This is a genomic window from Sphingobium sp. FW305-3-2-15-F-TSA7 (assembly GCF_058787155.1).
This window is the reverse complement of record NZ_JBYSZM010000008.1, coordinates 1-57,671: the sequence shown is the minus strand read 5'-3', so window position 1 is coordinate 57,671 and position 57,671 is coordinate 1. Positions and strand designations below refer to the sequence as shown.

General features: G+C 64.5%; 40 protein-coding genes and 1 pseudogene (1 of these 41 running past the window's edge). 19 read left to right on the top strand and 22 right to left on the bottom strand.

Going from position 1 to position 57,671, the window contains the following annotated elements; genetic code table 11:
- The 3 genes from AC3WN8_RS07960 to AC3WN8_RS07950 form a co-directional block, all read left to right on the top strand.
- Window positions 1-115, top strand: partial view of a hypothetical protein gene (locus AC3WN8_RS07960; protein ID WP_492668867.1) — the 3' portion only. The gene continues 503 nt to the left of window position 1, outside the view; only the last 115 of its 618 coding nucleotides appear in the window; the start codon falls outside the window, past its left edge; its stop codon occupies window positions 113-115.
- Window positions 112-732 carry a hypothetical protein gene (locus AC3WN8_RS07955; RefSeq protein ID WP_492668995.1) on the top strand — a complete coding sequence of 207 codons (621 nt, stop codon included), beginning with the start codon at window positions 112-114 and terminating at the stop codon, window positions 730-732. The genes AC3WN8_RS07960 and AC3WN8_RS07955 overlap by 4 nt, the downstream gene beginning before the upstream one ends.
- A gap of 105 nt (window positions 733-837) precedes the next feature.
- Window positions 838-1,647: a universal stress protein gene (locus tag AC3WN8_RS07950; RefSeq protein WP_492668866.1), complete on the top strand. Its 810-nt coding sequence runs from the start codon at window positions 838-840 to the stop codon at window positions 1,645-1,647.
- Between the two features lie 331 nt (window positions 1,648-1,978).
- On the opposite strand, the gene AC3WN8_RS07945 is transcribed toward AC3WN8_RS07950, so the two are convergent.
- From AC3WN8_RS07945 to AC3WN8_RS07935, 3 genes and pseudogenes are all read right to left on the bottom strand, one after another.
- Window positions 1,979-2,563 carry an NAD(P)H-dependent oxidoreductase gene (locus AC3WN8_RS07945; protein ID WP_492668865.1) on the bottom strand — a complete coding sequence of 195 codons (585 nt, stop codon included), beginning with the start codon at window positions 2,561-2,563 and terminating at the stop codon, window positions 1,979-1,981.
- On the bottom strand, window positions 2,560-5,241 hold the full coding sequence (locus AC3WN8_RS07940) for a bifunctional acetate--CoA ligase family protein/GNAT family N-acetyltransferase (protein WP_492668864.1): 2,682 nt from the start codon (window positions 5,239-5,241) through the stop codon (window positions 2,560-2,562). The genes AC3WN8_RS07945 and AC3WN8_RS07940 overlap by 4 nt, the downstream gene beginning before the upstream one ends.
- A gap of 518 nt (window positions 5,242-5,759) precedes the next feature.
- Window positions 5,760-6,410: pseudogene (locus tag AC3WN8_RS07935) on the bottom strand (IS6 family transposase).
- Between the two features lie 96 nt (window positions 6,411-6,506).
- Between AC3WN8_RS07935 and AC3WN8_RS07930 the strand changes: the two are divergent.
- Complete coding sequence (locus AC3WN8_RS07930; protein WP_492668863.1) at window positions 6,507-6,659, top strand: penicillin acylase family protein; 153 nt, start codon at window positions 6,507-6,509, stop codon at window positions 6,657-6,659.
- Here AC3WN8_RS07930 and AC3WN8_RS07925 read toward each other — a convergent pair.
- Entirely contained in the window at window positions 6,649-8,211 is a 1,563-nt protein-coding gene (locus AC3WN8_RS07925; protein ID WP_492668862.1) for an aldehyde dehydrogenase (NADP(+)), read from the bottom strand. The two genes, AC3WN8_RS07930 and AC3WN8_RS07925, sit on opposite strands and share 11 nt — an antisense overlap.
- A gap of 225 nt (window positions 8,212-8,436) precedes the next feature.
- On the opposite strand from AC3WN8_RS07925, the gene AC3WN8_RS07920 reads away from it, so the two are divergent.
- Window positions 8,437-9,570, top strand: a complete 1,134-nt coding sequence (locus AC3WN8_RS07920; RefSeq protein WP_492668861.1) for a dipeptidase — start codon at window positions 8,437-8,439, stop codon at window positions 9,568-9,570.
- Between the two features lie 64 nt (window positions 9,571-9,634).
- On the opposite strand, the gene AC3WN8_RS07915 is transcribed toward AC3WN8_RS07920, so the two are convergent.
- From AC3WN8_RS07915 to AC3WN8_RS07885, 7 genes are all read right to left on the bottom strand, one after another.
- Window positions 9,635-12,028, bottom strand: a complete 2,394-nt coding sequence (locus AC3WN8_RS07915; RefSeq protein ID WP_492668860.1) for a CehA/McbA family metallohydrolase — start codon at window positions 12,026-12,028, stop codon at window positions 9,635-9,637.
- Between the two features lie 35 nt (window positions 12,029-12,063).
- On the bottom strand, window positions 12,064-13,488 hold the full coding sequence (locus AC3WN8_RS07910; protein WP_492668859.1) for an amino acid permease: 1,425 nt from the start codon (window positions 13,486-13,488) through the stop codon (window positions 12,064-12,066).
- Between the two features lie 127 nt (window positions 13,489-13,615).
- Entirely contained in the window at window positions 13,616-14,290 is a 675-nt protein-coding gene (locus AC3WN8_RS07905; RefSeq protein WP_492668858.1) for a GntR family transcriptional regulator, read from the bottom strand.
- Between the two features lie 23 nt (window positions 14,291-14,313).
- Complete coding sequence (locus AC3WN8_RS07900) at window positions 14,314-15,561, bottom strand: NAD(P)/FAD-dependent oxidoreductase (RefSeq protein ID WP_492668857.1); 1,248 nt, start codon at window positions 15,559-15,561, stop codon at window positions 14,314-14,316.
- Window positions 15,558-16,553, bottom strand: a complete 996-nt coding sequence (locus AC3WN8_RS07895) for a 4-hydroxyproline epimerase (RefSeq protein WP_492668856.1) — start codon at window positions 16,551-16,553, stop codon at window positions 15,558-15,560. Before AC3WN8_RS07895 ends, AC3WN8_RS07900 begins: the two co-directional genes overlap by 4 nt.
- On the bottom strand, window positions 16,553-17,476 hold the full coding sequence (locus AC3WN8_RS07890; RefSeq protein ID WP_492668855.1) for a dihydrodipicolinate synthase family protein: 924 nt from the start codon (window positions 17,474-17,476) through the stop codon (window positions 16,553-16,555). The genes AC3WN8_RS07895 and AC3WN8_RS07890 overlap by 1 nt, the downstream gene beginning before the upstream one ends.
- 303 nt (window positions 17,477-17,779) lie before the next feature.
- Window positions 17,780-18,352, bottom strand: coding sequence for a TetR/AcrR family transcriptional regulator (locus tag AC3WN8_RS07885; RefSeq protein WP_492668854.1), 573 nt, complete (start codon window positions 18,350-18,352; stop codon window positions 17,780-17,782).
- A 155-nt stretch (window positions 18,353-18,507) separates the two neighbouring features.
- On the opposite strand from AC3WN8_RS07885, the gene AC3WN8_RS07880 reads away from it, so the two are divergent.
- The 5 genes from AC3WN8_RS07880 to AC3WN8_RS07860 all read left to right on the top strand — a co-directional run bounded on the left by AC3WN8_RS07880 (window position 18,508) and on the right by AC3WN8_RS07860 (window position 27,756).
- Window positions 18,508-19,401 (top strand): ABC transporter ATP-binding protein, encoded by an 894-nt coding sequence (locus tag AC3WN8_RS07880; RefSeq protein WP_492668853.1) that lies wholly within the window; start codon window positions 18,508-18,510, stop codon window positions 19,399-19,401.
- An 11-nt stretch (window positions 19,402-19,412) separates the two neighbouring features.
- Window positions 19,413-23,018, top strand: coding sequence for an ABC transporter permease/M1 family aminopeptidase (locus tag AC3WN8_RS07875; protein ID WP_492668852.1), 3,606 nt, complete (start codon window positions 19,413-19,415; stop codon window positions 23,016-23,018).
- Between the two features lie 78 nt (window positions 23,019-23,096).
- A complete protein-coding gene (locus AC3WN8_RS07870) occupies window positions 23,097-25,142 on the top strand; it encodes a M13 family metallopeptidase (protein WP_492668851.1) in 2,046 nt (681 codons plus the stop codon).
- 8 nt (window positions 25,143-25,150) lie between these two features.
- Window positions 25,151-26,134 (top strand): dipeptidase, encoded by a 984-nt coding sequence (locus AC3WN8_RS07865; RefSeq protein ID WP_492668850.1) that lies wholly within the window; start codon window positions 25,151-25,153, stop codon window positions 26,132-26,134.
- An 89-nt stretch (window positions 26,135-26,223) separates the two neighbouring features.
- Window positions 26,224-27,756 (top strand): M20/M25/M40 family metallo-hydrolase, encoded by a 1,533-nt coding sequence (locus AC3WN8_RS07860; protein WP_492668849.1) that lies wholly within the window; start codon window positions 26,224-26,226, stop codon window positions 27,754-27,756.
- Between the two features lie 35 nt (window positions 27,757-27,791).
- On the opposite strand, the gene AC3WN8_RS07855 is transcribed toward AC3WN8_RS07860, so the two are convergent.
- The 3 genes from AC3WN8_RS07855 to AC3WN8_RS07845 form a co-directional block, all read right to left on the bottom strand.
- Entirely contained in the window at window positions 27,792-28,916 is a 1,125-nt protein-coding gene (locus tag AC3WN8_RS07855; protein WP_492668848.1) for a dipeptidase, read from the bottom strand.
- Between the two features lie 84 nt (window positions 28,917-29,000).
- Window positions 29,001-29,786 carry an SDR family NAD(P)-dependent oxidoreductase gene (locus AC3WN8_RS07850; RefSeq protein WP_492668847.1) on the bottom strand — a complete coding sequence of 262 codons (786 nt, stop codon included), beginning with the start codon at window positions 29,784-29,786 and terminating at the stop codon, window positions 29,001-29,003.
- Window positions 29,783-31,009: a glycine C-acetyltransferase gene (locus AC3WN8_RS07845; protein WP_492668846.1), complete on the bottom strand. Its 1,227-nt coding sequence runs from the start codon at window positions 31,007-31,009 to the stop codon at window positions 29,783-29,785. The genes AC3WN8_RS07850 and AC3WN8_RS07845 overlap by 4 nt, the downstream gene beginning before the upstream one ends.
- 311 nt (window positions 31,010-31,320) lie before the next feature.
- Between AC3WN8_RS07845 and AC3WN8_RS07840 the strand changes: the two genes are divergently transcribed.
- Together AC3WN8_RS07840 and glyA are read left to right on the top strand one after the other, a co-directional pair.
- A complete protein-coding gene (locus AC3WN8_RS07840) occupies window positions 31,321-32,106 on the top strand; it encodes a phytanoyl-CoA dioxygenase family protein (RefSeq protein WP_492668845.1) in 786 nt (261 codons plus the stop codon).
- Between the two features lie 80 nt (window positions 32,107-32,186).
- On the top strand, window positions 32,187-33,509 hold the full coding sequence (glyA, locus tag AC3WN8_RS07835) for a serine hydroxymethyltransferase (RefSeq protein WP_492668844.1): 1,323 nt from the start codon (window positions 32,187-32,189) through the stop codon (window positions 33,507-33,509).
- A 180-nt stretch (window positions 33,510-33,689) separates the two neighbouring features.
- Here glyA and AC3WN8_RS07830 read toward each other — a convergent pair whose 3' ends face one another.
- Window positions 33,690-34,607, bottom strand: coding sequence for a LysR substrate-binding domain-containing protein (locus AC3WN8_RS07830; protein ID WP_492668843.1), 918 nt, complete (start codon window positions 34,605-34,607; stop codon window positions 33,690-33,692).
- A 192-nt stretch (window positions 34,608-34,799) separates the two neighbouring features.
- Here AC3WN8_RS07830 and AC3WN8_RS07825 point away from each other — a divergent pair, with 192 nt between their 5' ends.
- The 5 genes from AC3WN8_RS07825 to AC3WN8_RS07805 all read left to right on the top strand — a co-directional run bounded on the left by AC3WN8_RS07825 (window position 34,800) and on the right by AC3WN8_RS07805 (window position 43,069).
- Entirely contained in the window at window positions 34,800-36,383 is a 1,584-nt protein-coding gene (locus AC3WN8_RS07825; RefSeq protein ID WP_492668842.1) for an amino acid permease, read from the top strand.
- A complete protein-coding gene (gene alr, locus AC3WN8_RS07820; RefSeq protein WP_492668841.1) occupies window positions 36,380-37,474 on the top strand; it encodes an alanine racemase in 1,095 nt (364 codons plus the stop codon). The genes AC3WN8_RS07825 and alr overlap by 4 nt, the downstream gene beginning before the upstream one ends.
- A 178-nt stretch (window positions 37,475-37,652) precedes the next feature.
- Entirely contained in the window at window positions 37,653-39,707 is a 2,055-nt protein-coding gene (locus AC3WN8_RS07815; RefSeq protein ID WP_492668994.1) for a PQQ-dependent dehydrogenase, methanol/ethanol family, read from the top strand.
- Between the two features lie 37 nt (window positions 39,708-39,744).
- Window positions 39,745-41,586 (top strand): DUF885 domain-containing protein, encoded by a 1,842-nt coding sequence (locus AC3WN8_RS07810; protein WP_492668840.1) that lies wholly within the window; start codon window positions 39,745-39,747, stop codon window positions 41,584-41,586.
- Between the two features lie 34 nt (window positions 41,587-41,620).
- Window positions 41,621-43,069 carry an amidohydrolase family protein gene (locus AC3WN8_RS07805; RefSeq protein WP_492668839.1) on the top strand — a complete coding sequence of 483 codons (1,449 nt, stop codon included), beginning with the start codon at window positions 41,621-41,623 and terminating at the stop codon, window positions 43,067-43,069.
- Between the two features lie 134 nt (window positions 43,070-43,203).
- Here AC3WN8_RS07805 and pip read toward each other — a convergent pair whose 3' ends face one another.
- From pip to AC3WN8_RS07790, 3 genes are read right to left on the bottom strand one after another with little or no spacing between them, the layout of a single operon-like run.
- Window positions 43,204-44,145 carry a prolyl aminopeptidase gene (gene pip / locus AC3WN8_RS07800; RefSeq protein ID WP_492668838.1) on the bottom strand — a complete coding sequence of 314 codons (942 nt, stop codon included), beginning with the start codon at window positions 44,143-44,145 and terminating at the stop codon, window positions 43,204-43,206.
- A gap of 12 nt (window positions 44,146-44,157) precedes the next feature.
- Window positions 44,158-45,375: a DmpA family aminopeptidase gene (locus AC3WN8_RS07795; protein ID WP_492668837.1), complete on the bottom strand. Its 1,218-nt coding sequence runs from the start codon at window positions 45,373-45,375 to the stop codon at window positions 44,158-44,160.
- Window positions 45,372-46,262, bottom strand: a complete 891-nt coding sequence (locus tag AC3WN8_RS07790) for a CPBP family intramembrane glutamic endopeptidase (RefSeq protein ID WP_492668836.1) — start codon at window positions 46,260-46,262, stop codon at window positions 45,372-45,374. Before AC3WN8_RS07790 ends, AC3WN8_RS07795 begins: the two co-directional genes overlap by 4 nt.
- A gap of 180 nt (window positions 46,263-46,442) precedes the next feature.
- Here AC3WN8_RS07790 and AC3WN8_RS07785 point away from each other — a divergent pair, with 180 nt between their 5' ends.
- Entirely contained in the window at window positions 46,443-48,398 is a 1,956-nt protein-coding gene (locus AC3WN8_RS07785; protein ID WP_492668835.1) for a CocE/NonD family hydrolase, read from the top strand.
- A 424-nt stretch (window positions 48,399-48,822) separates the two neighbouring features.
- Here the strand turns inward: AC3WN8_RS07785 and AC3WN8_RS07780 are convergent, their stop codons facing one another.
- The 4 genes from AC3WN8_RS07780 to AC3WN8_RS07765 all read right to left on the bottom strand — a co-directional run bounded on the left by AC3WN8_RS07780 (window position 48,823) and on the right by AC3WN8_RS07765 (window position 56,739).
- Complete coding sequence (locus tag AC3WN8_RS07780; protein WP_492668834.1) at window positions 48,823-51,333, bottom strand: TonB-dependent receptor; 2,511 nt, start codon at window positions 51,331-51,333, stop codon at window positions 48,823-48,825.
- Between the two features lie 49 nt (window positions 51,334-51,382).
- Window positions 51,383-55,012, bottom strand: coding sequence for an ABC transporter permease/M1 family aminopeptidase (locus AC3WN8_RS07775; RefSeq protein WP_492668833.1), 3,630 nt, complete (start codon window positions 55,010-55,012; stop codon window positions 51,383-51,385).
- 10 nt (window positions 55,013-55,022) lie between these two features.
- Window positions 55,023-55,901, bottom strand: a complete 879-nt coding sequence (locus AC3WN8_RS07770) for an ABC transporter ATP-binding protein (protein ID WP_492668832.1) — start codon at window positions 55,899-55,901, stop codon at window positions 55,023-55,025.
- A gap of 367 nt (window positions 55,902-56,268) precedes the next feature.
- Window positions 56,269-56,739, bottom strand: coding sequence for an MFS transporter (locus tag AC3WN8_RS07765; RefSeq protein ID WP_492668831.1), 471 nt, complete (start codon window positions 56,737-56,739; stop codon window positions 56,269-56,271).
- A 95-nt stretch (window positions 56,740-56,834) separates the two neighbouring features.
- On the opposite strand from AC3WN8_RS07765, the gene AC3WN8_RS07760 reads away from it, so the two are divergent.
- Window positions 56,835-57,557 carry an IS6 family transposase gene (locus tag AC3WN8_RS07760; protein WP_492668830.1) on the top strand — a complete coding sequence of 241 codons (723 nt, stop codon included), beginning with the start codon at window positions 56,835-56,837 and terminating at the stop codon, window positions 57,555-57,557.
- Window positions 57,558-57,671: the final 114 nt, after the last annotated feature.

The following is a 57,671-nucleotide window of genomic DNA, read 5'->3' as shown; positions in this document are numbered from 1 at the left end:
TTCCCTCATCTTCTGGGCATCGCCCTGGCTGATCCTCTTTCCTCTTGCCATGGCAGCGCTGGCCCGCGAGTTCGCGCAACCCTGGGTCGACATATTGGAGATTCCCGAACCATGACCCACAGGATGGAGGCAATCGCGAAAGAGATTGTCCGGCTGCAGGCCGAGCTTGATCGTGAAATCGAAAACCGTCGCAGATCTTTCGGCCTCGTGCTGAAGGGACGCTTCGCCGAATTTGAGCACGGGCTGGTCGCCGAACATCGCAAGCTGAGAACCGGCGTGGCCCGGTTTATCCGGCGTTCCTCGCTTGGCGCTATTCTGACCGCGCCTGTCATCTATTCGATGATCATTCCGCTCGTGCTGATGGATCTGTGGACGAGTCTCTACCAGGCGATCTGCTTCCGGGCCTATGCCATACCGCGCGTGCGGCGTTCCGACTTCATCGCGCTGGATCGTGGCCGGCTCGCATATCTCAACTGGATCGAGGCGCTGAACTGCCTCTATTGCGGTTATGGCAATGGCGTGATCGCCTATGCGCGCGAGGTCGCAAGCCGTACCGAGCAATATTGGTGTCCCATCAAGCACGCGATCCGGATTTCCACGCCGCACGAACGCTATCTGTCCTTCCTCGAATATGGCGATGCCGAAGGGTATCGCGCGCGCCTTGCCTCGTTCCGCGCGGCGCTGCGCCAACCCGCCGACACGGAGCCCGGACCGATCCGGGACATTGCGTAAGGACCACGCCGCTCAATGCGCGAAGCCCCCCCGCGACAATGCCTGGCATCCGTATCATCCCGCATATCGCGCAATCCACGCCGTCAATAGCGTCACCCCGCAACCATGGAGGTGAGAATGAAGAACATCCTATTGCTTGTGCATGACGATGAAGGCCAGGAAGCACGCCTTCAGGCGGCTCTCGATCTTACCCGTGCGCTAGACGGGCATCTCACCTGTATCGATGTCGCGGCCATGCCCATGATCGTGGGGGACTATTACGGCGGCGCTGGAGAAGCGATGCTGATGGCCGAAGAACGCGAGCGCGAGGGCCGCAACAAGGCGACCCTCGAGGCGCGCCTCGCCCGCGAAGATGTCGCATGGAACTGGATCGACGCAACGGGCGTCATCGCTGACACGGTTCTGGAGGCAGCAACGCTCGCAGATCTCATCGTTCTCAATCGCAAGCTCGATGGATTCCCGCTGCCGGACATGCACAACATCGCAAGTCGCGTGCTGATGCAAGCACACAAACCAATCGTCGCCGTTCCGGACACGCTGCGACGCTTCGATTTACGGCGCGCGTTGGTCGCCTGGGACGGGAGCAAATCGGCCGCCGCGGCGATGCGCGCGTCGGTGCCGCTTCTGGCATTGGCCAATGAGGTCGAGATCTTCATGGTCCGCGATGGCGCCGAACAGGTCGAGCCCAATGAAGCAGCCGAATATCTCTCGCGGCACAACATCCATGCGAGCGTGCGGATCGTCGAAGACGGCCTCCACCCCGCGGACCGGCTGATCGCGGAAGAATGCATGCGCTGGCATGCCGACTTCTTGGTGATGGGTGCTTATGGCCATGGCCGGCTGATGGAGGCTTTCGGCGGCGTCACGAAACGGATGCTGAGCAAGAGCAAGCTGCCACTCGTCCTTGCACATTGAACGCGAGCCTGTTGAATGCGGCTGAATGGCGAATAGAAAGGGCGGCAGGCCAATGATAGCCATGCCGCCCTTTTCTGTACCTGAAGAAGCCGACAAACAGTTTTGACGGACTCTCATCCCTATTTGGCGATCACCATGCGCTTACGCACGCCAGATTGATGACGATGATGAGCGCGAGCGCCCCCGATCACTCAACAGTTGAGACCGTGAAGCCGAAAGGCAGCTCTCCACCCCGGGAGTCCCCTCAAATGACGACCAGCCTATCGCCCGACAGCCGCGCTTACCCGGCCGCGCCCTTCGATGTTTTGGACCAAATCCGTCGTGCGCACGTTCAGTTTCCCGTCGCTCCGAGTTCGAACAGGCTTTTCAGCCAACGCGCACGATGGTCCGCATCCGCCTCGACATTTCCGATGAACAGATGATCTATGGGGCTGATTCCGACGAACTTGAGAATGTTGCGCTCGAGGCTCTTGACGCTGTGGGCGCCGTAAAATGCGCGGTAGAAGAATGCCGGCATACCCATTGTCACGATGATCCGCGCCGAGCGCCCTTTGAGCAGCTTGTCCGGCAGCCTGCCCTTGCCCGGTGCGAACGCGAAGCCGGGTCGCATGACCTGCTCGAGAAAAGCCTTGAGCAGTGCGGGAACATCGCCGAGCCAGAGTGGATAGAGGATAACTATATGCTCGGCCCAGCGAAACGCCTCCTGTGCGTTGCGGATATCGTCCGGAACGACACTCGCTTCCCAGTCGGAACGTGTGCGGATCACCGGGAATTCGAGTTCGGCGAGTTTCAGATGGCGCAATTCATGACCGGCCGATGCCGCGCCATCGGCGTAACGCTCGGCGAGTGCGTGGACGAAGCGGCCCTTGTCTGAATCAGGATGACCGTCAACGATCAATATGCGCCTGCCGCTCATGACACGGTCTCGGGGGTCAGGGTACGGCGAACGACCCGCGTCGATGCATCGCGGGGGTCGGCGATGGAGACAAAGCCCATCTCGCGTTCCATCCGGAGCGCGGCGTCATGGTCGGCGCATTCGATTGCTTCGACCGCGCCAATGCCTTCCGCCTTCGCATAGCGAAGGACATGTTCGAACAGGGTCCAGCTTATGCCCATGCCCTTCATGTCCTCGCGGGTGGTGAGCGCGACCTCCGCGCTTGTCCGATCGGGGTCGGCGGCGAGCATGGCGGTGGCGAGAAGTGTCCGGCGTTCCGCGTCGAAGGCCAGGAAACTGATCGTCCGGCGATAATCTACCCGGGTCATCATCGCGAGCCGATCATGGCTGACTGTCCGGACGGCGCTCAGGAAGCGAAAGCGCAGATCGTCAGGCGAGACATGCCGGAAGAAATCCGCCAGCAATGGTTCGTCGTCGGGTCGGACGGGACGCACAAAGATCGACGTGCCCGATTGGGTGGCCAGTTCCGACGTCCATTGCATGGGCGCCGGTCGGATCGAAAGCTGTGAGCCGGTCACCGGCTCAGCCGTGATCCGCACGCGTGCATCGAGCGCGATCACGCCTTGCGCGTCGACGAGCAGGGGGTTGATATCGAGCTCGACGATATCCGGCAGCGCGACGCACATCGCCGACAGCGCGTCGAGCACAGCCGCGACCGCGTCGACATTGGCGGGTGGCTCGTTCCTGTAGCCGGCGAGCAGCTTTCCGATGCGTGTGCGCGCGATGAGCGAATGCGCCCGCGCATCATCGATCGGCGCCAGATCCAGGGCCTTGTCGGCGATAATCTCGACCGCGGTTCCACCAGCGCCGACCATGAGCAACGGACCGAAGGTTGCATCGGTCGCGATTCCGGCGATCAACTCGCGGGCATGCGGCCGAACCACCATTTCCTCGACCGCATAGCCGGCGATATGTGCATCGGGACGCTCGCGCACGATCCGCGCGGCCATCGCGCAGGCCGCCGCGACCGCCGCTTTTCGATCATGCAGGTCCAGCGCAACACCGCCGACATCCGATTTATGGGTGATGTCCGGCGAAACGATCTTCAAGGCATAGGGCGGCGTCAACCATCCGCAGCTCTCCTCGATCTGTTCGACCGTCGCGGCAAATCGGGTCGACACCGTGGGAATATTGAAAGACCGCAGCAGCGCTTTCGCCTCGATTTCCGACATGAATGTACGCTTCTCGGCGCGAAGCCGAGCGATAAGCCCCCTCGCAGCTACGATATCCGCCTCAGGCTCACGGGTCGCGACCGGTTCATCAGTCAGCGACAGCCTGGCCCGGCGTGCCGCGAGCAGATAGCCAAAGGCGCGCACGGCATCATCGGGCGTGGTATAAACCGGGATTGACGCGTCAGCCATCATCTGACGCACCGCCTCGGCATTGGCATCGCCAAGCCAGCAGGCGAGCACGGGTTTACCAATATTGTCGGCGCGCGCCGCACGAACTTCGTCGGTAACGGCCGACGCGATATCCAGGGTCTCGGCCGTGCCGGTCGGGCAGTTCATGATCAGGACCCCGTCATTACCCCCGTCGCGCAGCACGGCATGAACCGCATCACGATACCGTTGCGGCCCGGCATCTCCGATCAAATCGACGGGATTTCCGTGCGACCAGCCTGCGGGCAACGTGGCCTCGAGTGTCGCCAGCGTCGCGGGGGCCAGCGGTGCGAGCGCCGCGCCCGCCGATGCAAGCGCATCAACGGCAAGAATGCCGGCGCCGCCACCATTGGTGACAATGGCCAGCCGGTCGCCCTTGATCGCACGCCGGGCACAGAGAATTTCTGCCGCGTCGAACAATTCCGTCAGCGTATCGACCGAGACGATCCCGACACGATCGAAGGCCGCCAGATAAACGTCATGGGATCCGGCAAGCGCGCCCGTGTGCGACATCGCCGCCCTGGCCGCTGCCGGCGATCGCCCTGCCTTGATCGCAATGACCGGTTTGTCATGCGCCGCGGCGCGTGCCGCCGAGAGGAACTTGGCCGCGTCGGTAACGCCTTCGATATAAAGCAGGATCGCATCAGTCGCCGGATCGGTCGCAAACAGGTCGATCAGGTCGCCGACATCGACATCGGCCATGTCACCGGCCGAAACGATCCCCGAAAAGCCGATGTCGCGCATACTCGCCCAGTCCAATATGGCGGTCACCAGCGCGCCGCTTTGGGAGATGAGCGCAAGCCGTCCCGCTTTCGCCGGAGTCCGGGCGAATGTCGCGTCAAGCTTCGCATGCGGCGCCATCACCCCCAGGCAATTGGGGCCCACGATACGCAACCCATATGGCCGGGCGGCATCGAGCATCGCTTGGCGCAGCCCGTTCGCCTCGGTGATGCCCGCCGAGATCACGACCACGCAGCGCGTACCGATGGCACCGAGATCGGCAATGATGCCTGGTACGCTTGCCGCCGGCGTCATGACGATCGCAAGGTCGGGCGGCGCTGGAAGGCCGCTGACCGAGGGAGACCAGTCAATGCCCGCGCGCTCGACGCGATGCGGATTGACGACATGGATCGGCCCGTCGAATCCGGCGGCCAGGACATTGTCCAGCACGATCGCCCCCAGCGATCCGGAGCGGGCCGATGCGCCAATCAATGCAAGGCTGACGGGATGAACCAGCGCCGACAGGTTACGGATGGTCATGATGGGTCTCGCATTTGAGCGGCCGTGGTGCCGCCCGAACGACGATGCCCGAACGGGGCAGCAACAGACATCCGTAGATTCCCGGCCTCACCCCAATGAGTGCCGTCACGCCACGCACGATGGGCGCAACAGACGCTGTCAGACCAATAAGGCAAACTGCTAGCAGACGGGAATGGCTATCCAGGACAGAGCCACCCAGTCCGTCCATTGCGTCCTAGGCTGCCAGCTTCAAAGACCGAAGACCGCGAATTGGAGAGCGGTTCGCGTTAGGCTGGCAGCACCGCCAGCCAGTCATGCCCATTTTCGAAATCGCCCTCGAATGGGCGGAGAATGGCGCAGTTCCGCGCGATTGCGCGCCCGAATCCGTAGCGCGGAGAGGCCGGAAGCGGCCCAAATCAGGCTCCTCCCGGCGGTTTTCTCCGCAGGCTCACTGGCCGCTACGGAATCGCCTCCGAAGGCGTGAGCCGGCATTGTCACGTTAATTGGCGAGGGCCGAGTTCGACCGGTGAACCGACAATTCATGCAATAGCAGTCGACGCGGCGAGCCATTCCGCCATGGCGGCTGATCGAAAATCGTGCATGGTCGAGCGGGATGTCAGATGGCGCTGGATGGCGAAGGTGTTGTAGATCGCGGAGTGGGTTGAGGTGAAACGCTGAGCTTGGCCCTGCGATTTGAATCTCTGCATTTTTCGCTCTCGTCTCCGGACTGGCAGGCTTGAATTCTCAGCGCGATTGTTTTCCCGCAGTCGACCCGGCCGGTGCCGGCGCTTCGTCGCCCCATACCAGGCCAGCCCATCGGTCACGATCTCGTCCGGCGCCTGGCCCTGGCGCTTCAGCAGTTTTCTCACAAATTTCAACGCAGTGACCTCGTTGCGCCGCCGCTGGACCAGAACGTCGAGCACCTCTGCTTCCTTGTCGACCGCTCCCCACATGAACATGCGCTCACCCTTGATCCGCGCCACCACCTCATCGAGATGCCACACATTGTCCGTCCGTTCACGAGTAAGGCGAATATTGGCGACAATCGCCGGACCAAACTTGCTGGCCTAGCAGCGAACGGTCACGTAGCTGACGTCGATGCCGCGCTCGGCAAGGAGATCCTCGACGCCGCGCAAGCTTGTGGTGAACCGGGTCGTCCCCGCCGAAAAGCGGTGCCGCTTATACGATATAGGTCACATCGGCTGTCTCATGGTGGAGACTGGTTAGCATTAGACTGGCAGCACCCCCGATTTTCGTGCAGTTCCGCGGGTATTTCATTTGGTTCAGTGCTCACCTATTCGCAATCGGCCGATCCGGCATCGCCGTACTCCGCGGATCAGACCCGCGCCTTCTCCCGCAAGGAACTGCGCCGCTATCTCTTCTCCAACGCCGAGATCGCGACCAATGCGATCGGAAAGCCGCTGGTGATCAGCGAGTGAGTTCGCCGTCCACCAGTCGCGGTAGCCCGAGCGGATTGCCGTCGCGGATCGCCTCCGGGAGCAGCGCGTCGGGTAGATCCTGGTAGCAGACGGGGCGCAGGAAGCGCTCGATCGCGGCGCTTCCGACCGAGGTGCTTCGCGGATCGGAGGCGGCGGGGAAAGGGCCGCCATGGACCATGGCGTGCGCCACCTCCACCCCGGTCGGCCAGCCATTGGCGAGGATCCGGCCGGCCTTGCGCTCCAGGATCGGGAGCAAGGGGCGCGCCAGTTCGGCGTCGCCCTCGCCCAGATGGAGCGTCGCGGTCAGTTGTCCCTCCAGCGCGCGCAGCACCCGCGCGATCTGGTCGAGGTCGCGCGCGCGGACCACGAGCGAGGCCGCGCCGAACACTTCATGGACCAGTTCCGGATTGGCGATGACCGCATCGGCGTCGGCGGTGAACAAAGCGGCCTGGCCACGATTGCAGCCGTCCGCAGCGAGGCCGCGTGCCGCCAGCGCCGCGCCGGCGCTCAGCGTCTCGACGCCTTTCTCGAAAGCGACATGGATCGCCCGGGTGAGCATCACCTGCGGCCGAGCCTCGGCGAGCGTCGCCGATGCCGCCGCGACGAAGCGGTCGAGGTCCGCACCTTCCACCCCGAACACCAGCCCGGGATTGGTGCAGAACTGCCCCGAGCCCATGGTCAGCGATCCGACGAACGCCGTGCCCAGCGCCTCCGCCCGCTCGGCCAGCGCGCCGGGCATCAGGAGCACGGGATTGACGCTGGACATCTCGGCATAGACCGGAATCGGCTCGGGCCGCGCCCGTGCGATGGCGATCAGCGCGAGACCGCCGACGCGCGATCCGGTGAAGCCCACCGCCTTGATCGCCGGATGCCGCACCAGCGCCGCGCCGAGATCATTGTCCGGCCCCTGCACGATAGAGAAGACCCCGCGCGGCAAGCCGCATGCGGCCACCGCCGCATCGATCGCCCCGGCCACCAGCAGCGACGCGCCCGGATGCGCGGGATGCGCCTTGACCACCACGGGGCAGCCCGCCGCCAGCGCCGCCGTGGTGTCGCCGCCTGCCACAGAGAAGGCGAGCGGAAAGTTGGACGCGCCGAACACCGCCACCGGGCCCACCGCAATGCGGCGCTGCCGCAGGTCGCTGCGCGGTAGTGGTTGGCGCGCGGGCTGTGGGCTGTCGATCACCACGCCCGCCCAGCGCCCGGCGCGCAGCACCTGCGCGAACAGGCGAAGTTGCCCGGCGGTGCGGCCGCGCTCACCCTCCAACCGCGCACGGGGCAGACCGGTTTCCTGCATGGCCCGCTCGATCAGCGGTTCACCGGTCGCCTCGATGTGCGAGGCGATGGCTTCGAGGAAATCGGCGCGCGCTTGGGGGGTGGTTTCGCGGAACGCGTCGAATGCGGCATCCGCGGCGGCGCAGGCGCGATCTACGTCGCCGGGGCCGCTGATGTGAAAGTCACCGTCGATCGCCACACCCATCGCGGGGTCTTGCCCCTGAAATGTCCGGTCCGTGTCGATCCGCTCGCCCGCGATCAGAAAGCGTCCGTCCATCTCGTTCTCCAGCCTTGCTTGCCAGCGCCCTGACAAATCCGGCTGGTCAAAGCCAGCCCAGTAATATTGGTGCGATGAATGAGATGACCTATCTCTTTCAGTCCCTGCTTCATCGACCAAGCACCAGAAGGGCTGATGCTTGGCCCCAGCTTTACTGCGTTGCCTCATGCGCGCGCCGTCACTCATTAAATGGGAAAGGGAAAATCCTGGACAGGGAGACACATCATGACGGTGAACAGGCGCGAACTCATGCAGGCGGGCGGAGCGATGGCGGCGCTCGCATGGGCGGCTCCGGCGCTGGGCAAGCTCTCCGACATCGAGCCGCTGCTGAAGGACGCCGAGGCTCTCTATCGGGAATCGATGATCATCGACATGTTGTGCGACGAGAGTCGCGACGCCGAAGGCCTCGCGCAGATCAAGCAGAGCGGCCTGACCACGATGAGCACCACGCTCGGCGTGCGCCGTCCGGAAAACCCGCGCGGGAGCTATATGATGAACGGCTTCACGCTGGATAACGGCGTGTCCGACTGCGTCGCGTGGGACAAGTTCATCAGGGAGAACAGCGCGTTCCTTGCCCCGGCGCGCTCGGCCGCCGACATCCGCCGCGCCAAGGCGGAGGGCAAGACCTCGGTCATGTTCAATTTCCAGAACGCGCCGATCGATGGCGAGCTGGATAACATCAACATGTTCCATGGCCTCGGCATCCGCGCGATGCAGGTCACCTATAACGAGCGCAACCTGCTCGGCGACGGATCGACCGAGCGCACCAACGCGGGCCTCAGCGATTTCGGCATCGCCGCGGTGCATCGGATGAACGAGGTCGGCATCCTGGTCGATTCCTCGCATTCGGGGCCGCAGACCACGATGGACGCCATCACCTTTTCGAAGCGCCCGCCGATCATCTCGCACTCCAACGCCGGCGCACTCAACGAGCATCCGCGGACCAAGTCCGACGAGATCATCCGCGCGCTCGCCAAGAAGGGGGGCGTGATGGGGCTGACTACGGTGAACACCATGGTGAAGCGTGAATTCCCGGTGACCGCCGAGCACTGGCTCGACCATGTCGATCATCTGGTGAAGCTCGTCGGCATCGATCATGTCGGCTTCGGCACGGACACGCTGATCCGCGGCTGGTCGACCGATCCCAAGCTGAAGGACGAATTCCTCAAGGCCTATGGCGAGCCGCACTTCAAATCGAGCTACCGCTTCCGCTATCCGTTCGGCACCGAAGGCATGAACGACGCGAAGAAGTGGCACTTCGCCACCGCCGGTCTGATGAAGCGCGGTTACAAGACCGCCGATATCCAGAAGGTATTGGGCGGCAACTGGCTGCGCATCATTTCCGACGTCGTCGGCTAAGGGCGTGAACTGCCGGGAACTGGTGTCCGCCGCGTCGGCCGTCTCGCTGGGCCGGCGGCCGTCATCATCGGGCCAACTCCATCAGCCGCGCCCGTCCTTCCGCGAACCGCGCGCGCAATCTGGCGGTCGGTTCGCCGTCATAGCCCTGCTTCAACCGGGCGTCCGCGACGTCCATCCAGCGCAGCAGATCGTTCGCTGCCGCCCTTGAGGCCGCGGGATCGCGGCTGCCGCGTTCGCCCAACCAGATCGGGGCGCTGTGCGCGAACTGATAACTGTCCTGCGCGGGCCAAGCGGGTGCACCGCCGCGGATGCGCGCAGCGATCCAGCCGCCTGCGGGGACGTCGATCTCGCCCGCATAGCGCCCGATACCCTCCAGCGCGCCATAGCTTTTGACGATGCGGCCATTGACCAGCACTTCGACATGATCGGCGGGCGACGCGGTGAAGGCGTCGATCGTGAAGGGGATGCGCCGGCCGCCCGGAATCGCCGCGCCCGGCCCGGCATCGCCCGCGATGAAGTCGATCATCGGCCCGTTGGTCACGAAGCTTCTGCCCGCGCACACCGCGTCGAGGAAACTCGCCATACCCAGCGGTCCCTTGGGCTTCGCATAGACTCGCGTCGAGCCCACCGCCATGGTGCGGTGGAGATTGTGCATGGTGTCGCTGCCGCCGGCCGGCGCGATGGTCAGGCCGAGATTGAGCAGCCTGTACCAGAGTTCGGAAGTGCCCAGCTCGTCGGTCCAGAGGCAAGCCAGTTCGATCGCATCGACCTCGCCCGCCAGCGCATCGGGCACCAGTTCGAGAGGGATGCCCGTCGGCAGGCCGCCCTGGGGGAAGGGGTCGCGCACGATCACCGGATGGACATAGATGTTCATGCCGCCATGCGCCCTTGCGAAGCGCAGTGGCGAGCTGTTGGCTAGGTCCAGCCGATCATAGGCGGCGGGATAGCCCGGCCCGAAGAAGAACGGCGTATGCGGCGCATCGGTGCCGATCACGCCGATATGTCCCAGAAAATGCGAGCGCACCTCTTGCGAGAATTTCACCAACGGCCGCTCGGTCCGCTGCCAGCCCCAGAAGCGGACATCGGTGAGCGCGGTCTGGAGATTGGCGAGCATGGGCGTCGATACGTCCAGCGCTTCGGCGCGCATCGCCGAGACGAGATCGTCCGGTTCGAGCTGGAACGGCCCGCCATAGTTCAGATGACTATGGAGATCGCCGCTGAACCAGCCGCGCGCCGTCGCGTCGAAGGCGGGCTTCGGCAGGTCGATGTCGATCACCGCAGTTTCGCCCGCGCGAAGCTTGCGGCGCGTGACGACCGGAACGTCCAGCCCGTGGCTCGCGGTGATCGCGATCTCGCCCGCGGGCAGCTCGACCGTGGTAGCGCCCGGCGAATAGAAGAAGATACGGCCATGCTGGCCGTCGAATGTCGTATTGCCGGTATCGGGCGCGGCAGGATGGCCCGCGCCGTCAACCACCGCGAGACGGGCGGGCAAGGCGGAGCCGTCGCGACGGGTGCGGATCGTGACCCGCGCGGTCGGTGCGCCCATGGTCCAGTAAAGCGGCGTCACCTCTTCCGCCGGACCGCCGGTGACCGCCACGCGATACAGCCTGAAACGTTCCTCGCGATCGGGCTGGACATACCAGATGCCGTCGCGGCCCCAGGCGGGTGTGACAGGATAGGTGGCATCGATCGCCAGTCGCAGCGTCTCGCCGCCGCTCGCGTTGGAGACGAGCAGCTGGGTGCGGTCGTCGCCCGCCAGCGGCGTCAGCGCGAAGCTGCGGCCATCGGGGCTGGCCGAGATGCGCAGCTGCGGCGACAGCCCCTCGCGACGCAGGACTTTTGTGCTGCCGTCCGCAAAGGACAGCATCTCCACCGTATCGGACAGCAAAGTCGGTTCGGAGACATAGACGAGCCCGCCGGTGACCGGCTGAGAATTGATCTCCTGCCCCTTGGCGGTGGTCAGCCGTGTCTTCGCGCCAGAGGCGAGATCGATCCGCCAGATGTCGAGATCGCCAGCCTCGGCCGAACTATAATAGACGCTCTTGCCGTCGAGAGAGAAGACCGGGTCCAGCTCGATCGTTGACGTATCGACGAGGACGCGCTCGCGCCCGTTCGCCACGTCGAGCAGCCACAGGCCGGTGTCGCGGCCGCTGTCACGCATGAACGCGATGGTCTGGCCGTCGGGCGACCATGTGGGCCGTGCGTCGATGGACGCGCCGCGGGTGACTCTGCGCGCCTCGCGCGTGGCGATGTCCATGATCCACAGCCAGCCGCGCGCTGCGAACGCCACACTCTTGCCGTCGGGCGAGGGCGCGGGATCGGTCGGCGAGATGGCGAAGGTCGGAAGATTATAGCCTTCGAGATAGACCTGTACCGGCAGGGTCGGGACCCTGGGGTAGCGGTTGATCCATTCGGCCGACGCCGATTGCGATACCGCCAGCGCGCAAACGGACATCATGATCGAACGACGCGTATTCCACTCCCGCGACCGCATTACGCCGGACGATCATTATTCGCGCTGAGCGCGCTGCGCGTGCGGCTATAGAGCACATAGAAAGCGATGCCCGCCACATTCCAGATCGCGAAGCGCGTCAGCGTGTGGGTGGGCAGGCTGATCAGCAGATAGATACAGCCGAGCGTCGCCAGCGTGCCGATCAGATAGGGCTGCGGGCAGCGGAACACGCGCGGCAGATCCGGCGCGCGACGGCGGAGTACCATCATGCACACCGCCACGGCGATGAACGCCACCAGCGTGCCGGCATTGGCGAGTTCGGCGATCTCGTCCAACCGGAAGAAGCCCGCCACCACTGCCACGAACACGCCGGTCACCGCGGTGATCGTGGTCGGCGCGCCCGAGCGCGGCGACACGCGGCTGAGGAAGCGTGGCAGCAGCCCGTCGCGCGCCATCACGAAGAAGATGCGGCTCTGGCCATACATCATGACGAGGATCACCGAGGGCAGCGCGATCAGCGCCGCCAGCCCAATCGCCCAGGCGGCGAAGGGATGCTCCAGCGAACGCAGCACGAACGCCAGCGGCTCTGCCGACGCGCCCAGCTCGAGATAGTTCACCGCGCCGATCGCGCTGACCGCAACAAACATGTAGATCAGCGTGCAGACCGCCATCGATCCGAGGATTCCGATGGTCAGATCGCGCCCCGGATTGCGCGTTTCCTCGGCAGAGGTCGCCACCGCGTCGAACCCGTAAAAGGCGAAAAACACGATCGCTGCAGCCGCCATCACGCCGCGCGTCTTGCCATCGATTACTTCGCTTCCGAAGCCATAGGGCATGAAGGGGGTGAATTTGTCCGCATCGAACGCGGGCATGGCCAGGACGACGAACGCTGTCAGCGCGGTGAGCTTGATCCCCACCAGAATGATATTGAACGTCGCGCTCTCGCGCGTGCCGGCGATCAGCATGCCAGCGATCGCCAGCGCCACCAGCACCGCGGGCAGATTGACGATGCCCCCGGCATGCGGCCCCGCCAGGATTTCGGGCGGGAGGTGCATCCCCAGCGACTGCATCCAGCCGACAAGATAGCCCGACCAGCCGACCGCGACGGTCGAGCAGGCGAGCGAATATTCGAGGATCAGGCTCCAGCCCACGATCCAGGCCAGCGTCTCGCCGAGCACGGAATAGGTATAGGTGTAAGCGCCGCCCGATGTCGGCATCAGCGTCGCCATCTCGGCATAGGCGAGCGCGGCGCAGGCGCACACGATGCCCGCCACAGCGAAGGCCAGGATGACCGCCGGTCCCGCGCGCTCCGCGCCGACGCCGGTGAGCGTATAGATGCCGGTGCCCACGATCGCACCGACGCCGAGGCCGACCAGATGCGGCCAGCTCAGCGTCTTGCGCAGTCCGTTCGCGCCGCCGCCAGCGGTCTCGATCGGCTTGCGCGGCCCCAGCCAATGTCCTGCCACGCGACGCTCCCCTTGTCCGATAGACCATGGCGCTCGGGCGCCACGACTCCGTCGAACCGTATACGAAATACGAAATACGACAAGTCGAAATTACCGGCATCTGAAATTGTCGGCTGTGCTCGGCGAATCAGCCCTTGCCGCCCTGGGAAAGCTGTCCGCGCAGATCGACGATCGTCTTCTTGATGTGTGCGTGCATCAGCTTCGCGACCGCCTTGTCACCGGCCAGCCACAGTTTCAGGATCTCGTCATGCTCGCTGTTGGCGCGCTCATCGCGGCCCAACGGTTCGAGATGCTTGCGCACATAGCGCTCGCTCAGCACATGCAGCCGCTCGAGCAGGATCGTGGTGATCGCTTGGCCCGAGGGGCGGATCAGCGCGAGGTGGAACGCCCGGTTGAACGCCCCGACGCCGTCGCCATGCGCGTTGGTCACGTGATCGAGCGCGGCATGCGTCGCGATCGCATGCTGCCGGTCTTCGTCGGTCGCGCGCTTGGCCGCCAGCGCGACCGTGTCCGGTTCCAGCTTCAGGCGGAGCGCATAGACCTCCTCGGCTTCGCTCGCGTCGAGCGAGCGGACGAAATAGCCCCGGTTGATCTGGTTGCGGACCAGCCCTTCCTGTTCGAGCCGGGTCAGCGCCTCACGCAGCGGGATCTTGCTGACACCGAGTTCGGCGGCGAGCGCGTCCTGCCGGATCGGCTGTTCGGGCGGAACCGAGCCGTTCAATATCCGGTCGCGGACGAGATCGACGAGCTGGTCGGAGAGATTGCGAATGATGAGGCCGTTCATATTTGAACCGTATACCATATATTTGCTCCTTGCGAGCGCGCTCACCCGAAGCGGGTCACGTCAAAGGGCGACAGATCGAACGGGGCGGATTCGTTGCCAATCATCGCGCCCACCGCCTCGCCGGTGACCGCCGCCAGGGTCAGGCCCAGATGCTGATGGCCGAACGCATAGGCGATCGCGGGCCGGCCGCGGAGGCGGCCGATCGCCGGAAGATAATCGGGCAAAGTGGGGCGCGCGCCCATCCATTCGCGCGCAGCATTGCCCAGGCCGAGTCCCAGCGCCCCCGCATGCGTGCGCAGCCGCGACCATTTGCGGCGGTCGGGCGGATCATCGCCGCGCGCGAACTCGACGAAGCTTGCGGCGCGCAAGCCATGCGCGAAGCGGGTGACGATCATCGAGCGGTCCTCGAACACGACCGGTGGCATGCCGGTCGGCCATTCGGTCGCGGCGCTCTCGATATGATAACCGCGCTCGGAGATCAGCGGGGCGGAAACGCCCAGCGGCGTCAGCAGCGCGGCAGAGGCCGCACCCGCGGCGACCAGCGCCAGGTCCGCGATCAGTTCGCCGCCATCGTCGAGCGTGACCTTTGCGTCCATATGCCCCGACACCCGCACGGCGCGGCCCATGCGCCGCTCGCCGCCCAGGGCACGGAAGCAGGCCTGGAGCGCCTCGCCCAGCGCCGCCGGATCGGTGATCTGGCCGGTGTCGCGAAAGCGCAGCGCCCCCATGATCCGGGGGCGGATCAGACGCTGTAATTCGGCGAGTTCGTCCGCCGGCACGTCTTCGAGCCGCGCGGTGCCGATATCCGTCGATCGCCAATGCGCTCGCCCCGCTTCCGCGCTGGCGGCGCTTTCCCACAGCACCAGATGCCCGTCGGTGCGCAACAGGCCGGGATGGCCCGCATCCGCAACCAGTCGCTCCCAGGCGGGCAGGGCGTGGGCGAGCGCCGCGCCGAGCGCCTTTTTCCCGTGCGCGAACCGCATCGGCGTGCTCGCGCGGAGCAGCTTCAGCGCGAAGGGCAGCCATGTCGCCACGGCGCCGGGCGGCAGCGAAAGCGCACCGCCCCGGATGAACAGGCGCTTGTGAAAGTTACGGACTGCGGCGGGCGAGGCGAGCGGCTCGACCTGCTCGGTCGCGATATGCCCGGCATTGCCCCAGGATGCGCTGCGCCACGGTTCGTCGGGTGCGACGATCCTCGTCCGGATGCCGCGCCGCTGCAATGCGATTGCACAGGCGAGCCCGACGACGCCGTTGCCGATCACGATCGCCGTGGCGGGCGCTCCGCTCAAACGACCGTGAATCCGGCCCAGAAAGGATCTTCGCGGTCGATCCATATCGTGTTGAAGCCGGTGGCGATCGCCGATCCCTCGATCGATGGGATGATTCCGTCCACATCGCCCACCTTCGCTGCCGCCTCGACCCGGCCGATGAAGCGGCTGCCGATATAGCTTTCGTGGACGAAGCGATCGCCCACGGCCAGCCTGCCGGTCGCGGCGAGATGCGCCAGCCGCGCCGAGGTGCCGGTGCCGCAGGGGCTCCGGTCGATCGCGCGCTCGCCGTAGAATACCGCGTTGCGCCCGTCCGCCCCCTCGCCTTTCGGCTTGTCCGCCCACAGCACATGGCTGACGCCGCGGATGCTCGAGTCCCCCGGGTGCACCGGTTCATAGATCTCGCGCACCATCGCGCGGATGACGCGGCTCAATTCGATGATCCGCGCCGCGCCGAGATCGTCCAGCCCGGTATAACTGCCCTGCGGCTCGATGATCGCGTAGAAATTGCCGCCATAGGAGACGTCGATGGCCAGCGGCCCGAAGCCCGGCACGTCGATTTCGATGCCGCGCTGCGCGACATAGGCGGGCACGTTGCGGATTTTCACCGAACGCACCCGGTCGCCCTCTTGCTCGTAGACGATCTCGATCGTCCCGGCGGGCACCTCCACCGTCAGCCGCCCCGGTTCACGCGGCTGGATCAGGCCGTTTTCCAGCCCGAACGTAATCATGCCGATCGTGCCATGGCCGCACATCGGCAGGCAGCCGCTCGTCTCGATGAACAGGATCGCCGCATCCGCATCGCCGCAGGGCGGATAGAGAAAGCCGCCCGACATCATGTCGTGCCCGCGCGGCTCGAAGCACAGGCCGGTGCGGATCCAGTCGAAGCGGGCGAGGAAATCCTGCCGCCGCTCTGCCATGGAGGAACCGCGCAGCAGCGGTGCCCCGCCCGCCACCAGGCGGACGGGGTTTCCGGCGGTATGCCCATCGATGCAGAAGAAGCTGTGTCGCATCAGGCGGCAACGGCCTCCCGGAGCATGGGCCGGGTGCGCGCGGCTTCCTCGACCATCGCGATCACCTCGGCGCGGCGCTCGCCCGCCAGCGGCAGGCGGGGCAGGCGCACCCGCTCCGATCCGCGTCCCATGATCTCCTCGGCGAGCTTGATCGACTGGACCAGGTCATGCTCGGCGTCGAGGTGCAGCAGCGGCATGAACCAGCGGTAGATCTTGCGCGCTTCCTCGATATCGCCGCGATAGAAGGCGGCGACCAGCGCAACCGATTCCTGCGGGAAGGCGCTGGTGAGGCCGGAGACCCAGCCCGATGCGCCGAGCATCAGCCCCTCCAGCGCGACATCGTCGAGACCGGCCATCACCGAATAGCGGTCACCATAACGGTTGAGCAGATCGGTGAAGCGGCGCGTATCCGGCGCGCTTTCCTTGACCGCCACGATATTCTGTACCGATTCGAGCGCGTCGAGCGTCGCAATGTCGACGCTCACACGATAGGCTGGCGGATTGTTGTAGAGCATGATCGGCAATGCCGTGGCCTCCGCAACGGTGCGGAAGTGCATGACCAGCTCGGCACCGGTCGGCACATAGACCATCGCCGGCAGCACCATCAGCGCATCGAGACCGATCGCCTCGGCTTCCTTCGCATAGGCGGCGGCGCGGCGGGTGGTGAACTCCGAGACGCCCGCGACCAGCGGCACCCGGCCGCCGACCGCCTCGACGCCGGCGCGCAGCACGGCGCGCTTCTCGTCGGAGTCGAGCGAGTTGTTCTCGCCGCAGGTACCGAGCAGGATCAATCCGTCGACTCCGTCATCGACCAGCGCGGTCAACACGCGCTGGGTCGCATCGAGATCGATCGACCCGTCCTCGGAAAACTGGGTCGTCGCGGCAGGATAAACGCCCGTCCACAATGCATTTTGAGCCGCCACTGAAAATCTCCTTCGAACCAGATCCTATGGAATATTCGTCCGAGTGCGAGCGGGAGTTTCTCTCCGGCTGCGATCTTGACTCCGTCCTTCAACGCAGTATCGTGTTTAGTATACGATATAAGAATGATCAATCCCGTTCACGCCGAGTTGATGCAGTCCGTTTCGCATCAGGGTTCGCGGGAAAGGGAAACGGCGGAAATGTCCGCCGCATCCGGAATTGGAGAATGGATGACCAGAGACCGTCTTGCACGATCGGAATCCGCAGCCGCATGGTGGGCTGCGGATTCGCGTGCGCGGGGATCGTCAATTCTTCGCGGGCGTGTCCATATGGTGGCCCAGCGTGTCCATCGCCGCGGCGATGATCAGGTCGCGCCATTCTTTCTGGAGGCCCATCGCCCCCGCAAGACGGGCACTGAAGTTCGCACCAGACAGCCCCGTGAACGCGCGCGTCATTCGCCCCATGTCCGGATCGGTCAGGTCGATTCCCAGCACCACCAGAAGATCGAGTCCCAGCTTTGTCAGGCGCGGGTTTTCGCCGAGGCGTTCGCGCGACAGATAATGGCCGAACTCGGCCATGCCCGGCCATTGATAGGCGAAGTCGACTGCGCCTTCGATGAGTTCGCGGTCTCTGGCGATGCCCGGCGCGAACGTCCGGGCATGGTCGAGCCGGTCGCTGGTCTGCATCTCGTGCTTCGCCATCACCGCGTCGAAGAGCGCCTGCTTGCTGGGATAGTGATGAAGCAGCCCGGCCTTCGAATATTTCAGCGCGTCAGCGATCTGCTGGATCGATGTGCGCGCGAAGCCGTGCCGGGCGAACAGTCCCGCCGCGCAATCGATGATCTCGTCGTCAATCTCGGATTTGGTCTGTCTCGGCATCGCCGTCCGCCTTGCCATCGAACGGACCAGCGGCAGACAAATTTCTTGCACCAGTCCATATTGGTCGGTAACTGACCACATTGGTCGGTAATTCGATTGGCGCATCGGTGCGCCCCGGTCAACCCGCCAGAACGGTTTTTTTGAGGAGATGAGCCTTGTTGCAGCTTAATGGTGTCGAGCACGTCTACCCCAATGGGACGCGCGCGCTCGACGGCGTCACGATTTCGATCGGAAAGGGCATGTTCGGGCTGCTGGGGCCGAACGGCGCCGGCAAGTCGTCGCTGATGCGTACGATCGCCACGCTGCAGACGCCGACCGCGGGCTCGATTCGATTCGGCGACATCGATGTGCTGGCGGAGCCGACCCGGTTGCGCTCGACGCTCGGCTATCTGCCGCAGGACTTTGGCGTCTATCCGCGCGTATCGGCCTATGACCTGCTCGATCACATGGTGTCGCTGAAGGGCATCACCTCCAAGGCCGACCGCAAGGCGACCGTCGAAACGCTGCTCAACCAGACCAATCTCTGGAGCCACCGCAACAAGGCAGTCGCAGGCTATTCGGGCGGCATGCGCCAGCGCTTCGGCATTGCCCAGGCCCTGATCGGCAACCCCGAACTGATCATCGTGGACGAGCCCACCGCGGGCCTCGACCCCGAGGAGCGCAACCGCTTCTACAATCTGCTCGTCGAGATCGGCGAGAGTGTCGTCGTCATCCTCTCGACCCATATCGTCGAGGACGTCGCCGATCTCTGCCCCAGCATGGCCGTGCTCGCCGCCGGCCGCATCCAGCTTCAGGGTGCGCCGGCCGACCTGATCCAGCGCAGCCGCGGCACCGTGTGGGCCAAGACGATCGCGCGCGATCAGCTCGACGAAGTAAAGGGCAAATATGAGGTGATCTCCACCCGGCTGCTTTCCGGCAGTACGATCGTCCATATTCTGTCTGACCAGGATCCCGGCAACGGCTTCACCCAGGCCGAGGGCGGTCTCGAGGACGTCTATCTCTCGACGCTGGTCCGATCGCGCCGCGCCGCCGCGCAACCCGCCGCATAAAGGAACGCCCGATGTTCTCGACGATCGCGCGCTTCGAGGCGCGTTACCAGTTGCGCAACCCGGTCTTCTGGGCTGCCACAATCCTCTTTTTCCTGCTGACCTTCGGGTGGACGACCGTCGAGTCGATCCGCCCGGTCAGCGGCAACACCTTCACCAACTCGCCCGTGGGCATTGCGCAGGTCACCCTGACCATGTCGATGTTCTTCATGTTCGTGACGACCGCGTTCGTCGGCAACGTAGTGGTGCGCGACGACGAGACCGGCTTCGGCCAGATCATCCGATCGACCAAAGTGGGTAAGCTGCCCTATCTGTTCGGCCGTTTCACCGGCGCCTTTTTCGGCGCCGCGGTCGCGTTTCTGGCGGTGCCGTTCGCGATCTGGCTCGGCACTTTCATGCCATGGGTCAATTCCGAGCTGATCGGGCCGAACCGGCTGGGCGACTATGCCTTCACCTATTTCGTCATAGCGCTGCCCAACCTGCTGATCACCTCCGCGATCTTTTTCGCCGTGGCCTGCTGGACGCGATCGGTCACCTATAGCTACCTGACCGTCATCGTCTTTATGTTCGCGTATTTCACGCTGACGGCGATGCTGCGCAAATTGCCAGACCTGTCGTTCGCATCCTATTTCGAGCCGTTCGGTTCGGTCGCCTATAGTCTTGGCGTCCGTTATCTGACACCGATCCAGCAGAACACGCAGTCGCTGGAACTGACCGGAATATTGCTCAGCCACCGGCTGGTGTGGATCGCGATCTCCATCGCCATCGTCGCCTTTGCGGTCGTCCGCTTCCGCTTCGCTGACCGGGGCATTTCGAAGGGCAAATACAAGCGCCAGGCGGCCAAGGCGAAGAAGCTCGCTGCGGTCCAGCCGATGCTGGTCGATCGCCTGCCCGATACGAAGCCGGAAGGTGCTGCCTGGCATCAGCTCATCACGCGCACGCTGCTCGAGATGAAGCTCGTGTTCAAGAGCCCGGCCTTCTGGGTGCTGGCGCTGGTCGGCTCGATCAACCTGTTCCTGACGCTCAGCCTCGCCGGCCGCATGTACGACGTGCCGATCTGGCCGCGCACCTATGCGATCATCGACACCGTGCGCGGCGCGTCGCTTCTGATCACGCTGCTGATGGCAATCTATTTCTCCGGCGAGGTGGTGTGGCGCGAGCGTGAGAAGCGCTTCGGTGACATCATCGATTCGACGCCGATTCCCAACTGGATCTTCCTCGTTTCCAAGCTGGCCGGCGTGGTCGGCGTGCTGGTCGCGCTCAGCGTCATCGTCGTGACGATCCAGGCGGTGGGTTATCAGCTTGCACGCGGCGTTCTCGATGTCGAGCCCGGCCAGTGGCTGAGTTGGTTCGTCATTCCCAGCACGCTTTACGTCATCCATCTCTCGGTGCTGGCGATCGTGCTTCAGGCGATCAGCCCCAACAAGTTCGTCGGCTGGGGGCTGATGCTGATCTATCTGGTGTCGACCACGGTTTTCGCCGGCCTCGGCCTCGATCATCCGCTGATCAACTATGCCGAAGCGCCGATGGCGCTGTCGGAGATGAATGGCGACGACTATATGGCTGCCAGTGCCTGGTGGCTGCGCGGCTACTGGACCGCGTTCGCGCTGATCCTGGTGGTTATCGGCCATCTGATGTGGCGCCGTGGCGGTACCACTACGCTAGGCGCACAGTGGCGCACGCTGCCGCTGCGCCTGCGCGGCGTGCCGCTGGCGCTACTGTTGGTCGCGGTGCTGACCACCGCCGGCATCGGCGGGTTCCTCTTCTACAATATGAACGTGCTCAACACGCGTCCCGACAAGGACAAGATGGAGGCGCACAACGCGCAATATGAAAAGGACTACGCCAAATATCTCGACCAGCCCGAACCGACGCTGAAGGACATCAAGCTCAACGTCGATCTGCGTCCGTCCCGGCGCTGGGTGCAGTTCGACGGCGAATATCGCTTCGTCAACGAGACGGATAAGCCGATCGAGCTGCTGCACGTCCGCATGAACGTGCCCGACTGGATGACGAAGGTGAGGTCGATGACCGTTCCCGGCGCGAAGTTGCAGACGGACGATGTCGACAATCTTCACAAGATCTATCGGTTCGAACGGCCGCTGCAGCCGGGCGCGAGCGGCACGCTGACCTTCCGCACCGTGATGGAACAACGCGGAATCAAGTCGCTGCCTACCAACAAGCAATATTGGGAGATCGACGTCCAGCCCGCGAGGAACGGCGCCTATCTCACCAATCTCGGCTTCGCACCGGCGCTGGGGATGAGCCGCGCCAATTTCCTGCAAGGCGCCACGCTGCGCAAGAAATACGGCCTTCCGCCAGAGACGCCGACGCCGTCGCTCGACGACAAGGCGGCGGTCATGCGCAGCTATGCCGGCGTCGATCGGGTCAATACCGATGTGACGGTATCGACCGACGCCGATCAGACGCTGGTCGCGACCGGTCAGGAAGTGTCGAACAAGGTGGTGGGCAACCGCCGCATCGCACGGTTCGTGTCGCCGATCCCGACGCTGAACTTCATCACGATCCAGTCGGGCCGTTATGCGGTCAAGTCGATCGACGTCGATGGCGTGAAGCTGAGCGTCTACTACCACCCCAAGCACCCGATGAACGTCGACCGCATGCTCGGCGTGGTGAAGGACTCGCTCCAATATTATCAGAAGAACTGGGGGCCCTATCAGTATAAATATTTCCGCGTGATCGAGCGCCCGGACTATGCGGGCACCGCGAACTCGGCGCCGGGCACGGTGGGCTATTCGGAACGGTTCGGCTTCACCGGCGACTTCCGCAACCCGAAGAATGTCGACTATCTCGCTTTCGTCACCGCGCATGAATATGGCCATCAATACTGGTTCCACCAGGTGATGCCGGGCGATGTCGAGGGCGCGGAGGTGCTCACCGAGACGCCGTCGCAATTTGGCGGGATCATGGTGATGAAGAAGCGCTACGGCCATGACGGGATGCGTCGCTTCCTGCAATATGAGCAGAGCGACTATCTGTCGGGCCGCCGTGCCGAAAAGGCGGAGGAACGCCCGCTCGCGCTGGTCAAGAAGCAGGGTTACATCCACTATTACAAGGGTTCGGTGGTGATGTATCTGCTCCAGGATCGCCTGGGCGAGGACCGCGTGAACGGCGTGCTGCGCAGCATCATCGAAAAATACCGCTTCCAGCCGCCGCCGTTCGCGCGCTCGGTGGATATGGTGAACGGCCTGCTCGGCATCGCCCGCAACGATCAGGAGCGGGAGCTGATCAAGGATCTGTTCTACCGCATCACGCTCTATGATCTGCGCGTGAAGACGGCGACGGTCCGCCAGCTCGCCAACGGCCAGTATGAAACGACGGTCACCGTGCATGGCGGCAAGGCCTATGCCGACGGCAAGGGCAACGAGAAGACCGCGCCGCTCGACGAACCGATCGATGTGGGCGTGTTCAGCCTGGATCCGTCGAACCTCGCCTTCGGCCGGCAGAATGTGCTCTCGATGAAGCGAGTTCCGATCCGCTCCGGCGAGCAGCAGGTGAAGATCGTGACGAAGGGCAAGCCGCTCTACGCCGGGGTCGATCCGTACCTCACCTATATCGACCGCAACCATAACGACAATGTGGTCTCCGTAACCCAGTGACCCGTTGGGCGGCCGGGTCCGGTTTCATCCGGGCCCGGCCAAATGCCGGCCCTGGTCCGTTCAGTCCGAGAGGTTTTCATGCGCCGCTTCTTCACCTCCGCCCTTCTCATCGGCACCGCGATGGCGGGCCTCGCGCCGCTCGGCGCGCAGGATGCGCAGCACCCCGCGGCGGCCGCCAAGTCCACGCCCGAAATCGGCGCCTTCGGCTTTGACGAGAGCGGCATGGACAGGTCGGTGAAGCCCGGCGACGATTTCTACGCTTATGCGGGTGGCGGCTGGGTGAAGAACACGCCGATGCCGGCCGACAAGGCAATGTACGGATCGTATCTTGTCATGCGCGACCTCACGAGCGAGCGGTTGCGCGGCATCATCCAGGGTACGCAGAACGATCCGTCGAGCAAGCTCGGCCGCGCCTATGCCGCCTATATGGACACCGCGAAGATCGAGGCGCTGGGCATGAAACCGGTTCAGCCCTGGCTCGCCCGGATCAAGGGTCTGAAAGACCGCAAGGGCTATTCGGCGCTGCTCGCGGAATCGATGCGGATGGGCATCAGCGGCCCTTATTTCCCGTGGGTATGGCCCGATGACCGGCAGCCCAAGCGCATGATCCTGAGCATCTGGCAGGATGGCACGGGCATGCCCGATCGCGACATGTATCTCTCGGACAAGCCGGCGTTCGCCAAGATGCGAGAGGCTTATGTCGCGCATCTCGGGCGCGTGCTGACGCTTGCCGGCGAGAGCGATGTCGAAGCCCGCGCCAAGGCGGTGATGGAGATGGAGACCGAGATCGCCAAGGTTCAGTGGACGCGCGTCGAAGCGAACGACGTCACGAAGACCTACAACAAGTTCACGCTTGCCCAGACCGCGCAATTCTCCACGCCGACGCTCGATATGCCGACAGTGATCAAGGCGGCGGTTCCCAATGTCAGCGAACTGATCGTCAGCCATCCGAGCGCAATGATCGGCATCGCCCGGATCATGGACAAGGCACCGGTCGAGGTGTTGCGCGATCAGATGACGGTGCGCAGCCTGATGGCTCTCGCGCCGGCCTTGCCGGACGCGGTCGAGGCCGAGCGCTTCGCCTTTTACGACAAGGTTATCAACGGCACGCCGGAGCGCGAGCCGCGCTGGCGGAAGGGCACGGCGCTGGTCAACGGCATGCTGCGCGACGAGGTCGCCCAGCTTTATGTGCAGCATTACTTCCCGCCCGAATACAAGGCGTCGATGACCGGTCTCGCCAACAATCTGCTGGCGGTCATGGGCGATCGCATCGGCCGGCTCGACTGGATGCAGCCGGTCACCAAGGCCAAGGCGCAGCAGAAGCTGAAAGGCTTCGTGGTCAGGGTCGGCTATCCCGACGCATTTCGCGACTATGCCGGGCTGGACGTGAAGGACGGCGATCTTTTCGGCAATGTCGTCCGGTCGAACCGTTTCGAATTCCTCTGGTCGATCGGCCGCCTCGACAAGCCGACGCAGCGATCCGACTGGTATTATTCTCCGCAGACGGTCAACGCCAATGCGAGCTGGAACCGGCTCGAAATAACATTCCCGGCCGCGTTCCTGCAGGCGCCGTCCTTCGATCCCAAGGCCGATCCGGCCGTGAACTACGGCGCGATCGGCGCGATCGCCGGGCACGAGATCAGTCATCATTTCGACGACAACGGCTCCAAGTTCAATGAAAAGGGGCTGCTTGAGAGCTGGTGGACGCCGGAGGATCTCAGAGCGTTCGAGAAGGCGAGCAAGGCGCTGATCGCGCAGTACGACGCCTATGAGCCGTTGCCGGGCGAACATATGAGCGGCCGGCTGACCCTTGGAGAGAATATCGGCGATCTCGCCGGCCTCACCATCGCTTACGACGCCTATCAGCGTTCGCTTGGCGGCAAGCCGGCGCCGGTGATCAACGGCTATACCGGCGATCAGCGCTTCTTCCTTGGCTGGGCGCAATTCTGGCGGGTGAAGCAGCGCGAGGGGCACCTCCGCCAGCAGCTGCTGACCGACACCCATTCGCCCGCGACGCAGCGCGCCTGGGTCGTCCGCAATCTCGACGCCTGGTATAAGGCGTTCGATGTCAAACCCGGCGACAAGCTGTATCTCGAGCCGTCCAAGCGCGTCAAAATCTGGTAGCGCAAATGATGCGGACACCGCTCTCGAAGATCCTGCCGGGCAGCCTCGTCTGGGACAATCACGCCTGCCTGCCGCTGCGGCCGGAAGACAGGCGCTTCCTGCCGCAACTCGAGCGGATGCGTGCGACCGGCGTGACCGTCGTCACCATCAATGCGGCGTTCGGCACGTTCGGCGGGGACCTTGCCGACGCCATGCTGGACAGCGTTCAGAACTGGGTGGCGGAACACCCCGATACGCTGATGCTGGTGAAGACGGCCGCCGATCTCGATGCTGCTCAGGCGAGCGGCAGGCTCGGCATCTGCTTCGATCTCGAAAGCATGACCGCGCTGGACGGCGATATCGGCAGGGTCGAGCATTTCTACGCGCGCGGCGTCCGCTGGATGCTGGGGACCTACAACACCGCCAATGCCGCCGGCGGCGGCTGCATGGAGGCGGATGAAGGGCTGACCGATTTCGGACGCAGCGTGATCGCGGAGATGAACCGGGTCGGCATGGTCGTGTGCGGCAGCCATTGCGGCTGTCGCACCGCGCGCGAGATGATCGACGCCTCGGCGTTGCCCATGATCTTCTCGCATTCGAACGCGCGCGTGGTGCACGATCATCCGCGCAACATCCCCGACGACCTGATCCGCGCCTGCGCCGAGCGGGGCGGAGTGATCGGCATCAACGGCTTCGGTCCGTTTCTCGGCGACAACGACGCCACCACCGCAGCCTATGCCGCGCATGTCGAGCATATGCTCGATCTGGTGGGCGACGATCATGTCGGCATCGCGCTGGACTATGTCTTCGATATGGACGAGCTGAACCACTATATCTCCGCCGATCCAGTGACCTTTCCGCCGGACATTTTTCCGCTCGGCGCGGAGATGGTCGAGCCCGAACGGCTGCCTGACATCGCACGGTTCATGCTCGATCGCGGATATAGCCGGGAGACGCTGGGCAAGCTCTTCGGCGGCAATCACCGGCGCATCGCCGAGACCGTCTGGAAATAGAAGAGCTAAGCCTAAGCCTTAGGCTTTACGCGTTGCGCTCGCCCCCAGTGGCGAGACAAAAGACGATAATCTTTACGGGGACGAGCAGCATGACATTCAGCACGATGGATCAGTTCAACCGCCGCGACCTCATCCGCGGCGCGGCCATGCTGGGGGCGGGAACCGCTCTGATGAGCCCGTTCGGCGCGCTTGCGCAGAAGAGCGGCTTTGCCGATGTGCGCAAGGCGGCGGAGGCCGGCAAGGAAGCGTCGGTCAAGCGCATCCGCGACTGGGTGGCACTGGATTCGATCGCCGCCGAGAACAAGAACATGCCCGAGGGCGCGGCCTATATGGCCGAGCTGATCAAACAGGCCGGTTTCCAGACCGCGGAAGTCGTGCCCACCAAGGGCCATCCCGGCGTGCTCGGCACACTCGATGCCGGCGCAAAGCGCACGCTGGGCCTCTACTTCATGTACGACGTGAAACAATATGACGCCGCCGAATGGACCTCGCCGCCGCTCGAGAGCCGGCTGGTGGAGCGCAAGGGGCTTGGCTCGGTGCTGATCGGGCGCGGCACCGCCAACCACAAGGGGCCGGAAGCGACTTTCCTCGCCGCACTCCATGCGATCCGCGCGGCGGGCCGCAAGCTGCCCGTCAACCTCGTATTGCTTTGCGAAGGCGAGGAAGAGATCGGCTCGCCGAACTTCCGCGAACTCGCGACCACGCCGAAGGTGCTTTCCGCGCTCAAGCGGTGCGAAGGGATCATGATGCCCACAGCCATGGCGGATCTGGAGGGCAATGCCGTGATCGAGCTGGGCGCCAAGGGCATCATCGAGCTGGAACTCGTCGCCAGCGGCGAGAAATGGGGCCGCGGTCCGCGCAAGGACGTGCATTCCAGCCTGAAAGCCGCGCTCGACTCCCCCGCTTGGCGGCTCGTCCAGGCGCTCCAGACCTTGGTCACGCCGGACGGCAACACGCCCGCGATCGACGGGTGGTTCGAGAATGTCCGCCCGCTGACCGACCGCGAGAAGTCGCTGATCCGCGAGGCCACCAAATATTCGAGCGAGGCGCAGATCAAGGAGGCGATGAGCTTCACCCACTGGATCGACAACCTGTCCTACGAAGACGCGATGATCCGCCTGATGCAGGAGCCCACGGTCAATATCGAGGGCCTGGTCGCGGGCTATACCGGGCCGGGCGGCAAGACCGTCCTGCCGGGCCGTGCGGTCGCGAAGCTCGATCTGCGGCTCGTGCCGAACCAGACGCGCACCGAGGCCATCGGCAAGCTGCGCGCGCATCTCGACAAGCGCGGCTTCAAGGATATCGAAATGAACGTCAGCGGCGGTTACGACCCGACCGAGACCAGCGAGACCAGTTCGCTCACCCGCGCCGAAGTGGCGACCTACCGCAAGCTGGGCGTGCGCCCCAGTCTCAGCCCGCGCCTGGCGGGAAGCTGGCCGGGCGGCACCTTCACCCAGCCGCCGGTCTCGGTGCCGGTCGGCCGCTTCGGCCTGGGCTATGGCGGCGCGGCGCACGCGCCCGACGAATTCTATCTGATCGACTCGGTCAATCCCAAGGCAGCGGGCCTGGTCGATGCCACGATGGGGCATGTGGAATTCCTCCACATGCTCGCATCGATCTGAGGGATCTGCGATGACTGAGGGGCTAAAGCCGCCCCTCAGCCGCCCCAGGTCGCGGTCAGCAGCCGTGCGAAATTGCCACCGAGGATCGCCTTGATATTGTCCTTGGAATAGCGGCGGCGCATCAGTTCCTCGGTCAGGTCGTAGACCCGGCGCGGATGGTCGAACCCATCGGTGTCGATCTTGTCGCGCCACAGATATTTGGGGCCGGTGATCTCCTTCATCGCCTTGCGCAGCTCGGCGGGCATGTCGTCATAGCCGTGCATGTCGAGGTCGCTGCCCAGCCCGACATGGTCCATGCCGATCAGTTTCACCGCATAGTCGAAATGGTCGACCAGCTGCTTGATCGTCGTCGGCTCCGTGCTGCTCACGAAGTTGCGGACGCCCGCAATGCCCATCACGCCGCCCTTGGCCGCACAGGCCTTGATCGCCTCGTCGGTTTTGAGCCGGGGATGGTTGGTGAGCGAACGGCAATTGCTGTGGGTGATCGCGATCGGCTTGCTGGAGGCGGCGATCGCGTCGAGCGTGGTGCGGTCGCCGCAATGCGACACGTCCACCAGCATGCCCACCTTGTGCATCTCCTCGATGATCACCGCACCATAGTCGGTCAGGCCGCCATCGGCCCGCTCGGTCGATCCCGAACCGAGGCGGTTCTGGCTGTTGTAGGTGAGCTGGGAGACCCGCTGGCCGACATCATAGAAGGTCTGCACATCCTCCTTCTTCCGGAAATGGTCGGCATTCTGCACGCCGATGATCACCGCCACCTTGCCATCGCGCTTGGCGCGCAGAATGTCGGCCATCTTGCTCACACCGGTCAGCACATGGCTGTTCACCGCGATATAATGGGTCCACATCATGTAGAAGGTCAGCACCATGTCGCGCGCGTCGGGACCACCGATGCCATTCGCGTGGTGTATCGCGGTGATGCCGCTGGAGCGGAATTCCGCCGCCAGCTTCTCGGTCATCGGTTCCGGCTTCTCGGCGATCTTGATCGGATGGAGCATGTCGATCACGAGTGACTGGTTGACCAGATCGACCACCTGCTTGGGATAGGCGCGCGGCGGATAGGCCGACGTCTGGGCCTGCACCGGCCGGCTGATATAAGGCGCGGCCGCCGCCGCCAGCGTGGCGCCCACCATTTGCCTGCGTGAGAAATCGGTCATCATGCGTCTCCCTTGTCGCGCCGTAATGGGTGACCATGCCGGCGCGAGACAACGCAATAAAGCTGGGGTCGAGCGCCAGATGTCCTAAGTGTCGTTCGGCTTGTTGAGCAGGCCCGCAGCCAGAAATCCGCCATCCACCGCCAGGATATGCCCCGTCACATAGCTGGCCCCCGGGCTTGCCAGATAGAGCGCGGCGTGCGCCACCTCTTCGGGCGTGCCGTAGCGGTCCATCGGGACCGCGCGGCGATAATTCTTGCGCGTCTCAGGCGAGTGCATCCGCTGGACCAGTTCGGTCTCGATCGCCCCGGGGGCGAGCGCGTTCACCGTCACGCTCTGCTCGGCCAACTCCACCGCGAGCACCTGTGTCAGGTTGATCACGCCACTCTTCGCCGCGCCATAGGCCGCGCGCGCGGTCCCGCCGCGCATCCCCGCGGTGGAGGAGAGCAGGACGATCCTGCCATAGCCCTTCGCGGCCATCACCCGCCCCGCGGCGCGCATGCAATAGAAGCTGCCGCTCAGATCGATGTCGATGATCCGCCGCCATTCCTCGTCGGTGGTGTCGAGGAAGCGCCGCTCCACGCCGACTCCCGCGCTGTGGACGAGCACGTCCAGCCCGCCGAACGTCTCGACGGTCCGGTCGATCATGGCCTGCACCTGTGCGGAATCCGTCACGTCCACGTCGATCGCAAGGGCCTCGCAGCCCATCGTGCGGAGATGCTCCACCTCGTGCGCAGCGGCCTCGCTGTTGCGGTCGGCCACCGCGACCTTCGCGCCCGCCTCGGCAAAGGCGCGCGCGATCGCGCGCCCGAGCCCGCTCGCGCCGCCGGTCACCAGCACCGCCTGCCCCGTGAAATCGTCCGCCATCGTCATCGGCTCCCCTCGGCGGCCATGGCGTCGCGCACGCGCACGAACGTCCCGATGGCCTGTGTGATCTGCTCCGGGCTGTGCTTCGCGCAGAGCTGGACGCGGATGCGCGCCTTGCCCTTGGGCACCACCGGATAGGAAAAGCCAGTGACGTAGATGCCCGCCTCCAGCAGCCGTGCCGCCATCTCCTGCGCCATGCGGTCGTCACCCAGCAGCACGGGGATGATGGGCGTCTCGCCCGGCGCGAGGTTGAAGCCCGCAGCCGTCATGCCTTCGCGGAACTGCTTGCGGTTTGCGGCGAGTTGCCGGCGCAGCGCCTCGCCCTCCGCCGAGCGCGCGATGCGGATCGCCTCCAGCGCAGCGCCGCACGTGGCGGGCGAAAGGCTGTTGGAAAACAGATAGGGCCGCGCGCGCTGGCGCAGCAAAGCGACGACCTCGCGCGCCGCGCAGATGAAACCACCCAGGCCGCCGCCCAGCGTCTTGCCGAAGGTGCCCGTCAATATGTCGATCCGGCCGTCCACTCCAAGCAGCGCGGGCGTCCCGCGCCCCTCCGGCCCCAGATGTCCGGTCGCGTGGCAGTCATCGACCATCACCAGCGCGCCATAGCGGTCGGCGAGCGCGGTGATCGCGGGCAGATCGGCGATGTGGCCGTCCATCGAGAACACGCCGTCGGTGGCAATCACGATGGTGCGCGCGCCCTCCGCCCGGGCGGCCTCGAGCTGCCGCTCCAGATCGGCCGTGTCGCCGGGCGCGAAGCGGTAGCGCTTGGCCTTGCTCAGCCGGATGCCGTCAATGATCGAGGCATGGTTGAGCGCGTCGGACACGATCGCGTCCTGCTCCTCGAACAGCGGTTCGAACACCGCGCCGTTCGCGTCGAAGCACGCGGCGAACAGGATCGCGTCCCCGAAGCCAAGGTAGCCGGCGAGCGCGGCTTCCAGCTCCTTGTGGATGCCCTGCGTTCCGCAGATGAACCGCGCCGCCGCCGCGCCCGAGCCCCAGCTTTGCATCGCCGCTGCCGCCGCGGCGACGATCCGCGGATCGGAGGCGAGCCCGAGATAGTTGTTGGCGCAGAAATTGATCGCGTCCGCGGTGCCGCCATCGGTGCGCGCGACGGTGATCTCCGGGCCCTGCGCGGAGAGCAGCACCCGCTCCGGCTTGGTCAGCCCAGCCGCTTCGATACCGGCCAAGGTCTCGCGCACACGATCAATAAACTGGGTCTCGCCGGTCATTCGCGTCACTCGTCATAAAAGAGAAAAACTGCGGCTGAGGCATAGAATCCCATGCCGCTCGCCTGGAATGGTGGGGGCTACATCAACTCTGGTGATAGAGTGGCTATAGTCTGAGCTATGTCAAATCAAGGTCGTTCCGCAAATATCGCAGCCCAAGAAGAGATAGAAATTCTGATTTATAACCCCAACATTTCTGGTTTGATGCGGATAGCGGATTTTAGGAAAGGAAGCGGGTGATTGCAGCCGGTGCCGCGAATTCGCGGATCGGCATTGACGAGAAGACGGTCGCGGATGACCGACAGGAGCAGAGCATGAAACTTTCACAGGAACGCATCGAGGAATTCCAGCAGAACGGATTTCTCATTCTTCCCGAGCTGTTCTCGGCCGAGGAGGTTGCGGAGATCCGCGCCGCGGCGGACCGCGTGTTCGCGCAGGACGTTCCCACCAACATCCGCGAGAAGAAGAGCAACGTCGTCCGCATGGCGACCGGCCTTCATCTGCGTGACGAGACCTTCGCGAAGGTCGTGCGTCACCCGCGCCTGATCGAGCCCGCGCAGCAGCTGCGCGGTGACGACCTCTACGTCCAGCAGGCCAAGATCAATGTGAAGGCCGCGTTCAACGGCGAGCAGTGGCAGTGGCACCAGGATTTCTCGACGCACCATCACGAGGATGGCGTGCCCGAGCCGCTGGCGCTCAACCTCCACATCTTCCTCGACGATGTGAACGAGTTCAACGGCCCGCTCCATTTCTTCAAGGGCTCGCAGAAGTTCGGCCATCTCGGCACGTGGCACGATACCGTGTCCACCAGCTGGCCGCTCTGGGTGATCGAGGAGAAGGATGTCCGCCGGGTTTCCGAAACCTGCGATCTCCAGTCGATCACCGGCAAGGCCGGCACTGCGCTTATCTTCGGTGACTGCATGCTGCACGGTTCGCCGCCCAACATGTCGCCCTGGAACCGCAGCATCTTCTCGATGATCGCGAACCCGGTCGCCAACGCGCTGACCAAGACCGACCGTGCCGATCACCAGCATCACCGCGACCTGACGCCGATCCGCCCGCTCGCCGACAATTGCCTGCTGGAGCAGATCGCCGCCTGATTTCGGCGGGTTTCGCAAAACGACTTGACGGGTGCGGCCCTTGGCGGCGCCGCATCCGCGCCCTCATTGAAGGATAGATAATGACGATGCTGGCACGGCGCCCCTGGGTTGGCGAGGGTAGTGAAAATCTCGTTCAGTCGGTCGCAGCGTCGATCGCGGGCAGCAGCGTCGATCAAGTCGATGCGCGCCTTGCCGAACTGATCGAGGAGAACCGCCAGATCCACGATGTCGGCTGCATCAATCTCAATCCCGCGACCAATACGATGAATCCGCGCGCCGAGGCGCTGCTCGCCAGCGGCATCGGCACGCGCCCGTCGCTCGGTTATCCCGGCGACAAATACGAGATGGGGCTGGAGGCGATCGAGCAGATCGAGATCCTCGCCGCCGAAGTGACCGCCGAAATGTTCGGCGCGCGCTATGCGGAAATCCGCGTCAATTCGGGTGCAATGGCCAATCTCTATGCCTTCATGGCCACTTGCAAACCCGGCGATTCCATCATCGCGCCGCCTGGCTCGATCGGCGGCCACGTCACCCATCATATGCCGGGCGCGGCCGGCCTCTACGGCCTGAACGTCCACAGCGCGCCCATCGATGCCGACAATTACACCGTCGACGTCGCCGCGCTGGCGGACCTCGCGCGTCACGTGAAGCCCAAGCTCATCACCATCGGCGGCAGCGTCAATCTGTGGCGGCACCCGATCAAGGAAATCCGCGCCATCGCGGACGAGGTCGGCGCCTATGTGCTGTTCGACGCCGCGCATATCTGCGGCATGATCGTCGGCCATGAGTGGCAGCAGCCGCTCGAGGAAGGCGCGCATCTGCTCGGCTGCAGCGCCTATAAGAGCCTCGGCGGACCGCCCTCCGGCCTGCTGGTGACCAACGACGCCGCGCTGGCCGAGCGGATCGAGGCGATCGCCTACCCGGGACTTACCGCGAACTTCGATGCCGCCAAAACCGCGTCGCTCGCGCTCGCGCTGCTCGACTGGAAGGCTTACGGGCCCGCCTATGCCAAGGAAATGCGCGAGAGCGCCCAGGCGCTGGCGCGCAGTCTGGACGAGCGCGGCATTCCCGTGTTCGGCAAGGCGCGCGGCTTCACGGAGTCGCAGCAGCTCGTTGTCGAGGCCGCCTCCTTCGGCGGCGGCCACACCGCGGCCAAGAAGCTGCGCGAGGCCAATATCCTCACCTCGGGCATCGGCCTGCCGATCGATCCGGTCGAGGGCGATTTCAACGGCCTCCGCCTCGGTACGCCCGAGATCGTCCGCTGGGGCATGACCGCGACCGACATGCCCGAACTCGCCGACCTGATCGTGGCGGGCCTGACCGGCAACGACGCAGCCGCGACCGCCGTACGCGCCACCGCGTTCCGCAAGCGCTTCGACACGCTGCACTTCATTCGCGATTGAGTCTCCCAAAGCCGTGAACCCGAACACGGGCACGGCATCGGGTAAGGCTGTCGCCCAACAGAGCGGATCCGGTTCAGTCCGAACCGGATCCGCTCTGAATTTTCCTCTGTTTTCTGTGATTTAGCTTTGCGGGCCTGCGGCTCCCAGCCGGCAGATGATTCCATCTGCCTCGAAATCGCTCTAGCCGTCCAATTCCGCCTGTGCTTGCGCCTGACTGGGCTGGGCCTGTTCGACCAGCCAGTTGACGAAGTTCTGCGCCGCGTCCGACAGCGGCGTGGCAGACTTGGTCAGCAGGTAGAATTGGTTGCTTGAGGGCACACGGCGTTCGGAGAGCGCGACCAGCCGTCCATCCGCGATCAGGTCGCCCACCAGCGACGTATGCCCCATCATGAAGCCGCGCCCCTGCAGCGTGGCCTCCACCGTCATCGAATAAAGCGAGAAGGTCTGCGTGTTGAGCGTGGGCGGTTCGGTCTGGCCGGTGCGACCGAGCCAGTCGGTGAAATCATGCTGCCAGTAGAGATCAACCATCAGCGGTGCGCCCACCGGCAGGCCGCGTTCGTCCACCTCGGCGGTTTCCATAAGCTTGGGGCTGGCCACCGGCACGATCTCGTCGAAGAACAATTCGGTCTGGTCGAGGCCGGGGAAAGGCGGGCGGCCCCAGCGGATCGCGATGTCGAAATTCGAGGTGCGCAGGTCGATGATCGCGGGATCGGCCCAGATCTCGACATTCGCGCCGGTGTCCAGCGTGTGGAAATGCTCCATCTTCGGGCCGAGCCAGAGCTGCGCGAGCGCGGGCAGGATCGTGATGCGCACGGTCTTGTTGCTGCCGCTGGAGGTCACCTCGCGCGTGGCCGCGATGATCTGCTCCAACGCGGGCGTCAGACGCTGGGCATAGCGTTTGCCCGCCTCGGTCAGCTTCACGCCGCGGGGATAACGCTCGAACAGGTTGATCTGAAGGAAGGATTCCAGCGCCTTGATCCGCTGGCTCACCGCGCCGGGCGTCACGCCCAGCCGCAGGGCCGCCAGTGCGAAGCTTTCGGTCGCGGCGGTTTCGGTGAACACGCGCAGCCAGTCGAGATTGGGCGTCTCTCGCAACATTAGGACATCTGTTCCTCAGGCCTAAGAATAGTGGTTTGCGGAACCCCCGAAAATTCTGGAGGAACTGGCGGGACAAGAGCGACTATAAATTGATGTGACACCGGGGCAAGCCGGGATCGCGCTTCCGCGAAGGGATGTCGCGCTCTGCCGTCCGCGTGCGTCCGCCAAGCCGTATCAGAGGGGGACGCCAGCATGATTTTCGGGCGCATCAAGCCGGTCGATGCGATCATCCGCACCGCCGAGAAAAGGGCGCTGATCCGCAGCCTCGGCCTGGGCCAGCTCATCCTGCTCGGCGTTGGCGCCACCATCGGCACCGGCATCTTCGTGCTCACCGCCGCCGCCTCGCAAAAGGCGGGGCCGGGCATGCTGGTCAGCTTCGTCATCGCGGGCGTCATTTGCGCGCTCGCCGCGCTCTGCTATTCGGAACTTGCGGCGATGGTCCCGGTTTCGGGCTCGGCCTATACCTATAGCTATGCGGTGATCGGCGAACTGCTCGCCTGGATGGTGGGCTGGGCGCTGGTGCTCGAATATGCGGTATCGGCCAGCGCGGTCTCGGTCGGCTGGTCCGGCTATTTCATGGGGCTGGTGGAAAGCGTCACCGGCATTTCCCTGCCCCAGGCGCTGTCGCGCGGGCCGGTCTGGTCGATGAACGGCATGCTGCCCAGCCCGGACCTCACCCATGGCGTGATCAATCTGCCCGCCTTCCTGATCGCGCTGGCGGTCACCGGGCTGCTGGTGCTCGGCACGCGCGAGAGCGCCCGCTTCAACGCCATCTTCGTCGTGGTGAAGATCGCCGCGCTCACCGCCTTTGTCGCGCTCACCATTCCCGTGCTCGACACCGGCAATTTCTCGCCCTTCGCGCCCAATGGCTGGTTCGGCACGGGGGAGACGCATGGCATCGGCATCGTCGGCGCCGCGGCCTCGATCTTCTTCGCTTATATCGGTTTCGACGCGGTCTCCACTGCTGCGGAGGAAACCAAGAACCCGCAGCGCAACGTGCCGCTGGCGCTCATCGGCAGCCTCGCGATCTGCACGATCTTCTATGTGGCGGTGGCCGTCGGCGCGATCGGCGCGATCGGCGCGCAGCCGGTGTCGGGGCCGGACGGCGCGGCGGTGATGCCGGGCTCGGCCGGCTTCGTCGAGGCCTGCCTGCTCCCCTCCAACCGCGAGGCGCTGGTCTGTTCGAACGAGGCGTTGGCGCATGTGCTGCGCGCGATCAACTGGCCAGTCATGGGCAATGCGATCGGCCTGATCGCCAATCTCGCGCTGCCTTCAGTCGTGCTGATGATGATGTATGGCCAGACACGAATCTTCTTCGTGATGGCGCGGGATGGTCTGCTGCCCGAGAAGCTCGCGCGCATCCATCCGCGCTTCGGCACGCCGCATATCGTGACGATGGTCACCGGCGTGTTCGTGGCGACCGTGGCGGCGGTGCTGCCGATCGGCCAGTTGGCGGACATCTCCAATTCCGGCACGCTGTTCGCCTTTTTCATGGTCGCGATCGCCGTGCTGGTGATGCGAATCCGCGAGCCGAACCGGAAGCGGCCGTTCCGCGCGCCGCTGATCTGGATCGTCGCGCCCGCGGCGATCGGCGGGTGCCTGTTCCTGTTCGCAAACCTGCCCGTCGACGCCCAGCTCGTGCTGCCCATCTGGGGCGGGCTCGGGCTGATCATCTACTTCCTCTACGGCTATCGCCGCAGCCATGTCGGCCGCGGACTGGTCGAGGTCCATGAGCAGGACGCCGACGCGCCTCCGCATCTGAAGGATATCGCATGAGCCAGTCGCTTCGCTCCGCCACGCTCGACATCGACCTGTCGGCGTTGCGCCACAATCTCGATCTGGTCCGCGATCTGGCGGGCGAGCGCGAAATCATCGCGTCGATCAAGGCGAATGCCTATGGCTTCGGCGCGGTGGAGATCAGCGGCGCGCTCGTGGATGCAGGCGTGCGCAAGCTGTGGACCGGCAATTTCGACGAGGCTGTGGAAATTCGCCAGGCGGGGATCGACGCCGAAATCCTGCTGTTCGGCGGCGCGGAGCCGCAGCATATGCCCGCCTTCCTCGCCTACGACCTCCAGCCCACGGTGTTCGAGGAGCGTTCGATCGCCGCGGCGGAGCAGGCGGCCGACGCACTGGGCACGCGCGCGCCGGTCTGGGTGAAGGTCGATTCCGGTCTCGGCCGGCTGGGCGTGCCGGTGGCCGACGCACTCCCCCTCATCCGGCGCATCGCGGACAGCCCCGCGCTCGATCTGCGCGGCGTCTACACGCACCTCCCCTTCGGCACGGCAGACGGCAAGGCCTGGGCCCTGGAACGCTATGCCCGCTTTCAGCAGCTCCTCGCCGATCTGGCCGAGACAAGGATCGAGGTGCCCGTCACCCAGGTCTGGGGCTCCTCGGGCGTGCTCGCCGAATTGCCGGACGCCACCAACGCGGTCTGCGTCGGCCATGCACTCTATGGACTGACGCCGCTCGACGCGGGCGTCGGCCCCGCGCGCGATTTTCGCCCGCTGATCCGCTCGCTCTCCGCCGCGGTCGTCCGCGCCCAGGCGGCCGCCTCGTCGGGCGGCTATGCGGGCGGGACGGTGAAGAGCCCGGCCAGCGTCGCCATCGGTCTGGGCGACGGGTTGCGCAAGGCGGTCCCCGGCACGTCGCCCGAAATCATCATGAACGGCGCGCGCGTGCCAGTGACCGCCTTCACGCTGGAGCATCTGATGATCGACGCCGGCGGCGCTGACCCTGCGCTGTTCGATCGCGCGACGATCATCGGACCGGACATCACGCTGGACGACTGGGCGCGCTGGACGGGATCGACCCCGCTGGAATTGATGATGTCGCTCTCGGGCAGGATACCGGCCTTCTACGCGAAATAGATGATCTCACCCGATGCACGGGATGTGCGCGGCTTCCGTGACGGAAAGGATCAGAATTGCTTACTCTGTGCGCCAGCATTTGTTGTTTGCCGAACCCCGCGCGAATGATTTCAGATGCCCGCCAACGAAACAATGGCGCCGGCAAGGCGGCCGACCAGGGGAGCATTTCAGCGTGAGCATGAAAAGATTTGGTATCTGCCCGACTTTGTGTGCGCTGCTGTTGCAGGCGTGCAGCATGGTCCCGGACGGCCCGGCCGCAGTCGATCAGGCGCGGCTGCTCGCCGCCGCCCAGGATCCGGCCAACTGGATGACGCATGGCGGCACCTTCGAGGAACAGCGCTACAGCGCGCTCGACCAGATCAACGCGAGCAATGTCGGCCAGCTCGGCCTCGACTGGTCGTTCGAGTTCGACACCAATCGCGGCCAGGAAGCGACCCCGATCGTCGTCGACGGCGTCCTCTATGTCTCCACCGCCTGGTCCCGCGTCTATGCGATCGACGGACGTACGGGAAAGGAACTGTGGCGCTTCGATCCCGAAGTGCCCGGCGAGGACGCCATCAAATCCTGCTGCGACGTCGTCAACCGCGGCGTCGCAGTGTGGAAGGGCAAGGTCTATGTCGGCACCATCGACGGCCGCCTGATCGCGATCGACGCCAAGACCGGCAAGCAGCTTTGGTCGGTGCTCACCGTCGACAAGTCCAAGCCCTATGTGATCACCGGCGCGCCGCGCATCTTCAAGGACAAGGTGATCATCGGCAATGGCGGCGGCGAACTCGGCGTGCGCGGCTTCGTGACCGCCTACGACACCGAGACGGGCAAACAAGCCTGGCGCTTCTACACCGTGCCCGGCGACCCGTCGAAGGGCGCGGACCGCGCCGCCTCCGACTCCGCCATGACGATGGCCGCAAAAACCTGGTTCGGCCGCTGGTGGGAAATGGGCGGCGGGGGCACCGCCTGGGACTCGCTGGTCTACGACCCCGACTATGATCAGGTGCTGATCGGCGTCGGCAACGGCTCACCCTGGAACCGCAAGGTCCGCTCGGACGGCAAGGGCGACAATCTCTTCCTCTCCTCGATCGTGGCGGTGGATGCCGACACCGGCCGCTACAAATGGCATTATCAGGCGTCGCCCGGCGACAGCTGGGACTATACCAACACCCAGCAGATCATGCTCGCCACGCTCCCGATCGAGGGCAAGGCGCGCAAGGTGTTGATGCAGGCGCCCAAGAACGGCTTCTTCTACGTGCTCGACCGCGAGAACGGAAAGCTCCTGTCCGCCAAGCCCTTCGCGAAGCAGAGCTGGGTGGAGAGCGTCGACATGAAGACCGGCCGGCCAGTGATGAGCGCCAACGCCTATTATGAGGAGGGCGTGAAGATAATCGAGCCCTCCTCGGTCGGCGGGCACAACTGGCAGCCCATGTCCTACAGTCCGCGGACCGGGCTGGTCTATATCCCCACGGTCCAGTGGAGCCTGACCTTCGCGCAGGACAAGGCATTCAAATACAAGCCCGGCCATCTGAACATCGGCGCGCAGATCGGCGGCAATCCCGCCGAGCCGATGGGCACCGGCGCGCTCGTCGCCTGGGATCCGATCCGGCAGCGCGAGGTCTGGCGCGTGCCCCAGCCCGAGATGATCAACGGCGGCACCGTCGCCACCGCAGGCGATCTCGTCTTCACGGGCAACGCGCATGGCGAATTTACCGCCTTCCGCGCGAAGGACGGCGCGAAGCTGTGGACCTTCAAGCAGCCTGCCGGGATCATGGCCGGGCCGGTCAGCTACAGCATAGACGGCGTGCAATATATCGCGGTGGTCGTCGGCAAGGGCGGCGGCGCGATGGGCATTCAGGATGCCAACCGCCCGCGCTTCCGCCAGCCCAACGGACGGCTGTTCGTCTTCAAGCTGGGCGGCAAGGGAGCCATGCCCGAATATGATCTCACGCTGCCGCCCGCCAATCCGCCGGCGCAGCTTTTCCCCGCAGCGATGGTTGCGGCGGGCGGCCTCACCTACGGCGAATATTGCGCGCGCTGCCACGAGGGCGTCGCCGCGCCCGATCTGCGCCGGGCGAACGCACTGGCCGACAGGGACATCTGGAAGAGCGTCGTGATCGACGGCGCGCTGACCGCCAGCGGCATGGTGAGCTTCTCGCGCTGGATCACGCCCGACCAGGCCGAACAGATCCGCGGCTATGTGGCGGAAGAGGCGCGGACGCTGGAGAAGACCGAGAAGAAATGACCCGCGCCCCCGGCGCGAGGCCCAGGGAGACAATGGAATGAAGATGCTTGCTTTGCTCATGGCCGGAACGCTGCTGTCGGCCGCGCCAGCTGCCGTGCTGGCGCAAAGCCCCGCGCCGGCTGCGCCGGCGGCGGTGGACGCCGAGACCGCACGGCTCAATGCGTGGCTCAACACGAAATACGAGGCGCAGCTGGCTGCCAGCCCGATGGCGCGCTCCTATGCCGGCGAGAAGAAGGATTACGACAAGATCGACGACATGTCCGAGGCGGCCGCCGCGCGGCAGCTCGAACGGATGCGGCTTGAGGTCGAGGAGATGAAGGCGACCTTCGACCGCGCGAAACTGCCGCAGGATGCGAAGCTTTCCTATGACCTGTGGATCTATCAGTACGAGGAAGCCGCGGCGCTCGCGAAGTTCAACCGCAACGGTTACGTCTTCCAGCAGATGTACGGTCCGCACACGCGGATGCCGCAATTTCTGATGCAGGTTCATCGTGTCGACGAACCGTCGGACATGGACGCCTATGTCGCGCGGATCGGCGGCATCGCGCGCGCGCTGTCGCAGCAGCTCGAGATCGCGAAGCTCAACGCGGCGGCGGGTTCGCGCGTGCCGCGCTTCTCCTACGAGATGATGATCCCGCAGGCGAAGGCGCTGAACAGCGGAGCGCCCTTCGCCGGCGAGGGCGACAATGCGGTGTGGAAGGACGCCAACGCCAAGATCGACGCACTGGTGAAGGCCGGCAAGATCGACGCCGCCAAGGCCGACGCCTATCGCGCGGCGGCGAAGAAGGCGCTGCTCGAGCAATGGAAGCCGGTCTACGACCAACTGATCGCCTGGTTCGAATCCGAGCTGCCCAGGGCCGATGCGGTCGCCACCGGCGTCGGCAAGAATCCGAACGGCAAACCATTCTACGACATGATGCTGCGCAGTTCGACCACCACCGATCTCACCGCCGAGCAAGTTCACCAGATCGGACTGGACGAGGTCGCGCGGATCAAGGGCGAGATGGAGGCGATCAAGCAGAAGGTCGGCTTCAAGGGCAGCTTGCAGGACTTTTTCAAGTTCGTGCGCGAGGATGCGCAATTTTATTATCCGGATACCGATGCGGGCCGTCAGCAATATCTCGACGACGCCACCCGCTATGTCGCGTTCATGAAGGCGCGGCTGCCCAAATATTTCGGCATCCTGCCCAAGGCGGATGTCGTCGTGAAGCGCGTCGAGCCCTATCGCGAGATCCCCGGCGCGGCGCAGCATTATTATTTCTCCACGCCGGACGGATCCCGGCCAGGCGTGTTCTATTCGCACCTGTCGGACATGCGCGCCGTGCCCAAGCCCCAGCTGGAGGTGATCACCTATCACGAGGCTTTGCCGGGTCATCACATGAACTTCGCGATCTCGCGCGAACTGACCGACATCCCCGAGTTCCGGAAATATCTCTATATCAACGCCTTCCAAGAGGGCTGGGGTCTCTATTCCGAGAAGTTCGCGAAGGAGATCGGAGCGTACAAGGATCCCTATTCGGACTTCGGCCGGCTGACGACCGAGATCTGGCGCGCGATCCGGCTGGTGGTGGATACCGGCCTGCACTCCAAGGGCTGGACCGAGGATCAGGCGGTCAAATATTTCACCGACAATTCGCCCGCCGCGCTCGGCCAGATCCAGTCCGAGGTGAGGCGCTACATCATCATGCCGGGCCAGGCGACGGGCTACAAGATCGGCATGATCCAGATGGAGAAGCTGCGGAAGAAGGCGGAGACGGCGCTCGGCAGCAAGTTCAATATCCGGGGTTACCACGACACCATCATCGGCCGGGCGCAGATGCCGCTCGACGAGCTCGAGCGGCAGCTCGACATCTGGATCGCGAAGCAAAAGGCGCGCTGAGCCGCGCGGCATATTCAAAGAGGGGTTAGTGACGATGAAGAAGACGATTTGCGGATTGCTGCTCGCCAGCGCGCTCACCGCCGCGCCCGCCGTGGCGCAGAACAAGCAGGACAACGGGCCGGAGGCGCGGCCGATCTACGACCGGTCCGCGGTGCTGCCGCCGTCGGTGCCCACCTCGGACGACGTGCTGCGCATCCCCGTGCCCAAGGATTATAACACGCCCAAGGGTTCGTTCGTGCTGGTCGGCGGGCGGCTGTTCGACGGCACGGGCAAGGCGGCCCGGCCGGCGACCATCGTGGTGCTGGGCAAGACGATCACCGCGGTACTCAAGCCCGGCGAGCGGAACTGGCCGGCGGACGCGGTCGTCTATGACGTGACCGGCAAGACCGTGATGCCGGGTCTGATCGACCTGCACGCGCACCTCACCTTCTTTGCGGCGGGCGACGCGGTGAACGTCTACTCCGCAGCGAACTACAGCGGCGCGGAATCGACGATGCGTGGGCTCAAGCGCATGGCGACCTATCTGGAATCGGGCGTCACCACGGTGCGCGACGTCGCCTCGCACGGCGATGTGCCCTTCGTGTTGAAGGCGAAGCAGGCCGCGGGCGAGATCTTCGGCCCCCGCATCTTCGCGGCCGGGCAGCTCATCACCCAGACCGGCGGTCACGCGGCAGTGCACGCCTTTCAGCAGGGCTATCCGGAGATCGCGGACAAGAATCTGAACTCGATGGTCCGTATCGCGTCGGGCCCCGAACAGTGGCGAGAGGCGGTGCGCATGCAGTTCACCAAGGGCGCCGACCTGATCAAGCTGGCCAGCGAATATTCGCAGGACGAGGTCACGGCGGCGGTGGACGAGGCGCACTCGCTGGGGCTGCCGGTGACGGTCGATGCCGAGACGCAATATATCGACATGGCGATCAAGGCCGGGGTGGATTCGATCGAACACCCGCTGCCGCGCAGCGACGCCGCGGTAGCGCTGATGGCCAAGCGCGGTATCGCCTCGGTGCCCACCCTGGTCGCCTATCGCGTCATCATGCGCGGCAGCGGCGGCTATTTCGGCTCCACCTCGCGCCGCTTCCAGCTCGACGAGACGGTCAACGAGAATATGGCCGCCAAGATGCGCCGCGCGGGCGTGAAGATGGGCATCGGTCTGGACGTGGTCGCGCTCGCAGGCACCGATTATCTGCCCGGCTCCTATATCGACGAGCTCGAATCCTTCACCCGCATCGGCTTTACCAAGGTCGAGGCGCTGGTGGCGGCCACCAAGACGGGCGCGGAGATCATCAAGATGGGCGACCGGCTGGGCACGATCGAGCCGGGCAAGCTGGCGGACATCATCGTGGTCGACGGCAATCCCGACGAGGATTTCGCCGCGCTCCGCAAGGTCAGGACCGCCTTCGTCAACGGCCGCCTGATGCTGCAGGACGGCCGCGTCTACCAGCCCGCACACCAGGAAGTGCCCTTCCCCAACCCGCGGAAGTGACGCCGCGAGGCCGCCTCGCCGCTGGAGCCTTATCCGTCAGGGCGGAATCGCCCTGACGGATAAGCAAGGCTTTCAATCAATATCTTGAGCGCTTCCCGGCCGAAAAGCCGGTCCCCACTTTTTCGGGAAGCGCTCTATCCTGTGGCGAAGCGGTCGGTCGCCTCGATCAGCTCGTGCAGGATGCCGGGTTCGTTGAAGACATGGCCTGCGTCGGGCACGATCTTCAGGTCCGATCCGGCCCAGGCCTTGTGCAGATCCCAGGCATGGCGCGCGGGGCAAGGGATGTCGTAGCGGCCATGGACGATCACACCGGGAATGCCGTTCAGCTTTCCGGCGTCGCGGATGAGCTGATCGGGTTCCAGCCAGCAGCCATTCCGGAAATAATGGTTCTCGATGCGCGCGATCGCGATCGCATAATCGTCGCTTCCGAAATGCGCGGCCAGTCCGGGATCGGGCAGCAGCGTGATCGTCTCGCCTTCGAAAATGCTCCAGGCCTTGGCGGCTTCCAGCTGCGTCGCCCGATCGCCCGTCAGGCGGCGGTGATAGGCTGCCACCAGATCGTCATGCTCCGCCTCGGGGATCGGCGCCAGAAACGCGTCCCACTTGTCCGGGAAGATCTCGGACACGCCGAACTTGTAGAACCAGTCCACCGCCGCGCGCGTCGCCGGAAAGATACCGCGCAGGATCAGCGCGCTCACCCGATCGGGATGGGTCTCGGCATAGGCGAGCGACAGCGTCGATCCCCAGCTTCCGCCGAACACCAGCCATGTCTCGACCCCCGCCATCTCGCGCATCCGCTCGATATCGGCGACGAGGTGCCAGGTCGTGTTCGCCTCCAGTGCCGCATAGGGCAGCGATCGCCCGCAGCCCCGCTGGTCGAACAGCAGCACGTCGTATCGTGCAGGATCGAACAGCTGCCGGTGCGCGTCCGAAAAGCCGGCGCCCGGCCCGCCATGCAGGAACACCGCGGGCATCGCGCCGGGCGTGCCCGAGCGTTCGTAATAAAGGCTGTGCCCGTCGCCCACGTCGAGCATGCCGGTCTCATAGGGTTTGATCGGCGGGTAGAATGTACGCATGTGGTTCCTGTACTATTTCTTCGCCGTCCGGCCATATTTGGCCAGGATCGTGCGCAATTCGTCATGGGGCAGCGCGTAAACAGTCACCCCGTCGCGTCCGGTCATCGTCCTGGCGGCGATCATCGAGTTGACGATCGACTCCTCGGTCGCGTCCACCGCCGCCTCGAAGATCTTGGTGATCTCCGAATTGGAGATCGCCGAGATCGCCTGCACGCCGGGCGCGCTTTCGTTCAGCGCCTCGGCGTTGGCGGTGGAGAAGGCGATGAAGATGTCGCCCGAAAGATTGTGGCTGATGTCGCCCATCCGGCCGATCGCCTGGGTCGGCCGCTTGGCCACACGCTTCAGTTGATGCGGCAGCAGCGGCGCGTCGGTCGCGATCACCACTATGATCGAACCTTCGGGCTCATAGGGCTTGCGGCTGATCGGCTCGCACTTGCGCGCCGGCTTGTAAGGCGCGGTGCCCGGCAGGTCGCTGCACGACAGATAGCGTGTCGCCAGATCCTGTCCCACCGGTGCGCCGCCGATGCGCAGCAGCTGCCGCGCGCCATAATTGCACTGGACCAGCGCGCCCACCGTATAGGCCTTGCCTCCGATCTCCACCTTGCGCGACGCGGTGCCGATCCCGCCCTTGAAGCCCGCACACACCATGCCCGTGCCACCGCCGACATTGCCCTCGGTCACCCGGCCACCCTTCGCCGTCGCCAGCGCCTCGGCCGCATGTGAAGGTTTCACATGAAAGCCGTCGACATCATTCAGATAGCCGTCCCATGTCTCGGCGACGACTGGCGTGAAGAACAGGCAGCACGCCTTCTTGTCGACCAGCCACTTCACCGCCGCGTCGCGGACCACGCCCACGCTGTGCGTGTTGGTGATCATCACCGGCCCGTCGAACGAGCCGCGCTCCTCCAGCCAGGTGGTGCCGGTCATTTCGCCCGCGGCATTGGCGGTCGCCCAGCCGCCGAACACGGGGACGGCGGAGTCCTTGCCACGCGGCAGGATCGCGGTGACCCCGGTGCGCACCGGCCCTTCGCCGCGCTTCAGCGCGCCATCGCCCCGGATGATGGTGCTGTGCCCCACCTCCACGCCGGGCACGTCGGTGATCGCGTTGAACGGGCCCGGCTCGCCATGGAAGGGCACACCCAGATCGCGCGCGCGAGGCGCCTGCGCGGTCGCGGCGGATGCCGCAAGCCCGATCGCCAGCGCCGTCGCCAGTCGCAAAACACGCATCATGCCGTCTCCCTGTTCGAGCACCTCGCCGCGTGCGCCGCCACCGCCTCGCGGCGCCTGAACCACAGATAGAGCGCCACCGCGAAGCTCGTGATCGCCAGCATGAATCCGAACTCGTCGATCGCATAGGCGGTGATGTCGCCGGTGGGTTCGGTCAGCGGCGTGAAGATGCGCTGGATGAACAGATTGTGGCTGCCATGCATGATCGCCGCGGGCCAGACGCTGCCCGACTTCAGCCGGAACCACGCCATGATGAAGCTCAGATTCATCACCATCACGAAGAAACAGACCAGCGCGAAGCCGCGCGGGGCGGCGCTGTTGTAATCGGCATAGAGGATCAGCGGCACATGCCAGGTCGCCCAGATCAATCCCGTGATCACCGCCGCGCGGGTAAAGCCGAACCGGTCCTGCAACCGCGGCGCCATGAAGCCCCGCCAGCCAATCTCTTCGCCAAGGCCGCGTGCCGTCCCCACGATGATCCCGGTCACACCGGTGAACACGAAGTACAGCATCGCGAACAGCGTGGGATCCTCGATGGTCCAGCCGATCTGCGCGGCGAGCGGCGCGACGCTCTCGGGCGTCGCGAACCGGCCCATGCCAGTGGTCCACACGATGACATAGGCCAGTCCGGCATAGCCGATCGGCAGCAGATAGCTCGCCCATGACAAGGCCGTGCCGCGCCAAGCGAAGCCCAGCGACGACCAGTCCAGCTTCAGCAGCCACACCGTCAGGATCGCGGCCGCCGCCGGCCCCCACATCAGCGCGGTCACATAGCCGCCCGCGCCGCCGCTCACGCCATAGCGCGCCATCAGCGCATAGGGCGCCGCGCACAACAACATGGTCAGCAGCAGATAGAGTCCCACTCCGGCGCCGCTCCGTTCCCGCTCCATGCCCGTTCCCCCATTGTCGCGTCCATGAATCACGCTGGCACAGGCTTCGCGCCGCCGCCAACCAGTAAAGCTGGGGATGAGGCGCAGTTATTCTGGCGCAGAGACTGAGGAATATGGCGTTGCGGCGCGCCCGCGCGGAGGCAAATCTGCATCCGAAAAATCCATGACGGGGAAGAGCATATGACCATGAAGGTGTCGAAGATTTCGCTGGCCCTCACCCTGGCGCTGTCGCCGCTCGCGTTGCACGCGCAGGGCACGCCGGTCGTCGTCCCCGGCGGCGACATTCCCAAGGCCTACACGCCGACCGCCGCCGAAACCGATTTCGAACGGCGCGAGGTCAAGATCCCGATGCGCGACGGGGTGAAGCTCCATACCATCATCCTGGTGCCCAAGGGTGCGGCCAACGCGCCGATCCTGATGGACCGCACGCCCTATAACGCCACGGCGCGCTCGACGCGGTCGACCAGCGGCAAGATGATCAATGCGCTCCCCTTCGAGAATGAGGAGTTCGTACGCAACGGCTACATCATCGTCTGGCAGGACACGCGCGGCAAGTTCAAGTCCGAAGGCGACTACACGATGATCATGCCAGCGGCGGGGCCGCTCAACCCCACCGGCGTGGACCATTCGACCGACGCCTACGACACCATCGCCTGGCTGGTGAACAAGGCGAACCTGCCCGAGGCCAATGGCCGCGTCGGCATGATCGGCTCGTCCTATGAGGGCTACACCACAGCCTCGGCGCTGCTCCATCCGCACCCGGCGCTGCGCGCCGCCGCGCCCGAAAGCCCGATCATCGACGGCTGGATGGGCGACGACTGGTTCCATCACGGCGCTTTCCGCCAGTTGATGCTGGGCTTCGTGGCGATGCAAAGCGGAGACAAGGCGTTCGCCGCCACCCCGCCGCACGGCAGCGGCGACGATTATCACATCTTCCGCGAAGCCGGCTCCGCGGGAGACTGGGCGCGCGCCCGCGGCTTCGACCAGCTTCCCGCCTGGAAACGGATCGTGGCGAACCCGGAATATAACCAGACCTGGTCGGGCCAGGCGCTGGACAAGCTTCTCGCCGCCAATCCCTCGGACGTGCCCACGCTCTGGGTGCAGCCCTTTTGGGACCAGGAGGATTCCTACGGCGCGATCACCGCGTTCGAGGCGCTACGCAAGGCGGGCAAGACCGGCAACAACCACATCATCCTGGGCCCCTGGTTCCACAGCCAGATCAACCGATCGGCGGGCGGCCGCAGCACCAGCGCGTTCAACTGGAGCAGCGACACCGTTGCCGATTATTGGAAGAAGATGATCCTGCCCTTCTTCAACCAGCATCTGAAGGACGGCCCGCCCGCCAACATGCCCGTCGCCACCGCCTATAATACGGGCGAGGACAAGTGGGAGAAATTGAAGGCCTGGCCGCTTGCCTGCGAAAGCGGCTGCTCCGCGCCGTTGACGCCGATCTATCCCGCGGCCGAGGGCGGACTCTCGCTCAAGCCGGGTGCGGCGGGCGAGGACAGTTATGTCTCCGATCCGGCAAAGCCCGTGCCCTTCCTGCCGCGACCGTTCAGCATGCAGAAGTCGGTTTACACCCCCGAATGGCCGGTCTGGCTGCTCAGCGACCAGCGCCACGCCGATGGCCGTCCGGACGTGATGACCTATACCACCGACGTGCTGACCGAGCCGATGCGCGTCTCCGGTGCGCCGATCGCCGAAATTATCGCCAGGACGACCGGCACCGACGGCGATTTCGTGGTCAAGGTGATCGACGTCTTCCCGCAGGAGAACGAGACCAATCCCAAGATGGCGGGATACGAACTGCCGATCAGCCTCGACATCTTCCGCGGGCGTTACCGCAACAGTTTCGCCAAGCCGACCGCGATCCCGAAGGGCAAGACGCAGACCTACAAGTTCCGCCTGCCCACGGTGAACCACGTCTTCCAGCCCGGCCACCGCATCATGGTGCAGATCCAGTCGAGCCTGTTCCCGCTCTACGACCGCAATCCGCAGACCTTCGTGCCCAACATCTTCAACGCGAAGAAGGGCGATTACAAGGCCGCGACGGTCACGCTGGAGCGCGGCGCCGCCGGGACGAAGATCTGGCTGCCGATCGTGCCCGTCGATCAGTCGGCGATGATGGCGGAGTAGGGGAAGGCCAGAGATTGGTTTGCAGGCGCGGCCGAACCTCTCCTCCCTATCGAAGATGGGGAGAGGGACCGCCACGGCGTAAGCCGTGGTGGTGGAGGGGAAGTGCGATGGATGATTCAGTGCCGTAGCTGGTGAAGATCCAGAGAGAATCTGGTTCGAATGCCGCACGAAACGGAAGCATCGTACTTCCCCTCCACCACGCCGCTGCGCGTCGCGGTCCCCCTCCCCACGCTGCGCGTAGGGAGGAGAAATTCTTGCTGCCTCACGCTTCCAATGGAATCCGGGACAGTTCCCGGCAAGTCCGCACCCCAGCCGCCCATCATCGCCACCGGAACGAGCCCGAACCCCGCTCGCATGCGTCTGCCAAAAAGAAACCGCCCCCGGACGCGAGTCCGGAGGCGGCAGGGGAAGTTGCGGCTGTTGGTTAGAACTGGATGCCGCCCGTGATGCCGAAAGTCCGCGGACGCCAGGTCTGGATCTGGATGCGCTCGGACGGCTGGAAGTGCAGGCGGCCGATGATGTCGCGCGAGTTGGTCAGGTTGTTGGCGAAAACCGAGATGTCGATCCCGTTGCCGGTGCGGATGCCGATGCGGGCGTTCAGGTTGCGCTGGTCGTCGGTGGTGGCCAGGATGGGATTGAAACCGACATTGCCCGGCTTCACCGAAAAGCCGCTCTTGTACGTCCACTGGACGGTGCCATAGCCCTTCAAATCGTCGGGGCCGAGCGGCGTCTCGTACATGCCGGTCAGGTTCACCGTCCATGGCGCGGCGAAGCGGTCGCCCTTGCGCGTGACGGTGTTGGTCGTGCCGGGAACGAAGATCGTCTCCCGCTGGGTGCCGTCGATATAGCCGATATTGGCGTCGAGTGTCAGACCGGTGACCGGAAACACCGTGATCTGCGCTTCGAGGCCGCGTGAGCGTGCCTTGCCGAAATTGTCGGTGAAGATGCTCGCGCAGCCCTCGACCTGACGGCTGCGTTGCACGCCCGTCCAGTCGGTCTGGAAGGCGGCTGCGGCGAATGTCGCGAAATTGCCGACACGGCCCTTGGCACCCAGTTCGTAGCTCCACACGCTATCGGACTTGTAGGTCGCGGGAATAGTGTCGTAGCCAATCTTCTGGAGGCCCGGCAGACAGCCCGGATCGACCTGGGCGGCAGCGGTGTTGACGCCGCCCGAACGGAAGCCCTTCGCCGCGGAGGCATAGACCATCAGGTTCGGCGTGGGTTCATAGGTGATACCGAACTTGGGCGTCAGCGGCTTTTCAACGCTGCGCTGAAGCGCGCCCGTCGTCGTCACTCTGGTCACTGAATCGACACTTTCCGCCTGCGATTCAAACTCGAGACGCGACCAGCGCAACCCTGCGGTCAGCGTCAGATTTTCAAAAAGTTCGAAATCGACACTGCCGAAGAGGCCCAGGTTACGGTCTACGATACGGGTCTGCGCATACCCCCCCACACCGTCCGCCGAGAGCGGGAAAAACGGGGGCAACACGCCTGCAAAGATGCCCAGCGGGAAGGGGAGCGCGACTGGCGGTACTGCATGGTACGACGTGGGGTACAGGTAGTTGTCGTAGGGCGAATAGCTGAAGTCGCTGTCACGTGCGCGCTGGCGGGTCTTCTGGTAGAATGCGCCGAAGACATAGCGGAGGCGCGCGTCCGCATCGTTGGACTGGAGGCGGACTTCCTGGCTGAAGCTGCGCTGGATCTGGTCCGAGAAGAGGACGAAGCATTCGCCGCAATTCGGCCCGCCGGCCCGGCCGGGCGACGCGGTGTCGAAACCGATCTGGGTGGTGTTTGCGCCCGCCGCTCTGGCGAAAGCATCATAGATGCCGCGGAGGGGGACGCCCGTGCCGAATGCGGGGTCGTTCCCCAGTCCGTTCAGGATATTGTCGAAGATATCGAGGATATAGGCCGTGCCGTCGTCTGTGGACCGGTTGCGGCGATCGACATAGGCCGTGTTGCTGATCAGCGAGACCGGACCCATGTCCCACTCGCCCTTGAGCTGATACAGCCTGAATTTGTCTTCGCCCGTCGATGCGATGCCTTCACCGCTCTGGAACTCCGGCGGCTGGGCGCGCGTGGAGCCGTTGCCATAGGTCCAGTAGGTGCTTTGATCGTCGCGGTTGGTTTTCTGGTAGAAGATCGATGGCGTGATCGAGATGTCTTCCGTCGGCTTCCACAGCAGCGAGCCGTTGAAGACCATTGTCCGGTTCGAGTTCGAGTTCTTCTCGGCCGTGCCGCGGCTGGCGTAGAAGGGAACACGGTCGATATAGCCGCCGTCGCGCCGGTAATAGACGCTGGCGCGGAAGCCCAGCTTGTCCTCGACGATCGGGCCGCCGACCGCGCCGCCCATTTCATAGGTCGGATCGCCGCCCTCGGTGAAGCCCAGTTCGGCGCGCGCATTGCCGGTGAACTTGTCCAGCGTCGGCTTTGCGGTGATGAAGCGCACCGCGCCGCCCATGGCGCTCGAACCGAACAGCGTGCCCTGGGGGCCGCGCAGAACCTCGACGCGCTCGAGATCGTAAAGCGCCGGAGAGAAGAAGCTCATCAGCACGAGCGAACGGATATGGACCGGCGTATCGTCGATATAGATGCCGGTCATGGTCGCGCCGACCGACGATTGCAGGCCGCGGATCGCGATATAGCGAATGCCCGAAAAGCCCTGGGTGAGATTGACGCCCGGCGTGTTGCGGACGAGATCCTCGACGCTGCGGATGCCCTTCTGGTCGAGCGTTTCCTGCGAATAGGCCGCGATGCTGATCGGCACGTCGAGCAGCGATTCCGCGCGTCGTGTGGCCGTGACGATGATTTCGTTCGCGTCCCTCGCCGGCGTGGCCGTCTCCTGTTCTGTCGGTGCGGACTGGGCCATCGCCATGGCGGGGCATACGACCGCGAACGCCGAAGCTGCGATCAGCAGAGGCTTTCGAAGATCCCTCATATTCATCTCCCTTTTTTAAATATTGAAGTTATTATTTGTTATTATCGGTTCATCTTGCTTCCACGCTGCGAACATTATCTTCCGAATTGCGGTCGATATATTTGAGATAGGGGTCGATGCCGATGAATGTGGGCTGCTTATCCAGCACCATCTCAAACGTGTGCCGGCCGGATTTCAGCTGCTGTTGCTTGAACAACAGGACATTAGCCTTGCCAAAACCCTTGTCTCCCGGGTTCGCGGAGAACACGCCGATGTCGAACACCTCGTTCAACGAGGCTTCGCTTTCCACGCCCTTACCGTCGGCGTAGCGCTTGCGCGCCTCCACGGTGACCGAGAGCGTCCATCTCCCGTCGCTGCGCCGCGTCGTGCGGCCGTCGATCACCTTCAGGTCGTAGAGCGTGATCCGCTCGAACAGGTCGGTGATCAGCTGTTGGTGCTCGGGTTTCGCTTGGGCGCGAAGCGCGTTGGTCAGGTGGCGGCCGGTTGGGTAGGGCGCGCCCTTGAAGGCGAATTGTGCGATCAGCGAGCGCAGCGCGCGGTTGACCTGCTCCTCGCCCATCCGGTCCTTGAGCAGGTACATGACGTTCCCGCCCTTCTGATAGCGGACATAGGCCTGTTCCTGCACGCGCTCGAGCGCCGGTTCCGCGACATTCTCCTTGCCGCGCTGGCCGAGATAGCCCTCCATGCCGCGCTTCAGGAACTTGCGGATCATCGCGTCGCCGTAGCGCTTCTCCATCACCATGATCGCCGAATATTGGGCGAGCGTTTCGGAGAGGACGGTGCTGCCCTCCATGTCCGCGCCGGTGACCTGGTGGAACCACCATTGGTGCGCCAGCTCGTGCGCGGTGACGTAGGCGATGAAGTCGACGCCGTCGCGGTCGTCGATCTTCGCGATGAACCCCGCCCCTTCCGAATAGGGCACCGCGCCGGGGAAGGCCTGCGCGAAATTGTTGTAAACGGGGAATTCTATGATGCGGAACTGCTTGAACTGATAGGGGCTGAAGTTCTTCGAGTAATATTCGAGCCCATCCTTCGAAAGCTGAATGAAGCGATCGACGTTGAACGTATGTCTGGGGTGATAATAGACTTCAATGTCCACATTGCCCCACTTCTGCCGCTTCACCGCATAGTTCGCGGCCTGGATGGAGAAGAAGTTGTTGATCGGCGCTTCGGTCCGGAATCGTGTCACCTGGCGGTCGCCCGTCACCTGATGCGAAACCCGCTCGCCCGGCGCGATCAGCGTCTGGTCCGCCGGCCCGCGCACGGTCACGTCGGCATTCACGAAATCGCTGTCGTGCCGCAGATAGGTGAAGGCGCGCGCGTGCTCGTCTTCCAGCTTGTTGATCACGAGATCGGGGTTGAGACCATATTTGCGGCGTGTCGCGCGGTCCTGAAGCAACGGCCAGCGCGACACGCCCAGGTTCGGCGCAAGCGAGAAATTGTTCAGGAAGGTGCCGTTGGCGACCAGCCGGTCCTCATTGCCGGAATTCCGGAAGCCCTTTTGCTCGCGCAGCGTCTTGAAGCGGATTTCCCGCCTCTCGCCGGGCGCCATCGGCGTGTCGAAGGTGTAGATGCGGAAGTTATAATCGGGCAGGTCGCGGGTCATTCGCGCACCGGGCACGTCGAGCGCCAGCATCTTCACGCCCGGATCGATGGTCGTGCCGAGGAACGACTTGGTCACCAGCGCATGCTGCCACTGCACATAGAGCTGGCTCAGCGGCTTGCCGGTCTTGTTCTGGATCACATAGCTGCCGGTCGTCGTCACCCAGGGCGCGGTGCCCTCGGGGTGAAGATCGACGTCCAGTTTCATGTCGACGATGTGCGGCTGCGGATGCGATTCCAGCGGCAGCAGCGTCTTCTCGTAATTCGCTGCCCATTCCGAGCTGCCCTTGAAGGTGGGGAAGTCGTTCAGGACATAGTTGTTATAATAGATCCAGCCGCCCAGCCCCGCCATCACGACCGCGGCCGTGCCGGCGATCGCGCCGGGCACGCCGACGAGGCGGGCGGGCAGCGTCTTCAGCCGGACGCGCAGCGGCGCCGATGCGCCACGCCGCCAGAGGCCCCATGCGAGCACGGTCAGGATGACCGCGCCGCATGCCCAATAGGCGCGATACCACAGCGCGTGGCCGGCATGGACGCCAAGCCCGTTCATGTCCGAAACCGGCGTCGGCGACGTAGTGGCGTAGAGATAGAGATGGCTCTCCAGCCCGAGCGTCGGGAGCATGGTCTCGGCGATGAAGTAGAGCAGCATCACCAGCAGGCCGACGAACTTGTGCGGCACCAGCGTCTGCACGAACACGGCGAGCACTGCGTACATCACCATGGTCGAGAACCAGGGGGCGAGGAACCAGGTGAAATATTTGACGAACTCGATGTCGGTGAAGCCCTTGGCGAACTGAACGCCGACCGCAGCGACGATGCACATCAGGCCCATCGCGAGCAGGATCACGCTCACCGCCAGAATCTTGGGCACCAGGAACGCCCAGTCCGGCGAGGGGGTGGCATCGACGATCTCGTGCACGCGGCGTTCGCGGTCGCGCCACACCAGTTCGCCAGCATAGAAAGCCGCCACGAACAGCGGAATGGTGGTGAACTGCGCAGCCAGCGTCTGGATCATCACGCGCGTCACCGGGTAGATGACGGTCACGCTGTCGTCGCCCGCCAGCCACAGGCCGATGACGGTGTTGATGAAGGCGAAGCCGAGCAGCACGATGAACGTCGGCCCGCGCAGCACGCCGAGCAACTCGAAGCGCGTCAGCGCGGCCAGCGGTCCCCAGCCCAGCTTGCGGTCCGCCGGCGGCAGCGGCGTGCCGGCGAGCGCGGGCGCCGCGCTCTCCACCGCCTGCGCCTCGTTGCGCGCGGGGCGGCGGTCGGCGCGCGTGGCGAAACCCTTGCGCGTGAACGAGCGCCAGGCCATCGCGAGCATCGCCAGGCCCACGGCGCACCATAGCGCGCGGCCCTGCAGCACCAGGCCGGTGAACGACGGCAGCATCATGTTGCGGTCGTTGGCGGTCCAGTTCTTGGTGGCATGCTCGAACGCGGCCAGGCCGAAGGGATCGGTCAGCATCGCCATTGCGCCGAACTCCGGCCGCCGGAAATAGATGCGGCTGAACAGATAGATCGCCAGCACCACCAGCGCACCGACATAGGTGGCGATCTGCGAGCGCGTCGCCGTCGCGAGCGCGAAGAATCCCGCGCTCAGCAGGAACAGCGTCGGCACGCAGAGCAGGACGAACACCTGCACATAGTCGGCGATATTGACCGGCCCGATCGTCTCGGGGTCGGGCCCCGGCAGCAGCACCGCCATCAGCGCGCCGAGCGGCACGCTCAGAAAGGCGAGGCTCGCGGTCAGGAAGCCGCCCGTAAAGCGGCCGAATAGATAGTTGAATCTGGAAAGCCGCGTCGCCTGGATGATTGGGCCGAAGCCGGTCTCGTCGTCGCGCAGCACCACGTTCGAGACGAACGCCGTCACCAGGAACATCGCGAAGATGGTCCAGACCATGCTGTTGACCGCGATCGCATAAGGTGCGTTGCGGAACACCTGCCCGCCCCAGCCGATGCGGATGTCGTCAGACGCCACGGTTGCGAAGGCGAGCAGGAAGAAGATGATGAACGCCCCCCAGAACATGGTGGAGCGGAGCTGGTATTTCAGCTCGAAGCCGGCGACGTGCGCGAACATGCCCATATCCTCAGGCCGCGTGGCGCAGCGGTAGCAGCGTCGCGAAATAGACGTCCTCGAGGTCGCCCTCGATCGCTTCGAAGCCGTTGCCCGGATTTGCGTCGGCCAGGACATGGATGACGGTGCGGCCGCTGGTCAGCCGCGTGGCGATCACGTTGTAGCGCTCGCGATGTGCTTCGAGCTCGTCCTTGGCGATGATTTTCTTCCAGACGCGGCCGCGCACCTGCTCGACCAGCTCCTGCGGCGATCCGCGGCCGATGATCCTGCCGCCCGCGATGATGGCGGCATTCTGGCAAAGATCGGCGATGTCCTGAACGATATGGGTGGAGAAGATCACGACGATATTTTCGGCGACTTCGGAGAGCAGGTTGAGGAAGCGGTTGCTCTCCTCCGGATCGAGTCCCGCGGTCGGCTCGTCGACGATGATGAGGCGCGGCTGACCGATCAGCGCCTGTGCGATGCCGAAGCGCTGGCGCATGCCGCCCGAAAAGCCGGCCACCGCCTTGTTGCGGACGTTCCAGAGATTGACCTGATTGAGCAGCGCGCCGACCACCTCGCGGCGCTCGCCGCGATTGGCATAGCCTTTCAGGACGGCAAGATGATCGAGCATGTCGAACGCGGAGACACGGGGATAGACTCCGAAATCCTGCGGCAGATAACCGAGCGTGCGGCGCAGCGCATCCGGATTGGCCAGCACATTGATCTCGTCAAAGCGGATCGCGCCCGAGCTAGGCACTTGCAGTGTCGCGATGGTGCGCATCAAGGTGGACTTGCCCGCGCCGTTTGGCCCCAGCAGACCAAACATGCCAGGGGGCACCTCGAGCGAAACTGAATCCAGCGCGCGTGTACCGTTGGGATAGACGTGAGTAAGATTTTCTATCTTTAACATGCGCTCCCCAACATTCCGCCGCCTGCGCTTTTTATCCCGTCAAGGCAGCGGCCCAGGCATATTTCGATCACAAACCGCAGATCGTATACTGTTGCACTGCATCGACGATGCACAAACGAGTAATTCTGGTCCCGAGAATGAGAGTTTCTCGCTCAACCCTTGGCCGACGCCGGACAAAGGCGCCGGTTGCCGGCGACGCTCTGCTGGCGCCGGGTCGGGAAGGGCTTCGTCGAGCGATCGGGTCTGCCAACCTGAAGCCGGGGCAGTGTCCGACCTGTCGTGGGGCGCGTGTCCAATGGGGGCGCTGATCGAGAGCCAGGCTGCCCGGTCTGGCCGTCCTCATGCATATCCGGGCGGTCAACACCGCTTACTCGGCATCTTCAAGGAATCGGCACCCCGCGAGCGCGATCAGGACAGCTGCTGGCCAAAGCAATATGCCCATCGCCATTAACGCGTAGCGCAGGCTCGAAGTCCCGAAATCCTCGGCCAGCAGATCGCTGACGATGCCTGTCGCCAAAGGGCCGAGGGTAAGGCCCACCGCGTTGATCGACGCCATGACGAGCGCCGACGCGGTAGCGCGCCGGGTGGCGCCGCAGACATGCTGGATCGCGGCGAACACCGCCGGTAGCGCGCTGAACAGGAGCGCCATCAGCAGCCCGCCCCAGAACAGGAATGCCATGAGCGTCGTCACACCGAAGGCGATCCAAGTGACCGGGGCAGCGACGATATAGGTGCCGACGGGCCACCAAATCAGCCAGCGCGGATCGCGCTTCGTCAGCCTGTCGCACAATATGCCGCCGGCGACCGAGCCGATGATCGAGCCGATCGCGCTGGCCACGCCCCAAGCCGCGCCGAGGCTCTGTCAGATCTGCGTGGCACTGGTTCTGTCGGGGCTGTGTGGCACTGAGTTCCGGCCGCTGATAGCAGTGGTAGATGGCTCGTCGATCGAGGGCGAAACCGCCCAGTCCATTTCGCGGCTTCAACTCGTCACCTGAAGTGATTCGGCTGGTAGTGTTGATGTACGTGCGATTTCCGCTCTCGCTACGCAACGTCGAGGATTTGCTTTTCGAGCGCGGCATCGACCTTTGCCACGAGACGGTTCGCTTCTGGTGGAACCGGTTTGGTCCGATGTTCGCCGGCGACATTCGCCGGCAGCGGGTCAATCGAATGCGCGGTTTCAGGCACTGGCGATGGCATCTTGATGAGATGTACGTCAAGATCAACGGCGAGATGGTATATCTCTGGCGCGCCGTCGATCATGAAGGCGAGACCCTCGAGAGCTTCGTCACCAAAACCCGCGATAAAGCGGCCGCTTTGACCTTCATGGAGAAGGCGCTGAAGCGCCATGGTTCACCCGAGACGATCACGACCGATGGGTTGCGCTCCTACCGTGCAGCAATGAACGAGCTCGGCAACGCGCGGAAGCAGGAGATCGGCCGTTGGGCCAACAACCGAATCGAGGGCAGTCGTCTCCCCCTGCGAAGACGGGAGCGGGCAATGCTCAGATTTCGAAAAATGAAGAGCCTGCAGAAGTTCGCATCGGTCAATGCCAACGTGAACAATCACTTCCAGCTCGAACGCCATCTCGTCGACAGAAAAACCTACAAGGAACGCCGCTCAGCCGCCTTTGCCGAGTGGCAAAATCTCGCGAGCTAGGCTGCCAACTTCAAAGACCGAGCCTCGCCAGGTGGAAAGCGGTTCGCACAGGACTGATGCGGTGGATGGCCCCTGTGTCCGACGATGGTGAGTCGTATTGTGGGCTGTTGTCGA

What these genes read in the sequence shown, in the direction of transcription:
- AC3WN8_RS07905 (WP_492668858.1), bottom strand. Translation starts at nt 14,290, where the DNA reads ATGGTATACGGTTCAAATATGAACGGCCTCATCATTCGCAATCTCTCC.
- AC3WN8_RS07925 (WP_492668862.1), bottom strand. Translation starts at nt 8,211, where the DNA reads ATGGACGGACGCTTTCTGATCGCGGGCGAGCGGATCGACACGGACCGG.
- AC3WN8_RS07840 (WP_492668845.1), top strand. Translation starts at nt 31,321, where the DNA reads ATGAAACTTTCACAGGAACGCATCGAGGAATTCCAGCAGAACGGATTT.
- AC3WN8_RS07950 (WP_492668866.1), top strand. Translation starts at nt 838, where the DNA reads ATGGAGGTGAGAATGAAGAACATCCTATTGCTTGTGCATGACGATGAA.
- AC3WN8_RS07790 (WP_492668836.1), bottom strand. Translation starts at nt 46,262, where the DNA reads ATGGAGCGGGAACGGAGCGGCGCCGGAGTGGGACTCTATCTGCTGCTG.
- AC3WN8_RS07855 (WP_492668848.1), bottom strand. Translation starts at nt 28,916, where the DNA reads ATGACCGATTTCTCACGCAGGCAAATGGTGGGCGCCACGCTGGCGGCG.
- AC3WN8_RS07760 (WP_492668830.1), top strand. Translation starts at nt 56,835, where the DNA reads ATGGCTCGTCGATCGAGGGCGAAACCGCCCAGTCCATTTCGCGGCTTC.
- AC3WN8_RS07845 (WP_492668846.1), bottom strand. Translation starts at nt 31,009, where the DNA reads ATGACCGGCGAGACCCAGTTTATTGATCGTGTGCGCGAGACCTTGGCC.
- AC3WN8_RS07895 (WP_492668856.1), bottom strand. Translation starts at nt 16,553, where the DNA reads ATGCGACACAGCTTCTTCTGCATCGATGGGCATACCGCCGGAAACCCC.
- AC3WN8_RS07915 (WP_492668860.1), bottom strand. Translation starts at nt 12,028, where the DNA reads ATGATGTCCGTTTGCGCGCTGGCGGTATCGCAATCGGCGTCGGCCGAA.
- AC3WN8_RS07875 (WP_492668852.1), top strand. Translation starts at nt 19,413, where the DNA reads ATGTTCTCGACGATCGCGCGCTTCGAGGCGCGTTACCAGTTGCGCAAC.
- AC3WN8_RS07815 (WP_492668994.1), top strand. Translation starts at nt 37,653, where the DNA reads ATGAAAAGATTTGGTATCTGCCCGACTTTGTGTGCGCTGCTGTTGCAG.
- alr (WP_492668841.1), top strand. Translation starts at nt 36,380, where the DNA reads ATGAGCCAGTCGCTTCGCTCCGCCACGCTCGACATCGACCTGTCGGCG.
- AC3WN8_RS07945 (WP_492668865.1), bottom strand. Translation starts at nt 2,563, where the DNA reads ATGAGCGGCAGGCGCATATTGATCGTTGACGGTCATCCTGATTCAGAC.
- AC3WN8_RS07885 (WP_492668854.1), bottom strand. Translation starts at nt 18,352, where the DNA reads ATGCCGAGACAGACCAAATCCGAGATTGACGACGAGATCATCGATTGC.
- AC3WN8_RS07940 (WP_492668864.1), bottom strand. Translation starts at nt 5,241, where the DNA reads ATGACCATCCGTAACCTGTCGGCGCTGGTTCATCCCGTCAGCCTTGCA.
- AC3WN8_RS07865 (WP_492668850.1), top strand. Translation starts at nt 25,151, where the DNA reads ATGCGGACACCGCTCTCGAAGATCCTGCCGGGCAGCCTCGTCTGGGAC.
- AC3WN8_RS07775 (WP_492668833.1), bottom strand. Translation starts at nt 55,012, where the DNA reads ATGTTCGCGCACGTCGCCGGCTTCGAGCTGAAATACCAGCTCCGCTCC.
- glyA (WP_492668844.1), top strand. Translation starts at nt 32,187, where the DNA reads ATGACGATGCTGGCACGGCGCCCCTGGGTTGGCGAGGGTAGTGAAAAT.
- AC3WN8_RS07785 (WP_492668835.1), top strand. Translation starts at nt 46,443, where the DNA reads ATGACCATGAAGGTGTCGAAGATTTCGCTGGCCCTCACCCTGGCGCTG.
- AC3WN8_RS07810 (WP_492668840.1), top strand. Translation starts at nt 39,745, where the DNA reads ATGAAGATGCTTGCTTTGCTCATGGCCGGAACGCTGCTGTCGGCCGCG.
- pip (WP_492668838.1), bottom strand. Translation starts at nt 44,145, where the DNA reads ATGCGTACATTCTACCCGCCGATCAAACCCTATGAGACCGGCATGCTC.
- AC3WN8_RS07830 (WP_492668843.1), bottom strand. Translation starts at nt 34,607, where the DNA reads ATGTTGCGAGAGACGCCCAATCTCGACTGGCTGCGCGTGTTCACCGAA.
- AC3WN8_RS07780 (WP_492668834.1), bottom strand. Translation starts at nt 51,333, where the DNA reads ATGAGGGATCTTCGAAAGCCTCTGCTGATCGCAGCTTCGGCGTTCGCG.
- AC3WN8_RS07850 (WP_492668847.1), bottom strand. Translation starts at nt 29,786, where the DNA reads ATGACGATGGCGGACGATTTCACGGGGCAGGCGGTGCTGGTGACCGGC.
- AC3WN8_RS07860 (WP_492668849.1), top strand. Translation starts at nt 26,224, where the DNA reads ATGACATTCAGCACGATGGATCAGTTCAACCGCCGCGACCTCATCCGC.
- AC3WN8_RS07825 (WP_492668842.1), top strand. Translation starts at nt 34,800, where the DNA reads ATGATTTTCGGGCGCATCAAGCCGGTCGATGCGATCATCCGCACCGCC.
- AC3WN8_RS07770 (WP_492668832.1), bottom strand. Translation starts at nt 55,901, where the DNA reads ATGTTAAAGATAGAAAATCTTACTCACGTCTATCCCAACGGTACACGC.
- AC3WN8_RS07805 (WP_492668839.1), top strand. Translation starts at nt 41,621, where the DNA reads ATGAAGAAGACGATTTGCGGATTGCTGCTCGCCAGCGCGCTCACCGCC.
- AC3WN8_RS07795 (WP_492668837.1), bottom strand. Translation starts at nt 45,375, where the DNA reads ATGATGCGTGTTTTGCGACTGGCGACGGCGCTGGCGATCGGGCTTGCG.
- AC3WN8_RS07920 (WP_492668861.1), top strand. Translation starts at nt 8,437, where the DNA reads ATGACGGTGAACAGGCGCGAACTCATGCAGGCGGGCGGAGCGATGGCG.
- AC3WN8_RS07955 (WP_492668995.1), top strand. Translation starts at nt 112, where the DNA reads ATGACCCACAGGATGGAGGCAATCGCGAAAGAGATTGTCCGGCTGCAG.
- AC3WN8_RS07870 (WP_492668851.1), top strand. Translation starts at nt 23,097, where the DNA reads ATGCGCCGCTTCTTCACCTCCGCCCTTCTCATCGGCACCGCGATGGCG.